Raw genomic sequence first — 56698 nt, forward strand, 5'->3', positions numbered from 1 at the left:
TCGGAGTTCGCCGTGGGGTCACCCCACTTCCAGCCGCCCTTGCGCCCAGAGACGCCGATCGGGTTGTCGGAGAACGCCTTGCTCTTCCACAACCAATCGCCGCCGGAGTACTTGCCCTCCTCGAGCAGGTTCCCGTCGTTGGCGTAGAGGAACGAGGTCCAGCTGCCCCAGAGGCGCACCACCCAGTCGAACGCGTACGTGCCACCTCCCACCTTCGCGAGCCCCTCGGCCGAGGAGTGGAAGTCGTCCATCGACCACTTGCTCGTCGGGCGGGACAGGCCCGCCTTGTCGAACAGGGCGGTCGAGTAGAACATGCTGCCCGCGTTGAAGCTGTCGGGCAGCATGTAGAGGTGCCCCTGGTACATCGTCGACTCGAGCAGCACCGGGTGCGCTCCGGTGAAGTACGTGTGCAGGTCCGACAGGTTCTTCGTGACGTAGTCGTCGAGCGGGGTGAGGAGGTTCTTCGACGCCAGCAGCTGCTGCCCCTCGGTCGCGACACTGACGATGTCCGGCACGTCGCCCGAGGCGATCTGCGTGAGCACCTTCGCGAGGAAGTCGTTCCAGTCCGTGCCATTGATCGCGGTGACCTGCAGGCTCGCCTTCTTGTCCAGCTGCTTGATCTTCGGCTCGATGGCCTTCTGCAGGGCAGTGGCTGCGCTCTGCTCACCGAAGTAGAGCATCTTCACCGTGCCGGAGCCGCTGCCCCCGCCCCCGGTGGTGGAGCACGCTGCCAGCGATCCGATGCCGGCCAGGGCGAGCCCGGCCCCACCGAACTTGAACAGCGTGCGCCGGTCGATCGGGGTGCTGAATCCGTTCGCCATGGGTCGCTCCTCTCTGAGCGATCGTGGTCCCGCGATGTGGAACCAATACGTATTTGCAGGGCGAGCGTACACACGGGTCCGGCGGGACGCAATACGTATTTGTTCTGGCATGATGAGAGCGGAGAAGGAGGGTCGATGGCGAGCCGCAAGCGGACAGAGCAGCCACAGCGCGTCACCATGAAGGACGTCGCGCGCCACGCTGGGGTGTCGCAACCGACGGTGTCGTTCGTGCTGAACGACCGCCGCGACGTGTCCATCGCAGCCGAGACGCGCACCCGCGTCCTCGAGGCGGCGAGGGAACTGAACTTCCAGCCGAACCGTGCAGCACAGTCGTTGCGGTCGAACCGGTCCTACACGGTCGGTGTGATCGCCGACCGGCTCGTCTCGCAGCCATACGCCGGCCACATCGTGCTCGGCGTGCAGCAGGCCGTCCAGGAAGCCGGGTACGTCTGCTTCGTGGTCGAGACCGCGCAGACCACCGACGGCGGCAAGGCCGCCGTCGAGAACCTCGTGCAGCAGGGCGTGGCCGGCCTGGTGTACGCAGCACCCGGACCCGAGTACGTCACGCCGATCGACGGGCTCGACACCGTCCCGACGGTGTTCGTCAACTGCTTCCCGCCCGGTGACACCCCGGCGGTGACCGTGCTCGCGGACGAGTACCAGGGCGGCTACGACGTCGCCGCCGCCGTCTTCGCAGCCGGCCACACCACCGTCGCCTTCCTCGGCGGCCCTGAGGACGACTACGCGTGCCAAGAACGAAAGCGCGGACTCGAGCGCGCCGCCGCCGACGCGGGCATCCCGTCGACACAGATCAGCATCACGTTCGGCACCTTCCAGGTGGGATCCGGCTATGACCTCGCGGTCGAGGCCCTCGACGACGTGGCCACCCGTCCGACGGCGATCATCTGCGGCAACGACCGCATGGCAGTCGGCGCGTTGATGGCGGCGCAGTCGATGGGGATGCGCTGCCCGGAGGACATCAGCATCGTCGGCTTCGACGACCAGCCCGACCTCGCCGACCAGATGCACCCGCCGCTGACCACCGTCGCCCTGCCGCACCAGCAGATGGGTTTCGAAGCCGGGACGCTGCTGCTCGCCGAAGCGGAAGAGCCCGGCCGGCACCTCGTGCCCTGCGAGTACGTCTCCCGCAGCTCGCTCGCGGCACCACGACCCAAGGACCCCCAGTGACCCTCGCGCCCAGCACCCACTTCCAGCCACCACTCGGCTTCGTCGGCGACGTCATCCCGTTCGAACAGGACGGAACAGCGTGGCTGTTCTACCTCCTCGACGAACGGCCGGACGCGCCGCCGCTCGAACGACCGACCGGGATGCCCTGGGCGGCCGTCACCACGACCGACTTCGTGACCTTCGACAACAAGGGCGTCGTACTGCCCTCCGGCGGGCCCGACGCGAGCGACTTCGACTGCTACACCGGCAGCATCGTCCGTGATGACGCGGGAACGCTGCACTTGTTCTACACGGGGCACAATCCCCGCATCACGACCGGACCCGATGGCGGCGGCAAGGACGCTCAGGTCATCGCGCACGCGACGTCCTCCGGTGATCTGACCGACTGGGTCAAGCACCCCGACTGGGACTTCCCCGCACTCGCTGGCTACTCCCCCGAAGACTGGCGAGACCCTTTCGTCTTCCGTCCCAATGCCGACCGGCCCTGGCAGATGCTCCTCGCCACGCGGCGACCAGACGAGCCGTATCGGCGTTCCGGCGTCGTGGCACGGCTCGAGTCCGATGACCTCGTCACCTGGCGGGATGCCGAGCCCATCTGGGAACCGCACCGCTTCATCACGCAGGAGTGCCCTGACGTATTCCAGTGGGGTGAGTGGTGGTACCTGGTGTACTCGGAGTTCTCCGACGCGTTCTGCACCCGCTACCGCATCGCGACGTCACCGGACGGCCCATGGTTTGCGCCCGCTGATGACACCGTCGACGGCCGCGCCTTCTACGCCGCGAAGACCGTCGCGCTCGGGGACGAGCGGTACTTCGTCGGCTGGATCGCGTCGAAGGAGGACCAGCGCGACGGTGCCCCGTGGCAGTGGGCCGGCACGATGGCGACGCTGCAGGCACACCAGCGCGCTGACGGGTCGTTGCGGTTCGACCTCCCCGAGGGGGTGAAGGCCGTGTACACCGACGAGGTCGACGTCACGTCGCACCTCGAACCGGTCAACGGTGCACCGGCAGTGGTCGGAACCGGAGCCGCGACCCGGTACGCGGCATGGGTCGGGCCACAGCTCCCGGCGGAAGCGCTGGTGACCGTCGACCTCACGATCGAAGCCGACTCCAGGTCACTCGGGCTGCTCCTGCGCGCCAGCGACGACGCCGAGGAAGGCTACGCACTCCGCCTCGAGCCCGACCGGAACCGGCTCGTGCTGGACCGATGGCCTCGCGGCAGCACCGGAAGCGAGCAGTGGCAGGTCCTCGGGGACGTGCCGCACGCCGTCGAGCTCGAGCGCCCGGTGGACCTGACGCCCGGCGAGCACCACATCGAGGTGCACCTCGACGGGGACATCTGCGTCGCCGTCGTCGACGGCGCCGTCGCGCTGAGCACCCGGCTCTACGACCGACCCACCGGGCGAGTGGGCGTGTTCGCGCAGGACGGTGCGTTCACGCTCGAGCGGCTGACGATCCGCACCCGCTGACACGCACGTCGCCGCTGCGCACGCCCGCCGGCTCGGTTCAGCGGGCCCGGAGGCCGAGCGCTGCGTTCTCGACGTCGTCGGCGAGGGGGTCCGCGTCGTGCACCCACCCCGGGACGTCGGCGCCCGCGTCTTCGGCTCTCCCCGTCGGCCACGGCCGCGGCCGCATGCCGGCGATCCCGAGGTCGCGGAGGTCGTCGTGGTTCCACCCGTGTTCGAGGAGTTCCGTGGCCGCGACGGCCAGGGTGCCGTACCGGGTGGGTGCCCCGTCGAAACCAGCGAGGTGGTCATTGAGCCGCAAGCAGGCGATGGCGAACCGCTCCAGCGCGCGTCGCTCCCGGAAGCGGCTGACCCGCCGCAGGAGGCTCACGGAACGCACCGGCAGGCGTCCGCTTGCACCGGCGTCGCGCCGTGCGGCTGCCCCTCGATCATCTGCTCCCCCACGCGTGGCATCGTCTCATGGCTGGTCGGTCCCCGCCGTTCGCGTTCGAGCCGAGACGGCGGTCAATCGAGTGCGAGTTGTTCGAGAACGTGCAGCAGTGTTGCTTGTTCGATGCCGCCCGCGCGCTGCAGGAGGTGTTTGCGGACCGCGGCCGCGTGGATCGGTCGGGCCACGCGAACGAGGTTCGCCCCGTCGTCGGTGACCTGGACGAGGACACCACCGTCGACCGTGCTGCGACTGACGAGTCCACGGGTCTCCATGGCCGCCTCAGCGAGACGGCACCGCCGCCTGATGGTGCTCGGCTAGGGATCCGCTCATACGGTTGCTGATCAGCCTCTCTGGCGATCGTCGTTCGCGGCACTCTCGGGCCAGCGGCCGCCCGTCAGTTCCGCCATGGGCACGTCCTGCCGGCTGCTGGAGCTCGGGTTCTTGCCCTCAGCGGTGAAGAGCGGCGGGTACAGCGAGATGCCGCGGTCGAGTACGAGGGTTGTGACGTCGTCACGCCATCCGTCCCAGCGGAAGGGCTTGTAGAACTGGTCGATCGAGTCGGAGAGCATCGCCGCAAGGAACTGGCTGTAAGTGAGCTCGAGGTCTTCCCACTCGAGGCTGTCCGGCGCGAAGTAGTGCACGCGTCCGTCTCCGGCACCGAACGCTCCACCGTCGAGGGCGAACACTCCGCCGAGGACGTCGAAGCCGACGATGCAGAACCCGGAAGGCACCATGTTGACCTCGACGACGGACGGGAGGTCCCCGCCGGCACCGCCGAGCAGGCGGAGCCAGCCGTGGTCGACAGAGACACCGCCGGTGTTCGCGACCATGGCACCGAGGTACGACCGCTCGGTGAGACCGAGGTTATTTCGATCCTCGGCCGACCCACCTCCCAGTACCTGTGCAGTGGGCGCTGTCTCGAGCATCTCCGCAAGTTCCGGCCAGGCGTCGTCGGCGGGGTGTGTCATGGGTGAGATCGTCGCACGACCGCCTCGGATCGCCGGGCGGTCCGTCCGCGAGCCGGTCCGCTACCGGGCGCTCGAGTGGTCTGCGGGATGCCGAGGGAGCACGGCGGTGAGGACACCCCCGACCAGAAGGACCAGACCGAGGCCGGCGATGACGAACTCGCCGACGGCGTCCGGGGCGTCGAAGACGGCATGCTCATCGAACCAGGTCCCGAGGATCGCGCCGTCGACGTAGTCGATGACCATGATGACCAGGCCCAGGAGAGCCGAAAACCAAGCCCACAACCGCTGCATGCATCCGAGCATGGCCGATCTGACCGCCACGCTGCTGAGAGCGCGTCGGCGGCCATCCAAAGCCGCGATGGAAGCAGCCTCGGCTCGCCTCGCTGGAGGATCGGCTTGCGGGAGGGAGGGCCGTGAGAGAGTCACCGCATGACGTGGACCGGGGCCGCTGACGCACAACGCTATGGATCAACGCTGCTCGAAGGGGACCGGATTCGTTTCCGCGCGCTCGAAGAGGGAGATCTCCCCGACCTCGTCCGCTGGTGGCGCGACCCGGAGTGGGCAGTGCTCCAGCAGATCCTCGTGCGCCCGAGACCAGAAGAGCCGGTCGTCGAGATGTTCCGGAGTTGGAGCAAGAGCGAACGCAGCGGTGACGTGGGGTTCAGCGTCATCGACCGCACCTCAGGCAACCTCGTCGGCCACGTGACGCTCTTCGGCGCAACTCTCCCGGTCAGGGCTGCAACGCTGGCGGTCATGATCGGCAGCGAGCACGTCGGACACGGGTACGGGACCGACGCGGTCCGCCTGCTCACGAACTACGGATTCCGAGAGATGGGGCTGAACCGGATCGAGATCCAGGTGCACGCGTTCAACGAACGGGCACGAGCGGTGTACGGCAAGGTCGGCTACCAGGAGGAAGGAGTGCGCCGCCAAGCGACGTTCCACGACGGCCACTTCCATGACGAGGTGATCATGTCGGCACTTGTCCGCGACTGGCCAGCCGGGTCGTAGCGTCCCCTCCGTCACCGGAGCGGGCTCTGCCCGCCGCGCGCGTCCCTTGATCGATCAGGTGACGGACTCACCACCAGCAAGAGTTGGAGGTCGGACGAGCCGGATTGCGGCGGTCATCCGACAACCACGACCGGCGTCTTGTCCTGCACCGGCGACTTCGGTGAGTCAACGTCGAAACGCGCCGCCGTCGTCGCTCTGCTCTCGGCCGCGCATCACCCACCCCTGCAGAAGTGGAAGGCCCACCGCCACGGCCAGTCCGAACACGTACACGAAGATCGTGGAGCGGGCGTCGTGGTTCTGTGAGTAGTTCGACCACCGAATGCCCAACACGACCTGTACCAACGGGCCCAGGGCTGCGATGACTCCGCCCGGTAGGACGGTCAGCAACCACGCCTTGCGCCCTGTCCGTTCCTTCCCGACACCAATCGCGATCGCACCAGTCGTCGCGCCTATCGCAACCCCGCCCCAGAACCATGACGCCCCCGACATTCGCCAACCGTCGTGTGTCCACCACGCTTCGATCAAGGCGGTCGTGCGTTCCCATGCATCGGACGGCACGTATCGTCCCGGCACCGCCGGCAGCGGCCACCCAATGGTCGCAAGAACACCAGTGACAGCGGCCACCAGTCCGAGCAGCCATCGCAACAACCGGCGATGGTCGACCGGTTCAACGTCGAAGGACTCGATGCTCACCGTCGCACAGACCCCGGAGTTCTGAAGCTCATGGTCGGAGCGTATCGGCCGCTCTGTCCCCGGGCTCGAGATGGCCACCTCGGTCGCTGATGCCCTTCCGGCGCGCCTCGAGGACCAGCTGCACCGCTTGCCTCGCCGCTTCCGGCACCAACGGGATCCGAGCAAGCGAAGCCACTTCCACCCACCTCGGCTCGTACTGGTTCACTTCTGATCCTCGTTCGCTCTCTGGGCCACCGAGCACCAACGGCCCAGGCCGCACTTGGGCATCGAAGTAGGCCGCTGGAGCGGCGCTGTCCACTGGCACGTCGAGCAGATCGCCGATGCTCGCCTCAAGGCCAGTCTCCTCACGCACTTCGCGCCGACAAGCCTCACGGAGGCTCTCACCTTCCTCCACCCCACCACCCGGAAGCACCCAGTAGTTCCGACCGTCTTTCAATCGATCGATGACGAGCAGGCTCTCGCCTCGGATGACGACGGCCGCTGATCTGACGCGCATCCGGCCAGCACACCACGAAACGCCTGGCCGTGTCCCACGCCCCGGCGTCGAGGTGTCCCGATTGACGAGCGGCTAGAGAGACGGTGTGTTCAGCGGGCGACGGTGAGTGCGAAGGGTACGAATCCGATTGCGCCGAGGAGGCTGGGCACCATGAGTGCCATGGCTTCGGTTCCGCGGGCGGTGCTGATGCCGCCGAGGTCGAGGATCCAGTCGTCGTTCCACCCGAGACCGTGCAGGACGGTCTGTACCAGCTGCTTCGCGGCGGGGTCGTCACCGGAGAGGAACGCGGTGGGTGGGGTCGTGAGCGAACCAGGGTTGCTCATGACGGAGAACAGCATCGTGTTCAAGCTCTTGACGACCTTCGTGTCGGGCAGCGCGTTCTGCAGGAGCTCGCCGAGGCTGACGTCGGGGTAGAGGAGCCCGCCGGGTAGACCGTCGGTGCTGCGGACCGTGGCGTTGGAGACGTCGAGGAGCACCTTGCCGGCGAGTGCGCCACGGTGGCCGACGAGCCGTTCCAGCGTCGTGTCGCCCGGGGTTGCGTTGATGATGAGGTCGCTGGTGCTGATGGCGGTCGCGGCGTCCGAAACGGGGACGTCGTGCTGGGCGGTGTCGGGGTCGCGGACGCCGAGCGTGACCTGGTGGCCGGCGGCCGCGAGTCCGATCGCGAGGGTGCTGCCGACCCGGCCTGAGCCGAGGACGGCGACGGAGATGCTGCTGGTGGTGGTCATGGGGACTCCTGGAAGCGGAAGTGGTTCGGTGAGCGGGGGGGGCGTCAGCGGAGGACCGCGGCGATGCTCGGTGCGAGGCCGGGGGTGGTTGCGATGAAGTCGGTACTGGTGAGCGTCCAGGGGGCGCCGGTGGTGTCGATGACGGCGCCGTGGGCTTCCTGCACGAGCAGGGCGCCGGCGACGAGGCCGGAGCGGACCTGGCCGTACTGCCAGAACGCGTCGATGTGCCCGGCGGCGACCTGGACGAGCTGCAGGGTCGCCGGGACCGTGGCCGAGACGAGCAGCGCCGCGTCGAGCATCCGGTCGATGGATCCGCTCATCAGGCGGCGCACGTCGGGGGCTTCGCCGGGCTTGGCCTGCCCGGTGCCGACCAGCGCCGCGGTCAGGTCGGACTTCGCCGACACCGTGATGGGAGAACCGTTCAGGAACGCGCCCCCGCCACGGACTGCGGTGAAGGTCTGGCGGAGGGCGGGCAGGAACACCGCGGTGACGACGGGGACGTCGTCGCGGACGAGGGTCGCGGTGACGCCCCAGTTCGCTCCGCCGTGGATGTGGTTCACGTTGCCCTCGGCGGCGTCCGCGACCCACCACTCGCCGGCGCCGAGGCTGCCGTGGCCTTCCTCGTCGTCGTCCCAGCGTGCCTCCGGACGGAGCTGCTCGAGCGCCGGGCGGAGCACGGTCATGGACGCGTCGTCGTTGTCGCTGATCGCCGTCAGGAGTGCATCACGGTCGTCGACGCGGTTCGCCGTCGAGAACCGGTCGAGCAAGACGGTGCCGGCCTCGGTGACGGCAGCGACCAAGCCGTCGAGAAGTGCGGGGTCATCGGCGGTCCGGACCGAAGCGATGGTGCGGTGCATGGGTGGTTCTCCCTCGTCGCGGCGGATGTCGTCGCTCTGGTGGCAACGGTAGGAGCGCACTCACATGCGCACAAATACAATCCGTGCACCTGTAGATTGCGTCTCGTGCAACTCGACCTGAACCTGCTGACCGCGTTGGATGCGCTGCTCGAGGAGGAGAGCGTGACCGGCGCCGCAGACCGGCTGCACCTTTCGGCGCCGGCGATGAGCCGTACCCTCGGCCGGATTCGGCGTGCGACCGGGGACGAGATCCTCGTCCGCGCCGGTCGGGTCATGCGCCCCACCCCTCGGGCACTCGCGATCCGGGACGAGGTGCGGGCCCTGGTGCTGCGGAGTGCTGCCGTCCTGGCGCCGGAACGGGAGCTGCACCTCGGCGCGTTGCGGCGGACGTTCACGGTGCGAGCCCACGACGCGCTGACGTCGGCACTGGCGCCCGTGCTGGTGCAGCGGGTCTCGGCGAGTGCGCCCGGGGTGCGGGTGCGGTTCCTCGGCGAGGCGTCCGGCGAGGACAACGACCTCGGACGAGGCGTGGTCGACCTTCAGATCGGGTCGACCGCGCCGGCTTCCCCGGCGATCGACCACGACGCCGCCGGTGCAGACGAACTCATCGGGGTCGCTCGGGCTGGCCACCCGATCCTCGCGGCATCCGTCGACCTCGACCGGTGGGTCGCCGTTCCACACGTGGTCGTGTCGCGTCGAGGGCGACTGCGAGACCGCATCGACGAACACCTGGAGTCGATCGGCAGGTCCCGCACGGTGGTGGCTTCACTGGCTTCCACAGGCGCGGCAGTCGAGGTGGTCCGTGCCACGGACACGCTCGCAGTCCTGCCGGCGTCTGTCGCCGCGCAACTCGGCGCCGACGTGGCGCAGTTCCGCCTCCCGATCGACCTGCCGCCGATACCGATCGTCCTCGCCTGGCACCGCCAGTTCACCGCCGACATCGGCCACGAGTGGTTCCGAGCCCTGACCCGCGACGCCCTGCTCACAAGAGGCGGTGAGTCATCCTCGTCGATCAACGTGCCCCGAGGTCAACAGCGTCCCCTGACCGATCACCACCGGTCGCCGCAGCCGGACTAGGCCAACAGTGCCGTCAGCTCGTCGCTCAGTACGTCGAACGTGCGTTGGTAGACAAGGTGATGCTGGTGGGTGCGCACGAGGTACTTGACGATGGTCGACAGGAGCGCGCCGTGCTGCTTCGCCGACGCGAGGAACGTCGGGTCGAGGTTCGCAGTCGTAGTGAACCCGGTCCACGCCGCCGTCACCGAGGTGCCCGTACTGCCGCGACGAAGCCCCGCACCGATCTCGATGCGGGGCTTCTCTTGCGTGTCGTTTCAGTGGGTCAGCAGGGGCGGGTGCCGTTGCTCAGGGTGACGTCGTGGCGTTGGCCGTCGCCGGCGATGGTGTTCGTGACGCTGCCGACGGTCGGTACTCCGTACCCGCTGACGTCCAAGGTAGCGACGGTGCCGGACGGGACGGCTGCCACCGCGGTCACACGGTACTGACTGTCCGAGACCTTCTGGGTGGTGAAGTGGGAGTTGTCCGATCGGACCGAGAAGAGGTTGTAGTAAGGGTTTGTGGTCCACACGTCGTAGCTGGTCCCGGCGGGAATCGTTCCGGTCGCACCGATCACGAACTGCGGGCTGGACCACTTGCACGTGTGGCTGAGCGTTGAGGTTCCAAGCGTGCTTGACGTGGCCGCCGATGCCGGAGTGGGCGCGGCGACGACGGCGGCTGCAAGAGCTCCGGCGACGACGAGCGAGCTGAAGGCATGACGAAGTGATGGACGGCGGGGCGTGATCCTCTGGTACATGACGTTAACGTGTCGCATATCTGCTTCGAGCGCAATGGTTTGGCAACGGCGGTGACACCGCGGGGCCCCGCACGTCCTGGTGCGAGGCCTCGCGGGGAGCATGGATCGTGCACATGCCGCAGGTTGTTCCCGAGGACACCCAGGCCGATTCGGGTGTGAGTCGCGGACGCAGAACCGAGTGTCGCGGACAACTGACTCAGCCTCGAAGACCCGGAAACCCCGCTTCATCACCGAGGTCGTCGATTATTGTCGCTACCCGCCGAAGCAGCGCAGCGACGTCTCCTTACTCGGAGCGCCCCTTCCAGCGACCCCGGCCCGCTGCTAGCCTCCGGCTGAATCGCGCATCCGCACTCCTCGAGGCGCGTTCGCCGGGCGGGTCGGCCGCCGCGGCTGATCCGACCCGAACGGATTCCTAGTGCGTACTCCAACTCGTCTCGCTGCGGCCCTCGCGGCCGTCGGCATCGCCACCACAGCGGCCGTCATGATCCCCGTGACCGCGCAGGCGGCGACCTGCGCCCCGACGGCCGCGACCGTCCGGTGGGTGGTTGCCGACGACTTCGTCGAGGACCTCGCCGTCACCGGGACACCGGCCGCCGGCAGCTGGGTCTTCTCGCCGTTCCGCGAGGGCTCGACGGTGCAGCCGATCACCAGGTACGCGACGTTCGGGCCGAACGGCCTGACCACGCTGGACGGCTCGCTGTTCGCGCTCACCCACACGCTCGCGCACCCGGTGTCCGGTGCCGGGCTGCGGACCGCGGTGCGGGACGCCTCCTTCGTCGTGACGAACCTCGACTCCATCACGCTCGCGACCTCCGACGGCGGGTTCACCACGATCCCCCAGACCGGGACGACCCCGACGTGGACCGACAGCGCGTCCCCGACCACGACCTACACCTCCGCGCAACTGACCACACTCCTGCAGCGGGAGCACGCGACGATCACCGGCTGGTCGACGGTCCCCGGCGACCAGAAGTTCGCCGGACGGAACTCGACGCTGACACGCATCACGCTCGGGAACGAGACCGACCTGTTCACCCCGAAGCCAACGGCCACCGCGAGCGCGGCGACCACGACGCAGTCCGCGGCGACGTCGCGTGGTGTGGTGGTGCGCGGGGGCGGATACGCGCCGTGCGAGCGCGTGCTCGTCACGGTGAACGGTCGGTCGACCGGGGCGTCGCTGACGGCGAGCACCGGCGGGTCGGTGTCCGGCACCGTCCGGCTGTCGTCGTCCCTCGTGCCGCGCCCGGGCACGTACCGGCTGGCCCTCGTCGGGCAGTCCTCGACGCAGACGGCGTCCACGACGTTCGTCGTCAGGGCGAAACCCCACCACGGGCGCTGACGGGCGCGGTCGGGCCTGCGGCGTCATCCGGGGATCCGCTGATGCCGCGCGGGACCCCCGCTGAACCCGGAAACGCATGGCCCCGTCGATCAGTCGGGACGGCGGGTGTCGCAACGACCACATCCCCCGACACAGAGATCCCGACACAGAGATCCCGACAAGGAGATGAGGGCCCTCCCGGATGCTTCCGGGAGGGCCCTCATCGTGCCGCCGAGTTCTTGACACGCAATCTCCGACGCGCCTTCGGTGGGGTGTCTTAAGAACCTCCGGATCCTTGAGACGACGTCGTCGTCGAAGGCCCAAGACAAGGCCGTATCCCGCGACGGGCATCGGTCTATCCTCCGATGCGAACCGCGGTCCGGATGACGGGCCTCTGATCAGGTGATTCCCCGGTCGCTGTTCTTGTGCGTTGAGCCGATTTGCGAGTACCCCTTCGTGAAATCCGTCACGGCGACGCTTCTGCCAGGGCGGCCTGCTGCGTAAGGAGCACGTTCACCAGATCACTCGCCGCGTCCCATTTCGCGCTGAACACCTCCACGTGGGAAGCCGACGTGATGCGGATTGTGCCTCGTGACCTCTCACGCGTGAGCGACACCGTTGCCGCCTGATGCAGGTCAGCGGTCCAACTTCGCCGCTTCGAGGTGTAGATGACCCGTGCCGCGGTAATCGCGAGCAACCCCTTGGTCGACGGGATGATCGTCTTCGCCTCGGCGACGCTCAAGACGACCTCCTCCGCGAGGAGCGCCGCGTCGAGCCGCTCACGCTCAGCGTCCCCGCGCGAGCCGTTCACTGGTCACGCTGCGCTTCGCGAGCAGCCTGTGTCGCCGGCCGCCACGCCTTCGCCTCGGCACTCATCGCCTTGCGCGCTGCCGAAAGCCGCGCGAGCTTCCGCGGGTTCTTAGCAATGTTGATCACGGGCGTGAAGTGCCGGATGAGTTCAGTCTCGACGTCGACAAGCTTCGCGCGCATCTGCACCGGTGCCGCCCAGACCGCGAGCGAGAGGTGCGCGTGCATCCACGCCGTGAGCTGCGCGTCGCCATCGCCCGCCAGCGAGTACATCGAGAAGGACCTCGGGTTCGCCAGGTTCCGGGGCACGGCATGAAGCTCGAGCTGATCCCGCAGCAGCGCAGCGAACGACCTCCGCACAGTGGACCCACCCGTGCGCGTTGTGCCGCCCGGCACCGCAGCGAAGTGTTCCTTCAGATCGCGCTCCACGAAGCTCCTCTCTGCCTTGCCCACGTAGAGCGGTCGGTCAGGCGCGGCGAGTGCTGCTGGGTCATCCGCGAGACCCAGGTCCCGGTGCGCCCGCTCGTCGCCGTAGATCGCGTAGAGGCCGGGACACGACTCAACGTGCGCCGGCGCATCGGTGACCGACCAACGCGTGCCAGTCAGCGCGGCGACCGCCCCCGCTTCGAGGTCAGACAGCGTCACGAGGGTCTCCGGGATCGGGGTCCATCGCTACGGCTCCGGGATCCGGGTCGATCTCGATGTCGCCGGGATCTGGATCGATGTCGAAGTCGAGCGTAACGCTCGTCGGATCGGCCGGGCGCGGCGGGTTCGGGTTGTTCTCGAGGACGACGTCGTCGACGTCGTACTGGCCCCGCCCGTGCTCGGTGTCAATCGTGACCACGGCACGAGCCCGGACCCATGTCGAGGTCTCCCAGTAGTGGTCCGTCAACTCGCCAACGATGTCTAACTCGTCATCAGCTGCGTAGTAGTCGGCCTTCAGCGTGCTGCCTTCGATCCCGACGGACACCTCTACGCGCAGGACGACCGTGTCCCCCTCGGCTTCGTCGATCTCAAAGTCCGAGTCCGGTTCGAACCCGACGATGACGGCATTCTCGATCTCACGGGGGTAGTCGAACTGCACGAACGACGGCGAGGCGTACTCACCGTTCGCGTCCATCTCGCCACTGATCGGCTTACCAACGAGCGCCTCGATCGCCTCGATCGCCACGCGAACCAGCTCAGCACGGCGCAAGGCGTCGTAGGCATACCCGCGAAGCACCGTCGCGAGGGCGGCGTTCGCTGGGTCTTGCGCTGCCTTCGCTTCAGCCGCGTTGGCTTCGGCCTCCTTCACGGCGACGTTGATGGCTTCGACGACGTTCTCGAGGGTGTCGATGATCTTGATGCGATCCCGCGGGATACTGCGCTGGTCGAGGTCATCGACCAGATGCTGGTGGAGCCGGTCGTTGGCGCCCGTCGGAAAGTAGCCGGTGTCCCTTGTGACGAAGAAGATCGTGTCGCCCGAGTCATCGGCTGCAGCAATGTCGAGGACTGTCTCCCAGATGGCGGCGTCACGGAACCCGAACGACTTCTTCTTCTTTTGTGTCTCGGTCTCCATGAACGGCCGTCGTCGCGCCAGGTCGCGCCGCACCAGGTCCCGAGTGATGTTCTCCGGGACAGGTGCTGCACGGACGCCCGCGTTCGCCAGCAGGGCGTCACGATCGGAGCTGACCTTGTCGAGGAGATCGTCGAACTTCGCGACGATGTCGTCGAGGTCCACGAGGGACTTGATTTCTCCGAGCGCTGCCCTCGCCTCATCGCGTTGCTTCGTCAGCGCCTCGCGGTGCTGACGCTCGAGCTCGTCGACGACGACCTGCGGGATCACCACCTGGCAGGAGCCAGTCCGAGCGAGGTCGATCAGGCGCTCTCCCGCGGAGGACCCCAGCCACCGAGCCCCGTGGAACGGATTGGTATCCGGGACGACGGTGATCATGACGCCATCATGCCGGACGGAGCCGGAGCAGATGCGCTCGTCATGCGCCGATACCGCTCACCGGTCCCGGCTCGATGTCGTCTTCGAGGCGGTGCTGCAGCCGCCCGGCCGCCGAGGCCGACTGCGCCCACAACTCGGTCACTGTCACGTCCTGCGCCTCGATGAATCCGCGCAGCCAGAACCAGAAGTCCAAGAAGATGATGGCCGCGTGCTGGATCAGCACCTTACTGTTGCTCGAGTACTTCGGGTATAGCGAGGTCCAGCCGTCGCCGTACTCAGAACCACCGAGCAGCTCGAAGTGCTTAGTCACGCTCGAGTGCGCGATCTCCGAGTACGAGCCGTACAGCGTCTTGAGCGGGAGCCGCAACACCTTGACGTTCGGCGTCGTGCCGAGCAGCTTCGACGCTGGCGCGGTGCCGAGCTCGTGTAGCCGGGCGAGGATCTCGAGCTGCTTGCGGATGAGCACGGTTCCGTCGATGAGCTCGGACTCACGAGCAGCGTCAACCACTGCGAGGTGTGTGCGCAGGAATGAGGTCACGAGCCCCGTGTAGTACGCGCCGTCCTCGAGCCGCGCCAGGCTGACCCCGTTCAGCACGCCGATCACGGCCGCGATCGCATCGTCGAGTGCTTCAGCGACGGCGGAGGACCATACATCGGCGTCGAAGCGACTCCGGGCGAGCGAACGCCAGCCGTCCCGCTGTTGCCTGACCGACCTCCCGGACCAATCCATCAACGAACTCGCGATGGCTGTCTTATGGAGCACTGTGCCCTTAGGCTCGCAGGCCCAAGGGCCCGCTTCAGCTGGTTGAGAGAGCTGAGCCGGACCGTCATAGCTTCATCATGCTCGATCAGGTTCCGGCGCCAAACGGGCCTGCGGCGCCGCGGCTTACAGAACTCTTCCGGATACGGCTTCGCGTAACAGCATCCCTCCTGTGAGAGCCACCGGACGAGACCTGTTGGCCGGATGCCAGGCATGGCTTTGCGGCCCTTGAGCATCGTCAGCTCCGCTTGGTCGTTGCGAGCCACGCCGTCGCGGCCCCGGGCCATGTGACGGCTCCACGCAGCCGTCATGATAGAAAGTCGAGACTCGCGCTCTGGAAGGCGCGGTGACTCTAGGGGATTTAATGAACATTCCGGATATCGACTTCAATCGAGTCCGATCGTTGGGTGCCGGCGGTCAGCGCGATGGCTACGAGCAGTTCATCTGCGAGCAGGTCGCGCAGGAGTCACCCGATGCCGGCGCCCGCTTCGTGTCTCTGCACGGGGCCGGGGGTGATGGAGGTGTCGAGTGCTACTGGACGCTTCCCGACGGAACTGAGCAGGCTTGGCAGGCAAAGTACTGGACCAGCCACGCTGACGTGGACAAGCCACAGCTCGACAAATCCGTAGGAGCCGCCCTCGCAAACCATCCAAAGCTCACCAGGTACACCATCGCCATTCCCGCGGATCCGACGGGTCGGACGAGCGGCAAGGGGAAATCGCTGCTTGAGAAAATACATGACCCGGGTGGTTGGCTCGACGGCTGGAAGACGATGGCAGCCGACCGTGGCATGATCGTCAATTTCGACTTCGAGTGGGCGACGAACATCACCACTCGGCTCACTCGCTTGGACGCCTCCGGTGCCCAACGGCGGTATTGGTTTGACGCCGACGTGCTGCCCCTGCAGTGGTGGGCTGACCGGCTGCAGGACGCAACCCAGGCCGCTGGACCCCGGTACACGCCGGATCTCAACGTTGACGTCCCTGCGGCTCGCAGCATCGCCGCGCTCTGCTCGGACGATGAATGGTGGCAGGTCGTCCTCGGCCAGGTCGAGGAGCTAGCAGAAGCCAGACGAGGCCTCCGATACGCCTTTGCTGATGCCTCGGCGGATGGGCTAGGTGCCGCGCGCAGCGCCGCCACAACGGTCATCGAAGCTCTCGAAAGTTGGAAGCATGACCGGACGGTCGCAGAGTTCCAGGTTCTCGACGAGACTTTGAAGGCCGCCGCCGCTGTCGTCGGGGAGCAGGAGGCCCTCGAGGTTGACCGGATGAACGCCACGCACGAGAACTGGGACAACGCGGGGTGGAGACAGTACCAGAGCGAATACATGGTCCGGTTCCCGGCTGCAGCCGTCGATGCTCTGCGTGACTTGATGGGCAAACTCAGAACCACGACCGACCTCCTCATCGGCCCCCTCGGAACGCTTGCTAGCTCTCAAGTTGCGTTGATGACCGGACCTGCCGGCATCGGCAAGACCTACCTCGCTTTAGACGCCGCCGCCCGGCGCTTTCAAAAGGGGCGGCCTAGCGTCCTCATGCATGGCCGCTGGTTCAATGACCACGATCCGCTCACCCACCTACGCGACGTGCTCCAGATGCCAGCGGACCTGACCAGCGAGGAGGTGATCGCGCTACTGGACCAAAGCGCGCGCGCCGCGGGATCTCCCACCTTGCTCGTCATCGACGCGCTCAACGAAACTCGCCCACGGTCGGCTTGGCGGGACAACCTTGATCGCCTTATCTCCATGGTCACCCGCTATCCGCACGTTCGGCTCCTACTGACAGCGCGCACCCACTACGTCAGTCAGGTTCTCCCGCCCGGCTTGGTCATCCCACGGTTCGAGCACACGGGGTTCGAGGGTGTCGAGTTCGAGGCGGTTAGCGAGTACGCGGCGTTCTACGGTCTCGAACCGCCGACCTCGCCGCCGATCCACGGCGAGTTCGACAATCCGCTCTACCTCCGCCTGGTCTGCGAAGCGCTGCACTCTGACGGACGGCTCTCCCTCGACCAGGCCAACATTGGGCTTGGCGAGCTCGCGAAGATGGTCCTCGACAACGCGAACGACGGCGTCAGTAATCGCATCGATGCGTCAACGTCGGATCAAGTCGTTCACCGCGCAATGCATGCTTTAGCCGGCGCTGTCGCCGACCATGGCGACGCCCCGCTGACTCGCGTCGACGCGCAAGCCATTCTGCATCCGATCTGGCCTGATAGCAGTGCGGAAAAGTCGCTACTCGATGCGCTCATCGCACAGGGTCTTGTCGAAGAAGACGTCGTCCCCGGTAGCGGCGCCCACGGCACCGACATCATCACCATCACCTTCGAGCGCATCGGCCACCATCTGATCGTCTCCGATTCGCTCGCCCAGGTGAGCGACGCAGATGGCGTACGCGCTCAGCTGTCCGGGCGTCTCGGTGAGCTCATTGGACTCGGCGCAACCATCGACGTCGGTCTCCTCGAAGCGGTGTCGGTTGTCGTCGCCGAACGCTTCGGGCTCGAGCTGACCTCTTTCGCCGACGAGATCTCAGACGTCATCGCCGTCGACACTGCCGTCATCGCCGGCACGGCCTGGCGGACCGTGTCATCCATCACTCCCGACACGGGGAGCATCATCACCGACGCGTTGCGTCGCGTCGAGACGTTCGACGCGGGTCTCACGATGCTGTTCAGGCTCGCGGCTCGTCCCGGCCACCCACTCAATGCCGACTTCCTCCACGAGTCTCTCAGCGGGCTCACAATGGCGGCTAGAGATCAGTTCCTCGTCGGGTGGCTGCACACCAGTCACGGCACCAGCGGAGCGGTCGACCGCCTGATGCGATGGGCAAGCGAGAAACCACTCCATCAGGTCGGCGCGGAAACGACACGCTTGTGGGTCACCGCGCTGTTGTGGACGACCAGTGCCACTGATCGTCGCGTTCGTGAGCCAGCGACGATCGCCGCGGCCCGCCTGCTCGTACGACACCCGCAGCAAGCTGCCGGCCTACTCGAACGGTTCTGCGCAGCCAACGACGAGTGGGTCGTCGAACGCACTCTCGAGGTCACCTACTCGGCACTGCTGGCCAACGGGAGCGGCGCGGACTGGAATGCAGCAGCTGTTGTCGTCTGGGTCACCTTCTTCGCACGACACGCAGACCTCACCCCCAACGCCGCCGTGCGCGACGCCGCACGCAGCATTCTCGAAGCGGCGCACGATCGCGGAGCACTGCCCGCAGAGGTAACAGCCGGCCAGTTCAGGCCCCCGTATAGCAGCACCTGGCCGCTGACCTGGCCCACGGAAAACGACATCGCCCCATACGACAAGCGCGACTACCCCAAGCTCGTTCACTCCACCACGGTTGACGATTTCTTCACGTACCAACTCAGGCCCGAACTCCGAGACCGGCCAGGCGTTGACATCCCAGCCGGCGCACGGTGGGTGGTCGCAGAGGTCATCCGACTCGGCTACGACCCCCGTCTGCACTCAAACTTCGACGGCTACGTGCTGGGGAAGTACGGGCCCGGACGCGGAAAGCCGAAATGGATTGAACGGATCGGCAAGAAGTACCAGTGGATCGCGCTTAATCGCCTCATCGGGCATCTGTCCGACCACGCCCCCAAGACGAGGGCGTCCTGGGAGGCTCCCCCGCCGGCCGTTCCCGGACCCGAATCCTCTATCGTCCGGCAGGTCGACCCCACAGTGACCGAGTTCGAACCCCCGAGCGAGGCTTCCCGTTCGTGGGTGCCAGTCTACGACTGGGACGTGAAGATTGAGCGGGCTGACGCCGAATGGGTGGCCGATGACTCCGACCTGCCGACCATTGATGTCACAGCAGCCGAACGAGACGGACGTGAGTTCATCGTCGTATCGGGCTCGTACAACTGGGACCTCACCGACGACACCGAGAAGCGCACGCACCAGGTATGGGCCAACCTCTACACCCACCTGGTGAAGACCGAGCATCTCTCCGCGGCCCTCGGCGAACTTGAAGAGCAAGATCTCATCAACAGGCTCGACATGTCTCGACTTCCCATGAGCTACGACGGTTATGTCGGCGAATACCCATTCGGGCATCACCACGGCGAGACTTTGAGTGTCGTGGAGCACGAATGGATGGATCCACTAGGCGTCCCAACACGACCAGCAGTGTGGGAGCTGCTCGGCGAGAACGAATATGCGCCAGGCAACCTCGCGAACATCTCGTTCAACGCCCCTGCGCCCGAATTCTTCGGAGCCGCACCTGGCCGCCTGCACTGGAACGGCCGCAATGGATGGACCGACGCGAGCGGCCGGCTCATCGCCGCCTTGCGGCACTCCGTGAACGTGGGCCAAAACGAACTTCTGATTGACGCAGACTTCCTGCGAGACTGGCTCGCTACCGAGCAGAAGTCGCTTATCTGGATTGAGAATACGGGAAAGGACGTATATCGGGACATGGGTTCGAGCAGGTCCTATCCTGGATCTCTCGTCCGTTCCCAAGTGCGAGCCTGGACTCCGGGGCATGACCTGCAGGTCGTCGCACCCGGATGGCAACGCATTGCCGCTCGCGACGAATGATGAAGTAGGTCAACGAACGTCCGGGGTTCCGAGCCCGGAGGGTGTCAAGAGACGAAAGCATTGTCAGTCGGCGAGGGCTACGTCGTGTTTGATCTAGGACGACTGCGTCGCATTAGTTCGGACTAGACCTATCCGAGCTCAGGGAGCGGCTGGGCAGGAGTCAGTACATCGGGTGCCGCTCGGTGATTCGCAGCCAGTCATCGAAGTCCGGGATCATGGTCCGCTGCGCGGAGCGAGCACTCCACGCGTTCTCCCACTCGCGAATACGCAAGAGGCACAGCGCGAGGTAGTCGGTGGCGTAGCTCGACCATCGGGCGCTGTAGTTGATGGAGTCGCTGAGGACGTCGTCTCCGGTGTCGAGGAAGACGAGGCCGTTGCCGAGCGCTTCACCAAGGCAAGCGCGTGTGGAACGCTTGAGGTGTCGCCATTGACGCGGGAGCCGGATCTTCATCGCGTCCAGGCTGCGGTACGCGATCGGGATGCGCTCGACCCAGAATGCGGTGTCGCGGCGGTCCCGCAGGTGATGCAGCTGCTCGACCATCGGCACCATCCACGCGACGAGTTCAGCTGCCGCCGCACGGCGGCGTTGTCGTTCGTCGTCTTGTCGCCGCTGGGTGCTTCCGATAGCGCCGTCGATGAGGGGGCCGATGGTTCCGCCGATGATGTCGGTCATGAACGCAATCTCCAGGACACATCCGACATTCAGCCCGAACCGTTCGCAGGAGCCCGTTGCTGCTGCCAGCCGGAGGCAGCGAGCCGTGGATAGATGGGAACACGACGAAGCCCTCCCGGTTCGAGAGGGCTTCGTCGTGTTCGGTCTGGGTCGACTACAAGGCGCTGGTTCGGAGCGGGCACCGAGTGACCCGCCGGTTCGCGCCGGGGCTCAGGGGGTTCCCGTTGCGGTCCTGCTTGACCCGGTACCGGCGGAGCTCGACCTGGTCGGCCGACATGACGTGGGTGGCGTCGAAGGCAGCAGCCGCGTGGCTGGGCGTTGCGGGAGCGTAGAAGCGGCCCTCTCGCTAGAGCGCGGGCGACCGTGTTGCGGCGGCGGCGACCTCCGGGTGTCGCGCGGTGTGGTCGGCTCGGTGCCACTCGGCAAGAGTGGTCAGGATCGCCTGGCTGATGCTCCGCGAGCGGGCCGCTGCGTCGTGGCTCTGATTCGGCTTGCGGGAGTTCGTGACGGCGACCTCCGCCTTGAGGCTGTTGCTGAAGGGGGTCTTGGCGTTGTCGTTGCTCATGGTTGTTCCTTCGGGAGTGTTCTGGTGTGGACGGCGGGTATGACTAGCGGGTTGTGGTGGCGGGCGACCCGGGGCGGTCGGGAGTGGACGGTGTGAGGGGCCAGCCGATGGTGAGGGTCTCGTTCTCTTCGCCGGATCTCGGGAAGCGCCGGTAGTAGGGGGCTCCGTTCCGGTACCCGAGCGATCCCGGTTACCCGGTCGGCGACGACCTTCCCCTCATCTGCTGTCAGGACTCCGTCAAGTTCCCGAAGGAGCACCTGCCGCCGCTCACCCAAGCCTTGCGGTACAAGTCCCGCGAGTGGACCGACTTCCGCGGCTACGCGCGCAACCTCATCGAGAACGGAAACTCGATGCTCAAGGCTCCGAAGTACGGGTCTCTTCACGACCACCTGAACAGACAGTCTCGCGGCTTCGCATCCGGCAAAGTGTTCCTGACGTTCCTGCTCGTCGCGCTCAACATCAAGCAGATCTGCGACTTCCTGAAGGCGAAGGAGATCGAAGACCGCCGAGCAGCCGACAACCGTCCCCCTCGCAAACCACCGATCCTGCGCCGCAGAGATCGCGAGTACTTCAACGAGTACACGGGCACACTCCCCGGTGGAGTGCCGGACCTCGAGGTCCGCCAGGCGCGAGCCAAAGCTCGACGGGAGAAGGCGGCGAAGGTCGACGCCGAGAGAGCGGCCGCCACGAAGACCAGTCGATCGAAGCGAGCGAAGGCGGCAACCAAGCGCGCCTGAGCCCGGAGGGCCCAGCACAACGAAGAGAGGCCCGCAGCCCTGTGGCTGCGGGCCTCTCTTCGTTGTTGAGTTCTTAAGACGATTCCTAAGTTGCCCCTTCGGTCGGGCTGACAGGATTTGAACCTGCGACCCCTTGACCCCCAGTCAAGTGCGCTACCAAGCTGCGCCACAGCCCGCGAACCCCGAGGGGTTCAGGACCCCGGAGGGTCCTCGCCCACGTCCGACCGGAGCGCGAGCGACCGGTCCAGCATAGCGGACGTCAGACCCCCTCCGCGCCACCGCGAGTCCGCCGCACCACCACCCGCCGCGCCGCCAACCACGGCAACCCGAACCCGGCGAGCAGCCCACCGGCCCCGTCCGCCGCCAGGTCCCCGATGGTGTCGTCGTACCCGACGTAGATCGCCGAGTCCACGAAGTTGTGCCCGAGCCACTCCCCCATCTCCCACGCCGCCCCGATCGCGAGGCCGGCGCAGAGCGCGAGCACCGCGACCACGACCCGGCGCTCGTCCGACGGCGCGGGCACGGCACGCAGGTCGGCCCCGATGACGTAGAGCACCGCGGCGAGCAGCCCGGTGAGCACGACGTGGAAGAACTTGTCCCACAGGAACACCGACGTGTACCACTCGAGGACGCTCGACCACCCGGCGACGAGCACGAGCACGCACACGAGCACGTCGAACGCCGGCCGCAGCCCGAGCATCCGCGGCACGACGACGCCGAGGAGCGACAGCGCCATCACCGGGAACGCCGTCCCGCCCCACCCGACGGAGGCGACGACGAGGCTCACGACGGTGAGCGCGCGGACGACGTCGGCGACGAGGAACGTCGGCCGCAGGAACGTCGGTCCGAGGGTGGCTATCACGATGCCCACCGCACGACCGCGTGCACGGCCGCGTGGTCGGACGGCCAGACACCGTCCGGCCGCCGGTCGGACACCGCGACGCGGTCCACGTCCGCCCCGGAGGTCACGAGCACCCCGTCGATGCGCCGGCCCCCGACATGCGGCGTCGCGTAGTGCGGGTACGTCCCGACGGGGTCGCCGACCTGCCTGGAGGCGCGGCTCCAGCTGTCGACGACGCCCGCGTCCGCCAGTGCTCGCCAGGGTGCGGAGCCGGCGGGGGCGTTCCAGTCGGCCATCACGACGGCGGGCAGGCCGCGTTCCCGCACGATCCGGCCGAGGAGCTCGGCGGACCGCAGTCGGGCCCACGGCGAGAGCACGTCGAGGTGCGTCGCGATCGCGGTGAACCGGACGCCGGTCGCACGGTCGCGGACGACGACCCCGACGGCGTGGCGTGGGAACGCGGTCGCCCACGAGCGGGAGCCGGGCCGGTGCGGTCGACGCGACAACGCCCACGAGCGCCGTTCGAGCACCTCGAGCCGCGCCCGGTCGAGGAAGAGCCCGACCTGCTCGCCGCCTCCGCGTGCTCCGCGGCCGACGAGGACGGGTTCGAGACGCGACCCGAGGGCGGCGGTGAGGTCGTCCGCCTGGGTGGGCAGCGCCTCCTGGACGGCGAGGACGGTGGGCGCTTCGGAGGTGACGAGCGCGACCACGGCGTCGCGTCGGCGCTCCCACGCGTCGGGGTGGCCGGCAGGCCGTGGCACACGGCGCCGGACGTTGAGGGTCATGCAGTGCACGTCGGGCGGCTGCACCGCGCCGATGAGCGGGCGGTCGTCGTCGTCGTCGTCGTCGGGCATGCGTCCCTTCTACGAGACGACACCCGTCGGATTCCCAGGGACCTCCCCGGACGGCTCGTAGGGTGGCTCGATGCGTTCCGGCCCCACCTCTCGATTCCTGCTCGCGCTCGTGGCCACCGGCCTGCTGCTCGGAGCCGCCGGGTGCACGACCGCCGGCCCGTCGGATGCACGTCCCACGCTCGCGAAGGCGTCCGCCGACACCGTGACGGTCGCCGACGGCCGAGAGGCCGCCGACCGGTCGGTCCGGGCGAGTCGTGCGCTGTTCGCGTCGGCGCCCGGCGCCCTCGTGGCGCCGGCGGACGACGCCGCGGCGATCCGGACCGCGGCGAGCGCCGCGACCGCGGCGCACGTCCCGGTGCTGCTGGCGGGGAAGGACCACGCGGCTGTCGTCCGCGAGCTGCACCGGCTCGGAGCCGGCTGGTACCAGGCCGAGGGCGACGTCTCGATCGACACCGACGTCGCCGAGCGGGACGCGCCGGACGGTGGCGACGCGCCGGAGTCGACCCGCGCCTCCAGGACGGCGACCGTGGTGGTGGCGGACGCGACCGCGGACGCTGCGATCGTGGCGACGGCGAAGGCGGCGGGAGCACGCGTGGTGGTCATGCCGGAGGGCGTGACGGACCCCGCGGCCGCGTCGGGTGTGGTGCGGGCGCTGCACGAGGAGCGGACCCACCCGACGGTCATGGTGGGGTCGGCGTTCGCCGCGCTCCCGGACCCGGACTGGACCGTCCGTGCTGCCGAGAACGGGTGGCAGCTGCCGCACGGTGGGCAGCGGCCCTTCGACGGGCACCGGTACGTGGCGCTGTACGGCGCACCTGGCGCGCCGGCCCTGGGGGTGCTGGGCGAGCAGGACCCGGAGGCGACCGTGCAGCGGGCCCGGTCCGTGGCGGCCGGCTACGACGGGCTCGGCGACGAGCCGATCACACCCGCGATGGAGGTCATCGCGACCGTCGCCGCCGGTGACGCCGGGGCGGACGGCGACTACTCCACGGAGCTCCCCGTGTCGGCGCTCGAGCCGTACGTCGATGCCGCGCACGACGCCGGCATGCCCGTGATCCTCGACCTGCAGCCGGGGCGTGCGGACTTCCTGTCGCAGGCGAAGCGCTACGAGGCGCTGCTGTCGAAGCCCGGTGTGTGGCTCGCACTCGACCCGGAGTGGCGGCTGACGGACGACCAGGTGCCGCTCGAGCAGATCGGCAGCGTGTCGGCGTCCGAGGTGAACCAGGTGTCGTCGTGGCTGGCGTCGCTCGTGCGGTCGAAGGGGTTGCCGCCGAAGGCGTTCGTGCTGCACCAGTTCCGGCTGTCGATGATCCAGGACCGGTCCTCGCTGGAGTCGCACCCCGAGCTGGACGTGCTGATCCACGTCGACGGGCAGGGCTCGCAGCCGGACAAGCAGGCGACGTGGAAGGCGCTGCACGCGGATGCTCCCGAGGGCGTGCACTGGGGCTGGAAGAACTTCACCGACGAGGACACGCCCATGCTGACGCCCGGGCAGACGATGTCCGAGGTGGCGCCGACGCCGTCGCTGATCACGTACCAGTAAGGCCCGGTTGGTCCAGTTGGTCCGGTTGTCCACAGTCTGGAGGCGCGGGTCAGGTTTCGTCGGTTGCTCCTGACAGCATGGGGGCATGGAAACCACCGCCCCGCCTTCTGCAGACATCGCCGCCGAGGCACAGCAGGCGCTCGCTGCGCTCACGGGGCGGCCCGACGCGGTGTTCCACCCCGGGCAGCTCGAGGCGATCTCGGCCCTCGTCGAGCACCGGCAGCGCGCCCTCGTCGTGCAGCGCACCGGGTGGGGGAAGTCCGCGGTGTACTTCCTGGCCACCCTGCTGCTCCGCCGACGCGGTGGTGGCCCGACGGTGCTCGTGTCGCCGCTCCTCGCCCTGATGCGCGACCAGGTCGCCGCCGCGGCCCGGGCCGGCGTCCGTGCGGTGTCGATCAACTCGGCGAACGCGCACGAGTGGGCCGACACCCAGGCTGCCCTCGCCCGCGACGAGGTGGACGTGCTCCTGGTCTCCCCCGAACGGCTCAACAACCCGAAGTTCCGCGACGAGCAGATGCCGACGCTCATCGCGCGGATGGGCATGCTCGTGGTCGACGAGGCGCACTGCATCTCGGACTGGGGCCACGACTTCCGACCGGACTACCGCCGGCTGGCCGAGCTCATCCGGTCCCTCCCCCACGGGGTCCCCGTCCTGGCGACCACCGCGACGGCGAACGAGCGCGTGGTCGAGGACGTCGCCGAGCAGCTCACCGCCGGCCCCGCCGACCCGGTGTTCACGATCCGCGGGTCCCTCGCGCGGGCGTCCCTCCGACTCGGGGTGCTGACGCTCCCCGACGCGCGGCAGCGGCTCGGGTGGTTGCTCGCGCACCTCGGCGACCTGCCCGGCAGCGGCATCATCTACACGCTGACGGTCTCGGCGGCCGAGGACATCGCCCGGCTCCTGCGCGAGAACGGGTACGCCGTCCGTGCCTACACCGGGCGGACCGACACCGAGGAGCGCGAGCAGCTCGAGCAGCAGCTCAAGGGCAACGAGCTGAAGGCCCTCGTCGCCACGAGCGCGCTCGGCATGGGGTTCGACAAGCCCGACCTCGGGTTCGTCGTGCACGTCGGCGCTCCCTCGTCCCCGGTGGCGTACTACCAGCAGATCGGTCGTGCCGGGCGTGCGACCGACAACGCCGACGTCCTGCTGCTGCCCGGTCGTGAGGACCGCGAGATCTGGCAGTACTTCGCGAGCGCGTCGATGCCGACGCAGGAGCGCGCGACCGCGGTGCTGCAGGCGCTGTCGACCGACACCGCGATGTCCACCGTCGCGCTCGAGGGGCTCGTCGACATCAAGCGGTCGACACTCGAGCTGCTCCTCAAGGTCCTCGACGTCGACGGGGCCGTCCGCCGGGTGACCGGGGGCTGGGTCGCCACCGGCCGGCCCTGGGAGTACGACGCACCCCGGTACGAGCGGGTCGCCGCGGCCCGCGCTGCCGAGGCCGCCTCGATGCTCGACTACGAGTCGACGTCGCAGTGCCGGATGCGGCTCCTGCAGCAGGACCTCGACGACCCCTCGGCCGAGCCCTGCGGTCGCTGCGACAACTGCGCCGGCGCGTGGTTCCCGACGTCGGTGTCCGACACCGACGCGTCCGGTGCCGCCGCGGCGCTCGACAAGGTCGGCGTCGAGATCGCCCCGCGGGCGCAGTGGCCGTCGGGCATGTCCGCCCTCGGCGTCGCCGTGCGGGGCAAGATCGGCCCGGACGAGCTCGTGCAGCCGGGCCGCGCCGTCGCCCGCCTCACGGACCTCGGCTGGGGCGGCCCGCTCCGCGCGCTGTTCGCTCCCGCCACCCCGGACGCCCCCATCACCCGTGAGCTCGTCGACGGGTGCGTCCGCGCCCTCAAGGACTGGCCGTGGGAGGCCCGGCCGACCGCGGTCGTCGCGATGTCGTCGCGCTCCCGGCCGGAACTCGTCGGGTCGCTCGCGCAGGCGCTGTCCTCGATCGGACGGCTGCAGTTCCTCGGCACGCTCGGCCGCACCGGCGGCGCGCCCCGGGGCGACGGCGCGACGAACAGCGCCTACCGGCTGTCCGGCGTGTGGGACACCTTCGAGGTCGGGCCCGAGCTGGCTGCCGCCCTCCGGTCGCACGAGGGGCCGGTGCTGCTCGTGGACGACCTGGTGGACAGCCGGTGGACGATGACGGTCGCGGGGCGGGAGCTCCGGCGTGCCGGGGCGTCGGCCGTGCTCCCGTTCGCCCTCGCCACCGTCGCCTGACCCCGGCGGACCGCTACGCGGCCGAGCCGATCGCGTCGAGTTCCGCGAGTGCGTCCTCGGGCAGGGTGAAGCCAGCCGAGGCGACGTTGTCGCGCAGGTGCGCCACCGACGAGGTCCCGGGGATGAGCAGCATGTTCGGCGAGCGCTGGAGCAACCACGCCAGCGCCACGGTCAGCCGCGAGACGCCGAGCCGTGCCGCGACGGCGTCGAGTGCGCCGGACTGGATGGGCGAGAAGCCGCCGAGCGGGAAGTACGGCACGTAGGCGATCCCCTGGGCGGCGGTCAGCTGGAGCATGGCCTCGTCCTCGCGGCGGGCGACGTTGTAGAGGTTCTGCACGGTGACGACGGGGGCGATCGTCTGCGCCTCGGCGAGCTGGTCGGCGTCCACGGTGGACAGGCCGAGGTGCTTGATGAGCCCCTGCTGCTGGAGTTCGGCGAGCGCCTCGAACTGCGGCGCGATGCTGCCCGGCTCGGGCGCGTCGAAGCCGCCCATCCGGAGGTTCACCACGTCGAGCTGCTCCAGGCCGAGGTTCCGCAGGTTGTCGTGCACCTGCTCGACGAGCTCGTGCGGCTCGCGGGCGTGCGGCCACCCGCCCTCGGCGTCGCGGCGGGCGCCGACCTTCGTGACGATGTGCAGGCCGTCCGCGTACGGGTGGAGGGCTTCGCGGATGACCTCGTTCGTGACGTGGGGACCGTAGAAGTCCGACGTGTCGATGTGGGTGATCCCGAGCTCGACGACGGTGCGGAGGACGCGGATCGCCTCGGCGCGGTCGGTCGGCGGTCCGAAGACCCCGGGTCCGGCCAGCTGCATTGCGCCGTACCCGACGCGGGTGAGTTCGAGGTCATCGGCGGGGCGGTAGGTGCCGCCGGGGAGGGTCGTTTCGGTCATGCCACCACGATGCGCCTCGCACGCCGACACCGGCAGGTCCCCCGCGACCCTGGGACCACGGGGACCAGGATCGACCGGCACGGGGTCCGTAGCCTGGGGTGCGTGAGCGAGAACACCCTGGGCGAGTACCTCCGAGCGCGGCGGGAACTCGTGCGCCCCGAGGACGCCGGGCTGCGCGTGACCGGGGCCCGTCGCACGCCGGGGCTCCGGCGCGAAGAGGTCGCGACCCTCGCCGGCATCAGCGCCGACTACTACCTGCGCCTCGAGCAGGGACGGGACCGCAACCCGTCGGCGCAGGTGCTCGACGCGATCGCGCGGGTGCTCGGCCTCGACCACACCGCCGTCGGCTACCTGCACGGCCTGGCCGACACCGCCACCGTGCGACGCCGTCCGGGTGCGCGGGCGCGTGTCGACCGGGTGCCGTCCGGCACGCTGCAGTTGCTCGACGTCATCGGGCTGCCCGCGTTCGTCGAGAACCGGGCGTTCGACGTGCTCGCGGCGAACCGGCTCGCAACCGCGCTGGCGCCGGGGATGCGGGCGGGCGAGAACCGGCTGCGCACCATGTTCCTCGACGGCACCGAGGCGGACCGGTACCCCGACTGGCAGGACCAGATGGGCGGGATGGTCGCGGCCTTCCGGTCGTCCATCGGCCCGGACGTCGACGACCCGGCGATCACGACCCTGGTGGGCGAGCTGTCCCTCGGCAGCGAGGACTTCCGGCGGCTCTGGGCGCGGCACGACGTGCGGCCGCTCGGCGGGGGCTCGGTGCGGATCTGGCACCCGGAGGTCGGCGACCTCGAACTGCGGCGCGAGAAGCTCGGCATCGGCGGGACCGACGGGCAGCTGCTCGTGGTGCACCACGCGGAGCCGGGATCGCCCTCGGAGCGGGCGTTGGCGCTGCTCGGCAGCCTGGCCGCCCCGCGCGCCGACCGACTCGGAACGACTCAGTCGACGTCGTACGACACCGAATGAGTCGTTCACCCGCGCCGGCAACGACCCGCGCATGCAGGGTGCGACACGGTCGTCGTCGCACGACGACGGCGATGTCGTTCCGGGTCGACGCTCCCCGCCCGCGCCGCTACCGGCGGACGGGCTTCGGGAAGGCGGCCCGCATGTGGTCCGTGGTGAGCACGTCCCCGATGCCGATCATGAGCAGTGAGAACACGATCTGCTCGATCACCATCCAGAACGGGTAGAGGCCCGGGATCGCCGCGACCACGAGTGTCACGACCGGGAAGATCCGGCTGAACAACCGGAGCCGCTGGTACGCCCAGTAGTACCCGAGCTGCGCCCGCCACGCGAAGACGTAGAGCGTCAGGGTGATGAGCAGCACGACCGTCGCCCGGAACCACACCGCCCACGGGACCGTCTGCCCCGCGTGGGTCAGCACCACCGCGACGACGATGGCGGCGAACCCGACGACCGTCTCGGCGACGAGCAGCCACCGGATCCGGCGGAACGAGCGCACGGTGTCGGGGTGCTCCAGCATGTCCTCGCGGACGACGTAGCCGCCCTGCCGGCCGCCGGCGAGCTGGTCGAGTCGCAGGCGACACCACAGGCGGTCGGCGAGGGCGCCGAGCCCGTCGTTCTGCTGCGTCACCCTCCCATGGTGCCGCATCCCGCTCGGGAACCGGCACCGCGCCTCCAGGCCACGACGGACGCGACGGTCGCGACGGTCACGACCCGATGCGGCCCGCCGTCGGTACCGGACCCAGCGCCCGGACCACGACCCGACGCGTCTCGACGCGACCCGGCGCGGCGCGGCGCGGCGCGGCGCGGCGACTCAGTCGGTCGGGATGAGCGCTGCGCCGCCGAGGACCTGCCCGGAGTCGGGGTCCAGCAGGACCACCGACCGGACCGGGTCCGGGATCCCCCGGGGTGCCTCGAGGTCGAACGTGATGGTCCCGACGTCGGACGGGATCGTGCCGAGGTCGTCGTCCGCACCCTGCTGCGTCCAGTACCCGCGGCGCTCACCGACGACCGGCCCCTCGGACAGCAGCACCCGGACGGCGGGCAGCTCGGAGTCGTACGACGCCACCCGGAGGTCCTGGATCGTGACGAGCAGGTGGTCCCCGGCGCGCGTGATCCGGACGTGGCCCGAGGCGAACCGGTCGATCGGCACGAGGTCCCCCGCGACGGGCGGGACGCGTCGCCACCACGGGTCGATCGGCGATCCGTCGGCACGGTCGTCGGTGTCGGACGACGTGTCGGACGACGTCTCGGGCGCCGGGACCGGCGCGCCGAGCGTGTTCGACGGTGACACCCGGGTACCGCCCTGCACGCCCTGCTCGGCGAGCGGGGTCGACGTCGCGACGGGCTGTGCGGTGTCGCTGCCCCGTTCGGCCTGGATGGCGTACCAGGCGACCAGGACGAGGACGACGGCGAGCACGGCGGCGGCAGCGATCGCCCACCGTCGCCGTGCCGCCGTCATGTCCGCTCCCCCGGTCGGCCTCAGCGCTTGCGACGCTCGCGCACGCGCATGTTGACGTTGATCGGCGTGCCCGAGAAGCCCCAGACCTCGCGGAGACGACGGGTGATGAACCGTCGGTACTGCGGGTCGAGGAAGCCGGTCGTGAAGAGCACGAACGTCGGCGGCTGGCTCGAGGCCTGCGTCCCGAACAGGATGCGGGGCTGCTTGCCGCCGCGCACGGGGTGCGGGTGCTCCTGCACGAGTTCGGCGATGAAGGCGTTGACCTTGCCGGTCGGGATGCGGGTGTCCCACGACTCGAGCGCGGTCTCGAGCGCCGGTACGAGCTTCTCGAGGTGCCGACCGGTGCGGGCCGACATGTTCACGCGCGGGGCCCACGCCACGTGGGCGAGGTCCTGCTCGATCTCACGCTCGAGGTAGCGGCGGCGGTCGTCGTCGAGCAGGTCCCACTTATTGTAGGCGAGCACGAGCGCACGACCGGACTCGAGGACGAGGTCGATGATGCGGAGGTCCTGCACGGAGATCGGCTCGGTGACGTCGAGGACGACGACGGCGACCTCGGCCTTCTCGAGCGCGGCCGTGGTGCGGAGGGACGCGTAGAAGTCGGCGCCCTGCTGCAGGTGCACGCGCTTCCGGATGCCGGCGGTGTCGACGAAGCGCCACACCTTGCCGCCGAGTTCGATCTGCTCGTCCACCGGGTCGCGCGTGGTGCCGGCGAGGTCGTTCACGACGACGCGCTCTTCGCCGGCGGCCTTGTTGAGCAGCGAGCTCTTGCCGACGTTCGGGCGGCCGAGGATGGCCACGCGGCGGGGACCGCCGACCTCCTGCTTGGCGACGGCCGAGGTGTCGGGGAGCGTCTTGATGATGAGGTCGAGCAGGTCCGCGACGCCGCGGCCGTGCAGCGCCGACACCGGGTGCGGCTCGCCGAGGCCGAGGTTCCAGAGCTCATACGCGTCGAGGTCGCGGCGGTCGTCGTCGGACTTGTTCGCGACGACGATGACCGGACGGTCGGTGCCGCGGAGCATCTTCACGACGTGCTCGTCGGTGGCAGTGATGCCGACCGTGACGTCGACGACGAAGAGCACCGCGTCGGCGAGGTCGATCGCGACCTCGGCCTGCGCGGCGACGGAGGCGTTGATGCCCTGCGCGTCCGGCTCCCAGCCGCCGGTGTCGACGAGCGTGAAGCGCTTGTCGTTCCAGTCGGCCTTGTACGAGACACGGTCGCGCGTGACGCCGGGGACGTCCTGCACGACGGCTTCGCGGCGACCGAGGATGCGGTTCACGAGCGCCGACTTGCCGACGTTCGGGCGACCGACGATCGCGAGCACCGGGTACGCCGGCAGGTAGGTGATGCCGTCCGTGCCGAGCTGGCCGGCCTCGAGCAGGGCGACGTCTTCCTCGTCGAGCTCGTAGTCCTCGAGCCCGGCGCGGAGCGCGGTCGCCCGCTGCTCGGCCTCGGCCTCGTCGAGCCCGGCGAGACGCTCGCCGAGCGCGTCGTCGTACTGGGGGAAGTCGTCGTGGTCGTTGTCGAGCTGCGCCATGTGGGTTCCTTGCCGGCGACCCTGCGGCCGCGTGTTGTCAGTGCGTGGCCGCGCGGGGCCGGGATGTCGGTGTCAGTGCGTGGCCGCGCGGGCCAGGTCGACGACCGCCTGCACGGTCTGGTCGAAGTCGAGGTCGGTGGAGTCGAGCGTCGTGACGCCGTCGGCGGCGTTCATGAAGTCGACGACCTTCGCGTCCGCCGCGTCGCGACGAGCGAGTGCGGCGGAGGTCTCGGCGGCGGACTGGGTCGTGACCTCGGCCGCACGCCGTGCCATCCTAACCGACTCGTCGGCGGTCAGCAGGATCCGTACCTCGGCGTCCGGGGCGACCACGGTCGTGATGTCCCGTCCCTCGGTGATGATGCCCGGGGCGTCCGCCTTCCGCATCACCGTGCGGAAGAGCTGGACGAGACGCTGCCGGACCTCGGGGAGCTTGGCGATGTGGGCGACGGCGGCGGTCACGTCGGGGGTGCGGATGGCGTCGGTGACGTCGGTCTCCCCCACCCGGACGAAGTAGGCGTCGGGGTCGGTGCCGATCGCGTAGTCGAAGGTGTCCCAGCTGGCGAGCACCGCCGCCGGGTCGTCGAGGTCGACGCGCTGCTGCAGGGCGTGCCAGGCGAGTGCACGGTACGCGGCGCCGGTGTCCTGGTAGCCGAAGCCGAGTGCCCGGGCCGCGGCACGGGACACGCTGGACTTGCCGCTGCCGGCGGGGCCGTCGACCGCGATGACGGTCTTCGCGACGTAGGCGCCGTCGGCCAGGCCGGCCGGCATCGGGGCACTGGTCGACCCCGGCTCGCCGCCGGGTTCGCCGAGGCCGCCGGCCGGACCACCGAGCGGTCCGCCGTCGGCGCCGCCGCCCGCTCCGTCGCCCGGCGTGGGCAGACCGGTGTCGGGCCCGTTCGGTCCGCCGGTGACTCCGGAGTCCTGCGCGGCCGCGGTCGTGGCGGGGTCGGTGTTCTCGTTCAGGCCCATGCTGCTGCGATCCTCCATCCGCGACCCTCGAGTTCCTCGACGAGTCGCTGTTCCTGCTCGGGCACGACCGACACCTCGACGATGCCGATCGGTGCGCCCGGTGAGTGCTCGAGGCGCATGTCCTCGAGGTTGATGCCGATCTCCCCGATGAACGTGAGGAGCGCGGCGATCTGCCCGGGGGTGTCGTCCACCAGGACGACCACCTGGGCGAAGCGCTTGGTGGTGCCGTGCTTGCCCGGCAGCCGTTCGACACCGCGGTTGCCCGCGGCGATGGTCTCGGCGAGTGCCCGGGGCGAGCCGGAGGCCGACGGGTCGTCGAGCGCCTCGAGCACGCGGTCGAGGTCGTCGCGGAGGTCGGCCAGCACCGGCCGGATGTGTCCGGCGTTCGCACCGATGATCTGCACCCACAGCCCCGGGTCGCTCGCCGCGATCCGGGTGACGTCGCGGACGCCGCCGCCGGCGAGGTCGAGCGACCCATCGGGAGCGTCGCGCAGCCGCGAGGCCATGAGCGTCGACACGAGCTGCGGCGCGTGCGAGACGTACGCCACGGCGAGGTCGTGCGACTCGGGGTCCATCGGCACCACGGTCGCCCCGACGTCGAGCGCGAGGTCCTCGACCACGGCGGCACGCTGGTAGGTGATGTCGTCGTGCCCGGCGACCACCCACGGGCGGCCGACGAACAGGTCGGCACGGGCCGCGGTCGGACCGCTCCGCTCACGTCCGGCCATCGGGTGCGACCCGATGTAGCGGCTGACGTCGGCGCCGGACGCCCGGAGTGCCGCGAGCGGCCCGGACTTCACGCTCGCGACGTCGGTCACGACGGCCCGCGGGTACGCGGTGAGCTCACGTGCGACGACGGTCGCCACGACGTCCGGCGGGACCGCCACCACCACGAGCTCCGGCGCGTCACCGTCTGCCGGGTGGCGGCCGGCGCCGTAGTCCACGGCGAGCGCCAGCGCGGCGGGCGAGACGTCGTCGAGGACGACGTCGACGCCCTTCTCGCGGAGCGCCAGGCCGATCGACGCACCGAGCAGCCCGGCGCCGACGATGCGCACGGGTCCCCGGAGCCGCCGGTCGATGTCCGGGGCGGCGGAGAGGTGCGTGCGGTCGGTCACCCGGCAAGCCTACCGATGCGTCAGTCCGAGGACTCCTCGTCGTCGGCGCCCTGGGGCGCGCCCTTCGCCTGCCGCGCGATGCGGAGGAGGCTGCCGAGCTCGACGGTCGACAGCTCGCGCGTCTTGCCGATCGGCAGCGACCCGAGCTGCAGTGGACCGAACGAACGGCGGACGAGTTCGAGCACCGGGTGGTCGACCTCGTCGAGCATCCGGCGGACGATGCGGTTGCGGCCCGAGTGCAGCGTGATCTCGACGAGCGACTCCCCGCGCGACGACTCGAGCAACCGGACCTTGTCGGCGGCGATCGGGCCGTCCTCGAGCTCGACACCGTCGAGCAGTCGCTGCACCGTCGCCGGGTTCACGTTGCCGCGCACCTTGGCGATGTAGGTCTTCGTCACGCCGAACGACGGGTGCGCGAGCACGTGGGCCAGGTCGCCGTCGTTCGTCAGGATGAGGAGCCCGGACGTCTCGGTGTCGAGGCGGCCGACGTTGAACAGGCGCTCCTCGTACCGGTCGACGTACTCGGACAGGTCGCGGCGACCGCGCTCGTCCTGCAGGCTCGACACCATGCCGGTCGGCTTGTTGAGGAGAACGTAGCGACGCGAGGTGTCGATCTGCACCGGCACGCCGTCCACGGCGATCTCGTCGGTCGCCGGGTCGACCCGGCGGCCGAGCGCGTCGACGACCTCGCCGTTGACCGTCACGCGGCCCTCGACGATCAGGTTCTCCGCGACTCGTCGGGATGCCACGCCCGCACCGGCGATCACCTTCTGCAGGCGCTCGCCCTCAGCCTGGAGGCCCGGTGCGGCTCCGGCGGGCGCGCTCCCCTCCGATGCGTCCCAGTCCGGGATGATCGGCCGCTCGGGCGTGCCCTCCAGCGGAGCGCCGGACTGGTCGCGGGCGCCCTCGGGCTGCGGGGTGGTGCGGCGGTCGGGCGTGCGGGGGCCGGTGGGACGGGTTCCGGAGCCACGGTTGCGGTCGCTGTTGCGCGCGGTCGTGGTGCCGCCGACGTAGCGGCGGCCGTTGTGCCACACGCTGCTCGGGCGGCCGTCCGGGGTGCGGCGGTCCTCGCGGGCCGGGTCACGGCGGTCGTCGTCGCGGCGGGGCGCATCACGGCGGTCGTCACGACCCCGGTAGCCACCACGGTCATCGTCACGGCGGGGCGCATCACGGCGGTCGTCACGACCCCGGTACCCACCACGGTCGTCCTCACGGCGGGGCGCATCACGGCGGTCGTCACGACCCCGGTACCCACCACGGTCGTCCTCACGGCGGGGAGCATCCCGACGGTCGTCACGACCCCGGTACCCGCCACGGTCGTCCTCGCGACGGACGAAGCCGCCGCGGTCACCGCCGCGTCGGTCGTCGTCGCGGCTGACGAAACGTCCACGGTCGCCGCCGCGGTCGTCCCGACGGTCATCGCGACCGCGGTACCCACCACCGGTCGCGGGACGGTCATCACGACCCCGGTACCCACCACCGGTCGACGGACGGTCATCACGACCCCGGTACCCACCACCGGTCGACGGACGGTCATCACGACCCCGGTACCCACCACCGGTCGACGGACGGTCATCACGACCCCGGTACCCACCACCGGTCGACGGACGGTCATCACGACCCCGGTACCCACCACCGGTCGACGGACGGTCATCACGACCCCGGTACCCACCACCGGTCGACGGACGGTCATCACGACCGCGGTAGCCGCCACCGGTCGAGGGACGGTCATCGCGACCGCGGTAGCCACCACCGGTCGAGGGACGGTCATCGCGACCGCGGTACCCACCGGATGCGGGGCGGTCATCACGGCCGCGGTACCCACCACCGGTCGACGGACGGTCGTCGCGACCCCGGTACCCACCACGGTCGTCGTCACGACGACCGGAGGCCGGACGGTCGTCGCGCCCGCGGTACCCACCACGGTCGTCGCGACCACCGTCACCCGACCGGCCACCCGCACGGCCGGAGCCGGCGTTTCGGTCGCGGGACGGGCCTCCAGGCCGGCTGCCGCCGTCGCGACCCGAACCGCCTCGTGGGCCGCCTCGTCGTTCTTCCTCATACGCGGCCATCGGGGATCCCTTCGTTCTGCCCGAAGCCGTCGGCACCGTCGTCCAGGAGGGGCGAGATGAGCGGCAGCTCGTCGAGCGAGTTGATGCCGAGCTGCTGCAGGAGCAGGTCGGACGTGACGTAGTTGATGGCGCCGGTCTCGGCGTCCGTGAACGACTCCTCGATGAGGCCACGCGCGACCAGCGTGCGGACGACCCCGTCGACGTTCACGGCGCGGATCGCGGCGATCTGCGACCGGGTGATCGGCTGCTTGTAGGCGACGACCGCGAGGGTCTCGAGGGCGGCCTGCGACAGCCGCGAGGGCCGTTCGGCCTCGACGAACTGCTCGACGACGGCGTCGAGGTCCTCGCGGACGTAGAACCGCCATCCGCCGCCGACCTCGCGGAGTTCGAACCCGCGACGGATGGTCCCGTCGACGCCGTCGAAGTCCGCGACGAGTCGTTCGACCGCCTGGCGGACCGCGGGGACGGGCGCGTCGACCGCGGCGCCGAGGGCGACGAGCGACTGCGGCTCGTCGGCGATCATCAGGATCGCCTCGAGCTGTCGGTCGATCGGGATGTCCGGGTGCGGGACGTGGTGCTCAGCGTGTTCCTGTGCTCGCTCGTGCTCACGGCGCTCGTGGATCTCGCGTTCGATCGCTCGGGCGTCGGCCATCTCGTCGGCCCCGCCGGGTTCCGCGCTCGACGAGTGCGCGTGCGCGTGCTCGTGCGGTGCGTCGGCGACGTCATCCGTCATAGTCGGCTCCCAGGTTGGCGAGGCTCTCGTCGGACCAGTCGTCAGCGGTCCAGCGGAGTGTCAGTTCCCCGAGCGGTTCGAGCTGTTCGAACGAGATGGACGCGTTCCGGTACAGCTCCAGGATCGCGAGGAAGCGAGCCACCACGATACCCGTCTCCGAGACCCCGGCGACCAGTTCGCGGAACGAGACGTCCTCGTCCGCCCGGGTCCGGAGGATCGAGACGACGATCGCAGCCTGTTCGCGGATGCTCACGAGGGGCGCGTGCAGGTGGTCGAGGCCGACCGTCGGGATCTCCCGCGGGGCGAACGCCATCGTCGCCAGCGCGGCGAAGTCCTGCACCGACAGGGTCCAGACGAGCTCGGGCGTCCGTGCGCGGAACCGCTCCTCGAGCCGCACGCTGCGGACGTGCCGACGCGACTCCGTCAGCCAGCGCGACCCGAACCAGTCGGCCGCCTGCTTGAACGCGCGGTACTGCAGCAGCCGGGCGAACAGCAGGTCGCGCGCCTCGAGCAGGGCGACGTCCTCGGCGTCGACGAGCTCACCCTGCGGCAGGAGCCCGGCGATCTTCAGGTCGAGGAGCGTCGCCGCGACGACGAGGAACTCACTCGCCTCGTCGAGTTCGTCCTCGGACTCCGCCAGGCGCACGTACTGGATGAACTCCCCCGTCACCGCGCCGAGCGACACCTCGGTGATGTCCAGCTCGTGCTTCGTGATGAGCGAGAGGAGCAGGTCGAACGGCCCGTCGAAGTTCCGCAGGCGGACCCGGAAGCCGGGCACGGTCGTGCTGCCCGCGGGCGCGGGCGCGTCGGCTGGCTGCGGGACGGCGGCGTCGTCAGGCGACGGCGCCACGCTCGACGAGCTCCCGTGCGAGCTGCCGGTACGAGTGCGCGGCGGCGTGGTCCGGAGCGGTCTGCGTGATCGGCCGGGCCGAGACGGTCGCGTCCGGGAACTTCACCGTGCGCCCGATCACCGTGTCGAGCACGCGGTCGTCGAACGTGTCGACGACGCGCTCCATGACCTCGCGCGAGTGCAGCGTGCGCGAGTCGTACATCGTCGCGAGGATGCCGTCGAGCTGCAGCGCCGGGTTCAGGCGGTCGCGCACCTTGTCGATCGTCTCGATGAGGAGCGCCACACCGCGGAGCGCGAAGAACTCGCACTCGAGCGGGATGAGCACGCCGTGCGCCGCCGTGAGGGCGTTCACCGTGAGCAGCCCGAGCGACGGCTGGCAGTCGACGAGGATCACGTCGTAGTCCTTCGCGACCTTGCGGAGCACGCTCGCGAGGATCTGCTCACGAGCGACCTCGTTCACCAGGTGCACCTCGGCCGCGGAGAGGTCGATGTTCGCCGGGATCACGTCGAGGTACGGCGTGTTGGTCGGCTGGATGACCTGGTTCGGGTCCTTGATCGAGCCCATCAGCAGGTCGTAGACGGTGGGGATGTCGTGCGTCCGGACACCGAGGCCAGCGGACAGGGCGCCCTGCGGGTCGAAGTCCACCGCCAGCACCTTGCGGCCGTACTCCGCGAGCGCCGCACCGAGGTTGATCGACGTCGTGGTCTTGCCGACGCCGCCCTTCTGGTTGCAGAGCGCGATGATGCGAGCGGGGCCGTGACCGTCGAGTTCCTCGGGCACCGCGAACTGCCGGACGGGCCGTCCGGTCGGACCGTAGGTGGTCTCGCCGGTTCCGGGGGTGGTCGTCGGGTTCGTGCTCACCCGGCCATCGTACCGGCGACCGCTCCCCGGACCGGGCCGCACCGCCGTACCGACGCCCGCCGCTACGTCCGGGCCGCACCGACGTACCGACGCCCGCCGCCACGTCCGGGCCGCACCGCCACGCCGCCGTGGGCCGACGGGCGGAGGCGAGCCGCGCCTCCAGGCCGTCACGCCGGGCGCAACGCCACCCGCATGCTGTCCACGCGCTCCGCGATGACGGCGTCCGCCGTCCAGCGCCGCTGCAGGCGACCGACGAGTTCCTGCACCTGCCCCTGGTCGAGGCCGGGGTGGAGTGCGAGCCCGACCGTCAGCTCCGCGCCTGCGAAGCGACCGAGCGGATCCCCCGGCGACAGCTCGACCCGCGCCACCGCACGCTCGCCGACGACGGAGTCGGCGAAGGCCCGCGCGACCTCCGGGTCCTCGAAGCACGGCGTCCACGGCAGGTCCTGCCCGAGCGCCCACACGGCCGGCCGGCGCAGCACGAACTCGGTCGGTGCCGTCGGGTCGAGCACGACGAGCTGGGTCTCCTCGCTCGCGGCGGCCATCGCCACGCGGCGCGACTCGGCCGGTACCGGGCGGGCGTCCGCGTCCCACGCGCGCATCGCCTCGACCGAGGTGAAGGCGGGCATCACGCTCCGGCCGTCGGGCCCGGCGACCGTGACGATCGAGAGCTCCTGCGTCTTGTCGACGAGCTTGCCGGTGTCGGTGTGGCCGACGTCGCCGGCCTCGGCGATGAGCGGGATGAGCAGCCGCGCGGAGCGGAGCGCGTCGACGACCGCGCGCTGCGAGCCGCCCTCCGGCAGGGCCGTGATCGCCGCGACGAGGGCCGGGTCCGCCAGGCCGTCGTCGTCGTCGAACGTCGTGTCGTGCTGGTCGAACGCGCGGCCGGCCCAGGCGAAGCCCGCCGAGTCGGCGGCACCGCCCGGCGTGTGCGCGTCGTCGGGGTGCCCGGGCGCGTCGTGCTCGGTCGCGGCGTGCTCGGGCGCGTCGGGTCCGGTGCCGCGTCCGTTCGAGATGCCCGCCACGCGGCTACTCCGAGGCGATGTCGAGGGCGGCCGGGAGCGTGAACGCCCCCGAGTAGAGCGCCTTGCCGATGATGGCGCCCTCCAGCCCGTGCGGCACGAGCTCCCGCAGTGCCCGGAGGTCGTCGAGCGTCGAGATCCCGCCGGAGGCCACGACGGGCTGGTCGGTCCGGTCGCAGACCTCGCGGAGCAGGTCCACGTTCGGCCCCTGCAGCGTGCCGTCCTTCGTGACGTCGGTCACCACGTAGCGGGCGCAGCCGGCTTCCTCGAGGCGGTCGAGCACCTCCCACAGGTCGCCGGCGTCCTCCGTCCAGCCGCGGCTCGCGAGCGTCGTGCCGCGCACGTCGAGCCCCACGGCGATCTGCTCGCCGTACGTGCGGATCACGCGCGCCGCCCACTCCGGGTTCTCGAGCGCCGCGGTGCCGAGGTTCACCCGGGCCGCGCCGGTCGCGAGTGCCGCCTCGAGCGACGCGTCGTCGCGGATGCCGCCGGACAGCTCGACGTTGACGCCGTCGACCTCGCGCACGGCGTGCGCGATCACCTTGCGGTTGTCGCCGCGGCCGAACGCCGCGTCGAGGTCGACGAGGTGGATCCACTCGGCACCCTGGTCGCGCCAGGTGCGGGCCGCGGACACCGGGTCGCCGTAGGACGTCTCGCTGCCGGCCTCGCCCTGGGTGAGGCGGACCGCCTGGCCGTCGACGACGTCCACGGCGGGCAGCAGGACGAGGGGCGGGGTGGCGATGAGGTCGGTCATGGTCCTGTCGGTTCCGGTGCTGTCGGTTCTGGTGCTGGCGGGGTGGGACGGGTTGGGTTGGTCCGGCGGGTCAGGTGCATCGGTGGCCGGGGCGGGCCTGGAGGCTCGGCGCGCGTCCGTCACGCCTGCCCACGTCCGGCGGTGGCCGGCCCTAGAGCGAGTTCACCCAGTTCCGGAGCAGCCGGATCCCCGGCTCCCCCGACTTCTCCGGGTGGAACTGCGTCGCGGTGAGCGGGCCGTTCTCGACGGCGGCGACGAACCGCTGCCCGTGCTCGGCCCACGTCAGGCGGGGTGCACGGAACGGCCCGTAGGCCTCCAGCGGGAAGTCCGTCACGCCGTAGGAGTGCACGAAGTAGAAGCGCTCGTCGTGCAGCCCGTCGAACAGGACCGAGTCCTCCGGCGCCTGCACCGTGTTCCAGCCCATGTGCGGCAGGACGTCGGCCTGGATCTGCTCGACCGTGCCGGGCCACTGCCCGAGGCCCTCGACGTCCGCTCCGCGCTCGATCCCCCGTGCGAACAGGACCTGCATGCCGACGCAGATGCCGAGCACCGGTCGCCCGCCAGCCAGGCGCCGGTCGACGATCTCCCCACCCTGCACGCCCTCGAGCTGGTCGACCACCGCGGCGAACGCGCCGACACCGGGCACGAGCAGACCGTCGGCCTTGAGCGCGGTCTGCTTGTCCGAGGTCAGGGTCACGTCGGCCCCGGCCCGCTCGAGGGCCTTCGCCGCCGAGTGCACGTTGCCGGAGCCGTAGTCGAGGACGACGACGTTCGGCCGCGCGCCCGTCGGGGTCGCGCCGGTCGGGGTCGCGCCGGTCGGGGTCGCGCCGGTCGGGGTCGCGTCGGTCACAGCGCGCCCTTCGTGGACGGGATGCCGTCGACGCGCGGGTCGAGCTCGACCGCCTTGCGCATCGCACGCGCGAACGCCTTGAACTCCGCCTCGGCGATGTGGTGCGGGTCGCGGCCTTCGAGCACGCGGACGTGCACCGTGATGCCGGCGTTGAACGTGATCGCCTCGAAGACGTGGCGCACGAGGGAGCCGGTGAAGTGCCCGCCGATCCGGTGGAACTCGAAGCCGGCCGGCTCGCCCGTGTGCACGAGGAACGGTCGCCCGGAGACGTCGACGACGGCCTGCGCCAGTGCTTCGTCGAGCGGCACGAGCGCGTCACCGTAGCGGCCGATGCCGGCCCGGTCGCCGAGCGCCTGCTTGAGCGCCTGGCCGAGCACGATGCCGGTGTCCTCGACGGTGTGGTGCACGTCGATGTCGGTGTCGCCGGTGGACCGCACGCGGAGGTCGATGAGCGAGTGCTTGCTGAACGCCGTGAGCATGTGGTCGAAGAACGGCACGCTCGTCGAGATGTCGGACGAGCCGGTGCCGTCGAGGTCGAGCGCGAGTTCGATGCTCGACTCGCTCGTGCTCCGGCTGATCGAGGCGGTGCGGGCGGTCATGCTTCAACCCTAACGGGCGGCTGTTCCGCGGCCACGCGGCGCATGGCGTCGAGGAACGCGGTCGTCTCCTCCTCGGTGCCCGCGCTCACCCGGAGGTGGTTCGGGATGCCGAGGTCGCGCACGATGACGTCCTGCTCGAGCAGTGCCTCGAACGCGGCGTGCGGGTCGGCGACGCCGCCGAACAGGACGAAGTTCGACCAGGTCTCGTACGTGCGGTAGCCCATCGCCTGCAGCTCGGTGACCATCCGGTCGCGCTGCCGCTTGATGTCGTCGACCATCGCGAGCATCGCGGGAGCGTGCCGGAGGGCCGCTACCGCCGCCGCCTGGGTCAGGGCGGAGAGGTGGTACGGCAGCCGGACCAGCCGGATCGCGTCGATCACGGCGGGGTGCGCGGCCATGTAGCCGACCCGGGCACCCGCGAAGGCGAAGGCCTTGCTCATGGTGCGCGAGACGACGAGCCGCTCACGCCCGGGCAGCAGCGTCAGCGCGCTGGGGGCGTCGGACGGCATGAACTCGGCGTAGGCCTCGTCCACCATGACGATGCCGTCGGTCGCGGCGTAGGCCGCCTCGATCGTCTCGATGGGCAGCGGCGTGCCGGTCGGGTTGTTCGGGCCACAGAGGAACACGATGTCCGGCTGGTGCTCCCGGATCGCGGCGACGACGGTCTCGGGCGAGATGCGGAACTCGTCGTCGCGCTCCGCGGGGATCCAGGTGGTCCCGGTCCCCGACGCGAGGATCGAGTGCATCGAGTACGTCGGCGGGAAGCCCAGCACAGTGCGGCCGGGCCCGCCGAACGCCTGCAGGAGCTGCTGCAGGACCTCGTTCGAACCGTTCGCCGCCCAGATCTGCTCCGGACCGATCCGCTGCCCGGCGGCGCTCTGCTGGTCGGTGCCGGTCTGCTGGTCGGTGCCGGTCTGCTGGTCGGTGCCGGTCTGCTGGTCAGCGCCGCCCTGCTGGTCAGCGCCGGCCTGCCGGTCGGCGCCGGCCTGGTGGTCAGTGCCGAGCCCGCGCTGCAGGTAGTCGGCGAGCGACTGCCGGAGCTCGGTGAACTCGCGGTCCGGGTAGCGGTTCACGGTCGTGAGCGCCTGCCGGATCGACGCCACGATGTCCTCGGCGACGTCCGCCGGCACCGGATGCGTGTTCTCGTTGACGTTGAGCTGCACGCGGACGTGCTTCTGCGGGGCGCCGTAGGGGCTCTGCCCGCGCAGGTCGTCTCGGATCGGGAGGTCTTCGAGCGTGAATGCCACCGATCCATCGTAGGCCGCACGGCCTGTCCGAGGACCGGCCGTCCGGACGGTGCCGCCACCGCGACCTACCGCGCACGCCCGCCCGGCGATCGCGCGCCTGCCGGCGGTCGTGTGCGTAGCCGGATCGTGCCGTCCGAGGACTACTGACCGGAGGTGTACTTGGCCGGGATGGCGATCTGCTCGCCGGCCTGCAGCCCGGAGCCGTCCAGCGCGTTGAGGCTGATGACGTCCTGCACGAAGTCGCGCGGGTCAGCGTTCGGCGCGGTCTCTTCCGCCAGCTGCCAGAGCGTCTCGCCCGGCTGGATGGTGACGGTGTCGAAGTGCACGTCGGCCGAGGCGTTGCCGGCCGAAGCCTGGCCGCCGTTCAGCACCGCGAGGGCGACGCCGAGGAGCAGGGGGACCGCGGCGAGCGTCGTGATGACGAACCGCCCGCGGCGCGTGAGACGCAGGCGCGTACGCACGGCCGGCGCCGAGGTGCGCTGGGTGTCAGCGATGGCGATGGTGCTCATGTCGTTCTTGCCTTCCCGTTCGGTGGACCGAAGCCCTGTACCGAACATACGTTCGAATCCGTGGTCACACAAGTCCTGTGCGGAGATTTCTGGGGGGATTTCTGCCGACACGCTCGAACAGGTGTTTGTCCGGCCTTGACCGGTCGGATACTGTTTCGATCGACTGGGACAAGTCAAGCGGGGACCACCGACATTCCCGCGGGCACCGTCCCGGCACCGACGAAGGGCGAGACGACGTGGTGGACGAACTGCGGGGACAGAAGCCGCTGACAGCGAAGCAGCAGGCGATCCTCGACGCGATCCGTGCGTCGATCGCCAGCCGGGGGTACCCGCCGAGCATGCGTGAGATCGGCGACGCGGCCGGCCTCTCCTCGCTCTCCAGCGTCTCGCACCAGCTCGGCCAGCTCGAGCTCGGCGGCTGGATCCGCCGCGACCCGAACCGGCCCCGGGCACTCGAGGTCCTCGTCGACGAGCCCACCCCCGACGTCGACGGGCCGGACGTCGACGCGACGACCCTCGTCCCGCTCGTCGGCCGGATCGCAGCCGGTGTCCCGATCACCGCCGAGCAGCACGTCGACGAGATCGTGCCGCTCCCCCGTCAGCTCGTCGGGACCGGTGACCTCTTCATGCTCAAGGTCGTCGGTGAGTCGATGATCGACGCCGCGATCTGCGACGGCGACTGGGTGGTCGTCCGGTCGCAGCAGACCGCCGACAACGGGGACATCGTCGCCGCCATGCTCGACGAGGAAGCGACCGTCAAGGTCTTCCGCCAGCGCGACGGCCACACGTGGCTGCTCCCGCGCAACACGGCGTTCGAACCGATCCTCGGCGACGCGGCCACCGTGCTCGGCAAGGTCGTGGCGGTCCTCCGCTCACTCTGAGCCACCCGTCCGGCGCCCGGCGCCCGGCGCAGCCTCGCACAACCAAAGTCACCCGGAACCGCGCCAACGCGCGGTTCCGGGTGACTTTGGTTGTGCGACGGCAAACAGCGCCACGCGACCGCAGGCAGCCCGGCGCGACCGCCCGGCGCCGAGGCGCAGCCGCGCGGCGCCCGTCAGACGGACGCGACCGGCGCCACCACGAACGGGTCGAGCTCCGCGACCTGCCGGCGGAACACCCGCACCTGCAGCCGGGTGCCGTCCTCGACGTAGTCGACCGCGTCCACCGCGCCCGCGTCGTGCAGCGACGACACGAGGTCCCCGCGGTCGTACGGGATCACCACGGTGAGCGACACGTCGGGTTCGGGGAGCCGGGCCTCGATCGCCTCGAGCAGGGCCTGGATGCCCTCGCCCGTGCGGGCGGAGACGAACACGGCGTCCGGCACGAGCCCGACCAGCACGAGCCGCTGTGACTCGTCGATGAGGTCGGCCTTGTTGAACGCGACGATCTCGGGGATGTCCCGGGCACCGACGTCGCCGATGACCTCACGCACCGTCGCCAGCTGCGCGGCGGGGTCGGGGTGCGACCCGTCGACCACGTGCACGATGACGTCGGCCTCGCCGACCTCTTCCAGCGTGGAGCGGAAGGCCTCGACGAGCTGGTGCGGTAGGTTCCGCACGAAGCCCACCGTGTCGACGAAGGTGAACTCGCGGCCCTTGGCGCTCTCGGTCCGGCGCACGGTGGCGTCGAGCGTCGCGAACAGCTGGTTCTGCACGAGCACGCCCGCGCTCGTCAGCCGGTTGAGCAGCGACGACTTGCCCGCGTTCGTGTAGCCCGCGATCGCGACGCTCGGGACGTCGTTGCGGTGCCGGTCGGCGCGCTTGGCCTCACGCGCGGGACGGAAGCCGGCGATCTGCCGACGCAGCTTCGACATCCGGGTGTGGATGCGGCGGCGGTCGAGCTCGATCTTCGTCTCACCGGGTCCGCGCGAACCCATGCCCGCACCGCCGGAGACCTGGCCACCGGCCTGTCGGGACATCGATTCACCCCAACCGCGCAGTCGCGGCAGGAGGTACTCGAGTTGCGCCAGTTCGACCTGGGCCTTGCCCTCGCGGCTCTTGGCGTGCTGGCTGAAGATGTCGAGGATCACGGCGGTGCGGTCGATGACCTTGACCTTCACCACGTCCTCGAGCGCGCGACGCTGTGAGGGCGCGAGCTCGGTGTCGGCGATGACCGTGTCGGCGCCGGTGGCCTTGACCACCATCGCGAGTTCCTCGGCCTTGCCCTTGCCGAGGTAGGTCGACGGGTCGGGGTTCGGTCGGCGCTGCAGCAGCCCGTCGAGCACCACCGCTCCGGCGGTCTCGGCGAGGGCGGAGAGCTCACGGAGGGAGTTCTCGGCGTCGGCGGCGTCGCCCTGCGGGTACACGCCGATGAGGACGACCTGCTCGAGCCGGAGCTGCCGGTACTCGACCTCGGTGACGTCCTCGAGTTCGGTGGAGAGGCCGGCGACGCGGCGGAGGGCCGCGCGGTCCTCGCGGTCGTACTGGTCGCCGTCGCCGTTCCAGCCGCGGTCGTCCACCGACCGGGTCTGGATGGCCTGCGCGGGGGCGAACACGGACGACGAGGCCCGGGAGTCGGCGTTGCGCAGGACTCGTTCGACGACACCGGCAGCGCTGTCGTCAGTGGTTGGTTGGTCGTGCTCGTTGGAGTCCGTCATGCTGTCCACAGGGTACCTCCGCCGCGCCCGGGACACACGGGGTTGCCGGTACGGTTCATCCATGGCGAACGACCACTACTTCTCGGCGAGTCCGGAGAGCGATGCTCGGCCTCGCCAGATCGACGTGACCCTGGCGGGTCGACCGCTCACGCTGACCACCGCCGCCGGCGTGTTCAGCCCGGACGGTCTCGACCGCGGCACCCGCGTCCTGCTCGGCTCCGTCCCGTCGCCGGCGTCCGACGGCGCGCTCCTCGACGTCGGCTGCGGCTGGGGGCCGATCGCGATCACGATGGCGCTGCACTCCCCCGACGCGCAGGTCTGGGGCGTGGACGTCAACGAGCGGGTGCTCGGCCTCGCGCGGGCGAACGCCGACGCCGCCGGCGCGACGAACGTCTCGATCGCCCTGCCCGACGACGTCCCGGCGGATCTCCGGTTCCGGACGATCTGGTCGAACCCGCCGATCCGCGTCGGCAAGGACGAACTCCACCAGATCCTGCTGACCTGGCTCCCCCGGCTCGAGGTCGGTGGCGATGCCTGGCTCGTCGTGTCGAAGGACCTCGGCGGCGACTCGCTGCAGCGCTGGCTGCGGGACACGCTCGACGACGGCTTCCACGTCGCGCGCGCGACGACCGACAAGGGCTTCCGCGTCCTGCGGGTGCACCGTACGGCGTAGCCGCCGCGTCCCACGACGCACTCCGGCCGCTCCCCCGCAACGCAGCGCCGCCGCGTCCCCGCGACGCACCACGGACGTCAGCCTGGAGGCGCGACCCACCGCACCGACGTCGGTGACGCTGGACGGGCCTCCAGGCTGACCACCGTGGTCGCGCCGGGCAGGCACGCTCCGGACAGCGAGCGATGCAGCACCGGGCTCAGACCGTCAGGTCACCCGAGAAGACGAGTTCCGCCGGGCCGGACAGCGAGACGTGCTCGCCGTCCTCCGTCGCGAACATCCGGACCGTGACGACGCCGCCGGGCACGCGCACGCGCCAGGTGTCCGGCGCACCGTTGCCAGCCCAGTGCCGCGTGGCGAGGGCCGCGGCCACCGCCCCCGTGCCGCAGGACAGGGTCTCGCCGCTGCCCCGCTCGTGCACGCGCATCGTGATCTCGCCGACGCCGTCCTTGACCAGCGGGTCGCCGGGCAGGACGAACTCGACGTTCGCGCCGGCCGCGGGCAGCGGGTCGAGCACGGGCACGTAGGTGAGGTCGACGTCCGCGAGCTCGTCCTCCGTCGCGACGGCGACGACCACGTGCGGGTTGCCGACGTCGATACCGAGGCCCGGACGGGCACGGTCGAGGTTCTTCGCGCGGACCATGACGTCGTCCGCGCCGCCGCCCTCGATGCCGAGGCCCCAGCGGCCGAGGTCGGCCGAGAAGCCGTTCGTGGTGCGCTGCACGTCGACCAAGCCCTTGCGGCTGCCGACCGTCAGGGTCTCGCCCGGGGCGAGGTCGACCAGGCCGGACTCGGTGAGGTACCGGGCGAAGACGCGGATGCCGTTGCCGCACATCTCGGCGACCGAGCCGTCGGCGTTGTGGTAGTCCATGAACCACGTCGCGGCGGGCTCGACGGCGACGAGCGCCCGGCCCTCCGGCAGCGACTCGGACCGCACGGCGCGGATGACGCCGTCGCCGCCCACGCCGAACCGCCGGTCGGCGATCGCCCGGATGCGGTCGGGGGTCAGGTCGACCGTGGCGTCGGGGTCGGCGAACAGGACGAAGTCGTTGCCGGTCCCCTGGCCCTTGGTGAAGTGCAGCTCGGTCACGGGACGATCCTACGGGCAGCGTCCGTCAGCCCGGCGCGGTCGGCGCCGGTGACGTCGAGGACCTCGGCGTCGGCGTACCGGCGGAACCACGAGACCTGCCGTCGGGCGTACTTGCGGGTCGCGATCCCGGTCGCCTCCACCGCCTGCTCGACGGTGGCGTCGCCGTGCAGGACCTCGAGCGCCTGCGAGTACCCGATCGCGGCGCGCGCCGTCCGGCCCTGTTCCAGCCCGCGGTCGCGGAGCGCTCGGACCTCGTCCACCAGCCCCGCGTCGAACATCCGCGCCGCCCGCTGGTGCAACGCCTCGACGAGCTGCGCGCGGTCGCGGTGCAGGTGCAGGATCCGTGCGGGTCGCCAGGGGCGGGGTGCGGACGGGAGGCTCGGGGTCACGACCTCGGATCGGCTCGCGATCTCGAGTGCTCGGATCAACCGCCGTGGGTTGCGTGCGTCGATCGTCGCTGCGGCGGCCGGATCGAGGTCGCGGAGGCGCTCCAGCAGGATGCCCGGCCCGAGTTCGTCGTGTTCGCGCTCGAGGCGGGCGCGGAGCTTCGGGTCCGTGCCGGGGAACGCGAGGTCGAACAGGACCGCGGAGACGTACAGCCCGCTGCCGCCGACGAGCACCGCGACGCCGCCGCGCGCCTGGATCGCCTCGACGTCGGCCCGGGCGTCCCGCTGGTACGCGGCGACGCTCGCCTCGTCGGTCACGTCGAGCACGTCGAGCTGGTGGTGCGGGATGCCGTGGCGCTCGGCGACCGGCAGCTTGGCGGTGCCGATGTCCATGCCGCGGTACAGCTGCATGGCGTCGGCGTTGACGATCTCGGCGTCGCGGCCGGCGGCCCGGAGTCGTTCGGCGATCGCGATCCCCAGGTCCGACTTGCCGGTGCCCGTCGCGCCGACGACGGCGATCAGGGCATCGGCACCGTCGTCGTCAGCGGCCGACACGGATCGTCGGCAGCCCGAGGGAGACCGCACGCGGGCCGTCGCCGGGCGCGCTCGGCGTCGGGACGCCGCAGCTCTCGGCCTGGGCGCGGTCCCATGCGCCCCCCGCGCGGGTGCGACGGATCGGCAGCGGGCCCGCGTTGTCGGCGATGAGGAAGTGCGGCGCTGAACGGGTGACCTCGACCGTGACGACGTCGCCGGGACGCGGGACGTCGGACCCCTCGGGAACGGCGAAGTGCACGAGACGGGAGTCCTCCGCGCGACCGGACAGGCGGTGCGTCGCCTCGTCCTTCTTGCCCTCACCGGTGGCGACGAGCACCTCGACCCGACGGCCGACCTGCTTCGCGTTCTCCTCCGCGGTGATGTGCTCCTGCAGCGCGACGAGCCGCTCGTAGCGCTCCTGCACGACCTGCTTCGGGAGTTGCTCGTCCATCGTCGCCGCGGGCGTGCCGGGGCGGATCGAGTACTGGAAGGTGAACGCCGACGCGAACCGCGACTGCTCGACGACGCGCAGGGTGTCCGCGAAGTCCTGCTCGGTCTCGCCGGGGAACCCGACGATGATGTCGGTGGAGATCGCCGCGTTCGGGATCTTCGCCCGGACGCGGTCGAGGATGCCGAGGAACCGCTCGCTCCGGTAGCTCCGACGCATCGCCTTGAGGATCCGGTCGGAGCCGGACTGCAGCGGCATGTGCAGCTGCGGCATGACGTTCGGCGTCTCGGCCATCGCGTCGATGACGTCGTCGGTGAAGGCCGCCGGGTGCGGGCTGGTGAAGCGGACGCGCTCGAGCCCCTCGATCTGGCCCGCGGCGCGGAGCAGCTTGCCGAACGCCTGCCGGTCGCCGAACTCGACGCCGTACGAGTTCACGTTCTGGCCGAGCAGGGTGACCTCGATCGCGCCGTCGTCGACGAGCGCCTGGATCTCGGCGAGGACGTCGCCGGGTCGTCGGTCCTTCTCCTTGCCGCGGAGGGACGGCACGATGCAGAAGGTGCAGGTGTTGTTGCAGCCGACGGAGATCGACACCCATCCGCTGTGGGTCGAGTCGCGCTTGGTCGGGAGCGTCGACGGGAAGACGTCGAGCGACTCGAGGATCTCGATCTGCGCCTCGTCGTTGTGGCGCGACCGCTCGAGCAGCGTCGGCAGCGACCCCATGTTGTGCGTGCCGAACACCACGTCGACCCAGGGCGCCTTCTCGAGGATGACGTTTTTGTCCTTCTGCGCCAGGCACCCGCCCACGGCGATCTGCATGCCGGGGTGCTCGCGCTTGATGCCGGCGAGCTGGCCGAGGTTGCCGTACAGGCGGTTGTCGGCGTTCTCGCGCACGGCGCAGGTGTTGATGACGACGACGTCGGCCTGCTCGCCGTCGGCCGCGACGTACCCGGCGGCCTGGAGCGATCCGCTCAGGCGCTCGGAGTCGTGCACGTTCATCTGGCACCCGTAGGTGCGGACTTCGTAGGTGCGGGGGCGCGCTTCGACGGTGGCCATGGTCGTCCCAGTGTAAATCGGACCGGGCGCCGATCGGCCCGCTCCGGGCTACTCGAACCGGACGGATCCGCGAGGACCGCCCCGCGGGCGTCCCCCACCGTCGAGCGCACGCTCCACCGCGATCCGGACCACGCCGCCGTTGTAGCCCTTGCGCATGAGGAACCCGGAGAGCCGCCGTTCCGCGGTCGCCCGGTCGAGACCCCGGAGCTGCCCGGCACGCTTCTGGGCGAGCTCGATGGCACGGACGAACTCGTCGTCCTCGTCGTCGGCCGCGGCGTCCAGCGCGGCGTCGATCGCCGCCTGGTCGATGCCCCGACGACGGAGCTCCGCGACCACGCCCTGCCGGCCGAGGCCCTTCCGGTCGTGCAGACGATCGACGAGGTCGGTCGCGAGGGCGACGTCGTCGACCAGGCCGACACGGGTGAGCCGCTCGATCTCGTGCTCGACCACGTCGGCGTCGAGGTCGTTCTCGGCGAGCATCTTCCGCAGCTCGGACTCGCTGACGCCCTTGCGGCTCAGCGCGCGCATGCTCAGTCGTTCGGCGTCGGCGCGCTGCTCGTCGATCGGACGTGGGGCATCGGCCGGGTCGATCTCGGCACCGGAGTCGATGGCGAACACCGACGCGGTCGAGGCATCGGCGGCCGAGCCCTCGTCGTAGCCGTCCTGTTCGGCGCGGGCGGTGCGACCGGTGCCGTCACCGACGACCGGCGACAGCCAGTCGGCCTGCGCTCGCGCGCCCAGGATCGGGAGCGGTACTGGCGTGTCGGCGTCGGCAGCTGCACCCGCGTCGGCGTCTCCGGCTGCGTGCGCGGCTGCGGCTCCGTGGGCGGCTGCGGCTCCGTGGGCGGCTGCTTCTGGGTCCTCGTCCTGCGATGGCACGGGTGTCGACGCCTGCGCCGCGCGACGACGGGACCGCGCACCGAACAGGTCGGTGACCGGTGCGAGGTCCGCGTCGTCGTGGTGGTCGGTCGTCACGCGCCCTTGCGCTCCGCGATCTTCGGCGCGATCGACTCGACGGGTGCGTCAGCCTCGGCCTTCGCACCGCCGACCCCGAGCTTCGCGAGGATCTTGGCCTCGATCTCGGCGGCGATCTCCGGGTTCTGGATCAGGAACGAACGCGAGTTCTCCTTGCCCTGCCCGAGCTGGTCGCCGTCGTAGGTGTACCAGGCGCCCGACTTCTTGACGATGCCGTGGTCGACGCCGAAGTCGAGCAGCGAGCCCTCTCGCGAGATGCCGACGCCGTACAGGATGTCGAACTCCGCCTGCTTGAAGGGCGGCGCCATCTTGTTCTTGACGACCTTGACGCGGGTGCGGTTGCCGACGGCGTCCGTCCCGCTCTTGAGCGTCTCGATGCGGCGGATGTCGAGTCGGACCGACGCGTAGAACTTGAGCGCCTTACCGCCGGACGTGGTCTCGGGCGAGCCGAAGAACACACCGATCTTCTCGCGCAGCTGGTTGATGAAGATCATCGTGGTCTGCGTCTGGTTCAGCCCACCGGCGAGCTTGCGCAGCGCCTGGGACATGAGGCGGGCCTGCAGACCGACGTGCGAGTCACCCATCTCGCCCTCGATCTCGGCGCGGGGCACGAGGGCCGCGACGGAGTCGATCACGATGAGGTCGATGGAGCCGGAGCGGACGAGCATGTCCGCGATCTCGAGCGCCTGCTCGGCGGTGTCGGGCTGCGACACCAGGAGGGCGTCGATGTCGACACCGAGCTTCTTGGCGTACTCGGGGTCGAGCGCGTGCTCGGCGTCGATGAAGGCCGCGATGCCGCCGGCGCGCTGGGCGTTGGCGATCGCGTGGATCGTCAGGGTCGTCTTACCCGAGGACTCCGGGCCGTAGATCTCGACGATGCGGCCGCGGGGAAGTCCGCCGATGCCGAGCGCGACGTCGAGCGCCACCGACCCGGTCTGGATGACGTTGACCGGGGCTCGTTCGTCCGACCCGAGGCGCATGATCGCACCCTTGCCGAACTGCCTGTCGATCTGGGCGAGTGCGGTCTCGAGGGCCTTCTCGCGGTCTGCCGGTGATGGCATGGGGTGCTCCTTCGTGCTCGGTGTCGGCCGCCTGTAGGCTGTCGCGTCCACACCGGCCGGTGGTGCAAGGCCAGTGGTTCTGCGACAAGGCTTCGGGCTGTTCCCGTTGACTCCGAACCTAGGGCGGGCCACCGACATCACTGCCGTCAGCCGCGCGATCTGTGGACGAACTCCTCGAACAGCGCCGATGTGGAGGAAGCTACCACCGATCGAACACGCGTTCGAGCAACACGCCGAACACGTGTTCGGATGCGGCCGACGTCGTCCGCGTCAGTCCTGGGGCTCCGCCAGGCCCTTGCCGTGCCGCTTGTCGAGCGGGACGTCCTGCGAGTCGCAGAGCGCTTCCCACACCCGGCGAGCGTCGATCCCGGCGTCGAGCGCGTCCGCTGCCGACCGACCGCCGAGCTCCTCGAGCACCACGTCACGACTGACGACGGCACCGTAGGCGTCCCCGAACACCTGGTCGACGGCCCGCCAGAACTCACTCACCCGCATCGTTCCAGCGTAACGAGCAACGAGGGTGCGAGCAGACCGGTGCGGGCGGACCGGTGCGCCCCGACCGGTGCGCACGGACCGGAACGACGAACGCCCCCGCCGGGAGGACCAGCGGGGGCGTTCGTGGAGCGGTGGCGTCAGCGCACCGCGAGGTCGTTGTCGAACTCGGCGACGAGGTCGTCGGGGAGCGTGTCGGGAACGGGGGTGAGGCCTTCGACCACGGCGAGGCGGTCGCCCACTTCGCGCATGATGGTCGAGATCGGGGTGTCCAGCGCGTCCGCGACGGACGCGAGGATCTCCGAGCTGGCTTCCTTCTGCCCGCGCTCGACCTCGCTGAGGTACCCGAGGGCCACGCTGGCCTTGGACGCGACCTGACGGAGGGTCCGGCCCTTCTGCAAGCGGAAGTCACGCAGAACGTCGCCGATTTCCTGACGAACGAGAACCATGAGAACTCCTCCTCTCTGTCGTCTCCGCGCCCGCTCGGACCGGATGGCCGAGTTCGGGTTGAGCAACAATAGCGTTGCCGGTTGCAGCATGCTAGCGAGGCCGGCTGCTGTACCGCTGGAGATTGCGTGAGATGTAACCCAGTGGAAACGGGACCTATTCCCGGGCCCGGATCGTGGACGACATCCGTGCCAGGAGTTCGGAGACGGTGGCGTGCCGGATTGCATCCCGGTCGCCGTCGAGGTGCAGTTCGTACGCCTCCGCGCCGTCCGCCGACGCGATCCCGACGAAGACCGTCCCGACGGGCTTGCCGTCCTGCGGCTCCGGGCTGGCGACCCCCGTCGTGCTGATGCCCCACGTGGCCGGCTCGCCGTCAACGGACAACGCGGTCCGGACGCCGGCGGCCATCTGCCGTGCGACCTCCGGGTCGACCGCCCCCTTCGCGTCGAGGAGCTCGGCGTCGACCCCGAGGAGCGTGTGCTTGATCGGCGTCGCGTACGCCACGACGCCGCCGCGGACGACCGCGCTCGCGCCGGGGACGTCCACCAGGGTGGCCACGACGAGCCCGCCGGTGAGGGACTCGGCCACGGCGACGGTCTCGCCCCGCGCGGTCAGCGCGGCGACGAGCCCCGGGGCCACGGGGACCGGCACCGGTGCGGGTTCGTCGTTCACGCTGCGCTGCGGTTGTGCTTCCATGCCTGCCAGAGGTAGTCGATGCCGCTCAGGATCGTCGCCAGGAACGCGGCGGTCATGAGGATGCCGTTCACCCAGTGCGCCCACTCGCCCACCAGGTTCCACCACGGGAAGAGCGCGGCGGTCAGCGCCACGGCCTGCAGCACGGTCTTGATCTTGCCGCCGCGGCTCGCCGGGATCACCCGGTCGGACAGCACCGCGAACCGGAACACCGTGATGCCGATCTCGCGCACCATGATGAGGACTGTCACGTACCAGGGCAGCTCGGCGAGGATCGACAGCGCGACGAGGGCGCCACCGATGAGCACCTTGTCGGCGATCGGGTCGACGAGCTTGCCGAAGTCGGTGACCAGGTTCTGCCGGCGGGCGATGATGCCGTCCGCGCTGTCCGTGACGATGGCCACCACGAAGACGACCGCCGCCCAGATCCGCAGGGGCCCGTCGGTGCCGGCGTCCGTGAGCAGCAGGATGAAGAACAGCGGCGCCATGAGGATGCGCACGACCGTGATGATGTTCGCCACGTTCGCCGTCGACGCTGGCCCGGGGCCCTTGCGCAGCAGACGACCACGCCACGGGAACCTGGCGCCGTGCGATGTGTCCGTACCGTTCGAGGCGGTCATCGCACTCACTCCCTGCCCGTCAGTCCCCACGCGTCCTCGTCGGGCTCGTCGTCGACTTCATCGTACCCGCGGGTCATGTCCCCCACCGGGTCGGCGCCGTAGCGGTCGTCGCCTCCGGAGCCCGGCCCGGCGACGGCCGCAGCCGCCGGCGCAGCGCCCGCAGGCGGGGCTGCCGGGGCCGGGGGTTCCTCGCCCCGGAGCTTCGCGAGCACCGACGGCAGCTGGTCGGCGGTGACGAGCACGTCGCGCGCCTTCGACCCCTCGGACGGCCCGACGATGTCGCGGGACTCCATGAGGTCCATGAGGCGCCCGGCCTTGGCGAACCCGACGCGGAGCTTGCGCTGCAGCATCGAGGTCGACCCGAACTGCGTCGACACGACCTGCTCGACGGCGGCGAGCAGCAGCTCGAGGTCGTCACCGATGTCGGCGTCGATCTCCTTGCGCTCGACCACGGCCTGGACGTCCTGCCGGTACTCGGGACGGGCCTGCCGGGTGACGTGCTGGACGACCTCGGCGACCTCGCTCTCGTTCACCCAGGCGCCCTGCACGCGGAGCGACTTCGACGACCCCATCGGCAGGAAGAGCGCGTCGCCCTGCCCGATGAGCTTGTCGGCGCCCGGCTGGTCGAGGATGACCCGGCTGTCGGTGACGCTGGTGACCGCGAACGCGATGCGCGACGGCACGTTGGCCTTGATGAGCCCGGTGATGACGTCGACCGAGGGCCGCTGCGTCGCGAGCACCAGGTGGATGCCGGCGGCACGGGCCAGCTGCGTGATGCGGACGATCGACTCCTCGACGTCGCGGGGGGCGACGAGCATGAGGTCGGCGAGCTCGTCCACCACGACGAGCAGGTACGGGTACGGCTTGAGCTTCCGCTCGCTGCCGGCGGGCAGCACGATCTCGTTGTTCTCGATCGCCTTGTTGAAGTCGTCGACGTGACGGAACCCGAACGACGCGAGGTCGTCGTACCGCATGTCCATCTCCTTCACGACCCACTGCAGCGCCTCGGCCGCCTTCTTCGGGTTCGTGATGATCGGCGTGATGAGGTGCGGGACCCCGGCGTAGATCGAGAGCTCCACGCGCTTCGGGTCGACGAGGACCATGCGGACCTCGGACGGCTTCGCGCGCATGAGGAGCGACGTGATCATCGAGTTGATGAAGACCGACTTGCCGGACCCGGTCGAGCCGGCGACGAGCAGGTGCGGCATCTTCGCGAGGTTCGCGACGACGAACCCGCCCTCGACGTCCTTGCCGACGCCGATGGTCATCGGGTGCTTGGACTTCCGCGCGGCGTTCGACCGGAGGACGTCGCCGAGCGACACGGTCTCGCGGTCGGAGTTCGGGATCTCGACGCCGATCGCGCTCTTGCCGGGGATCGGCGAGAGGATGCGGACCTCGTTCGACGCGACCGCGTAGGACAGGTTCTTCGACAGCGCGGTGACGCGCTCGACCTTCACACCCGGGCCGAGCTCGATCTCGTACCGCGTGACCGTCGGGCCACGCGAGAAGCCGGTGACCTTCGCGTCGACCTTGAACTCGGTGAGGACGCTCGTGATCGCCGCGACGATCTCGTCGTTCGCCTGGCTGCGCGCGACCGAGGGCGAGCCGGAGCTCAGGGTCGTCGCCGCGGGCAGGCGGTAGGGCGCGGACGGGTCCTCGTCGGCGCCGGACATCGGCGGCAGGCCGTCGACGGCGTCGGCGGCGACGTCGTCTGTCAGGTCCTCGGCCGGGAGGGACGGGGAGACCACCGGGGACACGGAAGCGTCCGGACGGATCACCTCGGTCGCGTCGGGGCGGTCCGGCACGACCGTGCCGAAGTCGCGGAGCGCCTGCTCAGCGACCTCGAGGTCGTGCTCGACGGAGTCGTTGAGGTTCACCGACGCCGGCTCGGCTGGGGTGTGGTCGATCAGGCCGGCTGCGGCGCCCTGGTTCGGGCTCGGCGCGG

Annotated in this window: 58 protein-coding genes and 1 tRNA gene (1 of these 59 cut by a window edge); 13 read left to right on the forward strand and 46 right to left on the reverse strand. The window is 70.1% G+C overall.

All coding sequences use genetic code 11. The annotated features are described in order from the left end of the window. A partial coding sequence (locus tag EDF64_RS16035; RefSeq protein WP_133520964.1) for an extracellular solute-binding protein occupies positions 1 to 821 on the reverse strand: 821 nt, incomplete at its 3' end. A 135-nt stretch (positions 822 to 956) separates the two neighbouring features. Between EDF64_RS16035 and EDF64_RS16040 the strand changes: the two genes are divergently transcribed. Next, positions 957 to 2009 carry a LacI family DNA-binding transcriptional regulator gene (locus EDF64_RS16040; protein ID WP_133520965.1) on the forward strand — a complete coding sequence of 351 codons (1053 nt, stop codon included), beginning with the start codon at positions 957 to 959 and terminating at the stop codon, positions 2007 to 2009. Next, positions 2006 to 3478: a GH32 C-terminal domain-containing protein gene (locus EDF64_RS16045; RefSeq protein WP_133520966.1), complete on the forward strand. Its 1473-nt coding sequence runs from the start codon at positions 2006 to 2008 to the stop codon at positions 3476 to 3478. Before EDF64_RS16040 ends, EDF64_RS16045 begins: the two co-directional genes overlap by 4 nt. Positions 3479 to 3515: 37 nt before the next feature. Here EDF64_RS16045 and EDF64_RS16050 read toward each other — a convergent pair whose 3' ends face one another. From EDF64_RS16050 to EDF64_RS16060, 3 genes are all read right to left on the reverse strand, one after another. Beyond that, positions 3516 to 3845, reverse strand: a complete 330-nt coding sequence (locus tag EDF64_RS16050) for a hypothetical protein (RefSeq protein ID WP_133520967.1) — start codon at positions 3843 to 3845, stop codon at positions 3516 to 3518. Positions 3846 to 4246: 401 nt separating this feature from the next. Then, entirely contained in the window at positions 4247 to 4873 is a 627-nt protein-coding gene (locus EDF64_RS16055) for a DUF2625 family protein (protein WP_133520968.1), read from the reverse strand. A 60-nt stretch (positions 4874 to 4933) separates the two neighbouring features. Further along, positions 4934 to 5164 (reverse strand): hypothetical protein, encoded by a 231-nt coding sequence (locus EDF64_RS16060; RefSeq protein WP_133520969.1) that lies wholly within the window; start codon positions 5162 to 5164, stop codon positions 4934 to 4936. A 138-nt stretch (positions 5165 to 5302) separates the two neighbouring features. Between EDF64_RS16060 and EDF64_RS16065 the strand changes: the two genes are divergently transcribed. Continuing rightward, complete coding sequence (locus EDF64_RS16065) at positions 5303 to 5884, forward strand: GNAT family N-acetyltransferase (RefSeq protein ID WP_133520970.1); 582 nt, start codon at positions 5303 to 5305, stop codon at positions 5882 to 5884. A gap of 165 nt (positions 5885 to 6049) precedes the next feature. Here the strand turns inward: EDF64_RS16065 and EDF64_RS16070 are convergent, their stop codons facing one another. The 4 genes from EDF64_RS16070 to EDF64_RS16085 form a co-directional block, all read right to left on the reverse strand. Continuing rightward, complete coding sequence (locus tag EDF64_RS16070) at positions 6050 to 6577, reverse strand: hypothetical protein (RefSeq protein ID WP_133520971.1); 528 nt, start codon at positions 6575 to 6577, stop codon at positions 6050 to 6052. A 28-nt stretch (positions 6578 to 6605) separates the two neighbouring features. Further along, positions 6606 to 7073: an NUDIX domain-containing protein gene (locus tag EDF64_RS16075; RefSeq protein WP_133520972.1), complete on the reverse strand. Its 468-nt coding sequence runs from the start codon at positions 7071 to 7073 to the stop codon at positions 6606 to 6608. 89 nt (positions 7074 to 7162) lie between these two features. Further along, positions 7163 to 7801, reverse strand: a complete 639-nt coding sequence (locus EDF64_RS16080) for an NADPH-dependent F420 reductase (RefSeq protein ID WP_133520973.1) — start codon at positions 7799 to 7801, stop codon at positions 7163 to 7165. Positions 7802 to 7845: 44 nt separating this feature from the next. Further along, entirely contained in the window at positions 7846 to 8658 is an 813-nt protein-coding gene (locus EDF64_RS16085) for an inositol monophosphatase family protein (RefSeq protein WP_133520974.1), read from the reverse strand. Between the two features lie 105 nt (positions 8659 to 8763). On the opposite strand from EDF64_RS16085, the gene EDF64_RS16090 reads away from it, so the two are divergent. Then, positions 8764 to 9735, forward strand: a complete 972-nt coding sequence (locus EDF64_RS16090) for a LysR family transcriptional regulator (protein ID WP_133520975.1) — start codon at positions 8764 to 8766, stop codon at positions 9733 to 9735. Here the strand turns inward: EDF64_RS16090 and EDF64_RS16095 are convergent. After that, positions 9732 to 9920, reverse strand: coding sequence for a hypothetical protein (locus tag EDF64_RS16095; protein WP_133520976.1), 189 nt, complete (start codon positions 9918 to 9920; stop codon positions 9732 to 9734). The genes EDF64_RS16090 and EDF64_RS16095 overlap by 4 nt on opposite strands. 77 nt (positions 9921 to 9997) lie before the next feature. Then, entirely contained in the window at positions 9998 to 10468 is a 471-nt protein-coding gene (locus tag EDF64_RS16100; protein ID WP_133520977.1) for a hypothetical protein, read from the reverse strand. Positions 10469 to 10883: 415 nt separating this feature from the next. Here EDF64_RS16100 and EDF64_RS16105 point away from each other — a divergent pair, with 415 nt between their 5' ends. Beyond that, complete coding sequence (locus EDF64_RS16105; RefSeq protein WP_133520978.1) at positions 10884 to 11807, forward strand: hypothetical protein; 924 nt, start codon at positions 10884 to 10886, stop codon at positions 11805 to 11807. 445 nt (positions 11808 to 12252) lie between these two features. Here EDF64_RS16105 and EDF64_RS16110 read toward each other — a convergent pair whose 3' ends face one another. The 4 genes from EDF64_RS16110 to EDF64_RS16125 are packed head-to-tail and all read right to left on the reverse strand — an operon-like array spanning position 12253 to position 15256. Beyond that, complete coding sequence (locus EDF64_RS16110) at positions 12253 to 12597, reverse strand: hypothetical protein (RefSeq protein WP_133520979.1); 345 nt, start codon at positions 12595 to 12597, stop codon at positions 12253 to 12255. Beyond that, positions 12594 to 13238 carry a GIY-YIG nuclease family protein gene (locus EDF64_RS16115; RefSeq protein WP_133520980.1) on the reverse strand — a complete coding sequence of 215 codons (645 nt, stop codon included), beginning with the start codon at positions 13236 to 13238 and terminating at the stop codon, positions 12594 to 12596. Before EDF64_RS16115 ends, EDF64_RS16110 begins: the two co-directional genes overlap by 4 nt. Next, a complete protein-coding gene (locus EDF64_RS16120) occupies positions 13225 to 14526 on the reverse strand; it encodes a PIN domain-containing protein (RefSeq protein WP_133520981.1) in 1302 nt (433 codons plus the stop codon). Before EDF64_RS16120 ends, EDF64_RS16115 begins: the two co-directional genes overlap by 14 nt. Before the next feature lie 40 nt (positions 14527 to 14566). Beyond that, the gene (locus EDF64_RS16125) at positions 14567 to 15256 is read right to left on the reverse strand and encodes a hypothetical protein (protein WP_166645779.1); all 690 of its coding nucleotides are present in this window, start codon (positions 15254 to 15256) and stop codon (positions 14567 to 14569) included. Between the two features lie 394 nt (positions 15257 to 15650). Between EDF64_RS16125 and EDF64_RS16130 the strand changes: the two genes are divergently transcribed. Beyond that, on the forward strand, positions 15651 to 19820 hold the full coding sequence (locus EDF64_RS16130) for an NACHT domain-containing protein (RefSeq protein ID WP_133520983.1): 4170 nt from the start codon (positions 15651 to 15653) through the stop codon (positions 19818 to 19820). Between the two features lie 160 nt (positions 19821 to 19980). Here the strand turns inward: EDF64_RS16130 and EDF64_RS16135 are convergent, their stop codons facing one another. Further along, positions 19981 to 20493 (reverse strand): hypothetical protein, encoded by a 513-nt coding sequence (locus EDF64_RS16135; protein ID WP_133520984.1) that lies wholly within the window; start codon positions 20491 to 20493, stop codon positions 19981 to 19983. 346 nt (positions 20494 to 20839) lie between these two features. Beyond that, positions 20840 to 21058 carry a hypothetical protein gene (locus EDF64_RS16140; protein ID WP_133520985.1) on the reverse strand — a complete coding sequence of 73 codons (219 nt, stop codon included), beginning with the start codon at positions 21056 to 21058 and terminating at the stop codon, positions 20840 to 20842. Between the two features lie 278 nt (positions 21059 to 21336). On the opposite strand from EDF64_RS16140, the gene EDF64_RS16145 reads away from it, so the two are divergent. Then, complete coding sequence (locus EDF64_RS16145) at positions 21337 to 21795, forward strand: hypothetical protein (protein WP_133520986.1); 459 nt, start codon at positions 21337 to 21339, stop codon at positions 21793 to 21795. Between the two features lie 102 nt (positions 21796 to 21897). On the opposite strand, the gene EDF64_RS16150 is transcribed toward EDF64_RS16145, so the two are convergent. From EDF64_RS16150 to EDF64_RS16160, 3 genes are all read right to left on the reverse strand, one after another. Beyond that, a tRNA-Pro gene (locus EDF64_RS16150) sits at positions 21898 to 21971 on the reverse strand. An 83-nt stretch (positions 21972 to 22054) separates the two neighbouring features. Continuing rightward, on the reverse strand, positions 22055 to 22657 hold the full coding sequence (locus EDF64_RS16155) for a hypothetical protein (RefSeq protein WP_133520987.1): 603 nt from the start codon (positions 22655 to 22657) through the stop codon (positions 22055 to 22057). Further along, the gene (locus tag EDF64_RS16160; protein ID WP_133520988.1) at positions 22654 to 23490 is read right to left on the reverse strand and encodes an endonuclease/exonuclease/phosphatase family protein; all 837 of its coding nucleotides are present in this window, start codon (positions 23488 to 23490) and stop codon (positions 22654 to 22656) included. The genes EDF64_RS16155 and EDF64_RS16160 overlap by 4 nt, the downstream gene beginning before the upstream one ends. Before the next feature lie 70 nt (positions 23491 to 23560). Here EDF64_RS16160 and EDF64_RS16165 point away from each other — a divergent pair, with 70 nt between their 5' ends. Next, positions 23561 to 25033, forward strand: a complete 1473-nt coding sequence (locus tag EDF64_RS16165) for a hypothetical protein (RefSeq protein ID WP_133520989.1) — start codon at positions 23561 to 23563, stop codon at positions 25031 to 25033. 85 nt (positions 25034 to 25118) lie between these two features. Then, positions 25119 to 27248, forward strand: a complete 2130-nt coding sequence (locus tag EDF64_RS16170; RefSeq protein ID WP_208108930.1) for a RecQ family ATP-dependent DNA helicase — start codon at positions 25119 to 25121, stop codon at positions 27246 to 27248. Positions 27249 to 27261: 13 nt separating this feature from the next. Here the strand turns inward: EDF64_RS16170 and EDF64_RS16175 are convergent, their stop codons facing one another. Continuing rightward, entirely contained in the window at positions 27262 to 28137 is an 876-nt protein-coding gene (locus EDF64_RS16175) for an oxidoreductase (RefSeq protein ID WP_133520990.1), read from the reverse strand. Positions 28138 to 28239: 102 nt separating this feature from the next. Between EDF64_RS16175 and EDF64_RS16180 the strand changes: the two genes are divergently transcribed. Further along, positions 28240 to 29109, forward strand: coding sequence for a helix-turn-helix domain-containing protein (locus tag EDF64_RS16180; protein WP_243736428.1), 870 nt, complete (start codon positions 28240 to 28242; stop codon positions 29107 to 29109). 106 nt (positions 29110 to 29215) lie between these two features. Here EDF64_RS16180 and EDF64_RS16185 read toward each other — a convergent pair whose 3' ends face one another. The 6 genes from EDF64_RS16185 to EDF64_RS18535 all read right to left on the reverse strand — a co-directional run bounded on the left by EDF64_RS16185 (position 29216) and on the right by EDF64_RS18535 (position 35041). Then, positions 29216 to 29737: a hypothetical protein gene (locus EDF64_RS16185; RefSeq protein WP_133520992.1), complete on the reverse strand. Its 522-nt coding sequence runs from the start codon at positions 29735 to 29737 to the stop codon at positions 29216 to 29218. A gap of 183 nt (positions 29738 to 29920) precedes the next feature. Continuing rightward, a complete protein-coding gene (locus tag EDF64_RS16190) occupies positions 29921 to 30568 on the reverse strand; it encodes a hypothetical protein (RefSeq protein ID WP_133520993.1) in 648 nt (215 codons plus the stop codon). 20 nt (positions 30569 to 30588) lie between these two features. Beyond that, positions 30589 to 32106, reverse strand: a complete 1518-nt coding sequence (gene der, locus EDF64_RS16195) for a ribosome biogenesis GTPase Der (RefSeq protein WP_133520994.1) — start codon at positions 32104 to 32106, stop codon at positions 30589 to 30591. Between the two features lie 72 nt (positions 32107 to 32178). Beyond that, a complete protein-coding gene (cmk, locus tag EDF64_RS16200; RefSeq protein WP_133521037.1) occupies positions 32179 to 32874 on the reverse strand; it encodes a (d)CMP kinase in 696 nt (231 codons plus the stop codon). Positions 32875 to 33065: 191 nt separating this feature from the next. Then, on the reverse strand, positions 33066 to 34190 hold the full coding sequence (locus tag EDF64_RS16205; protein WP_133520995.1) for a prephenate dehydrogenase: 1125 nt from the start codon (positions 34188 to 34190) through the stop codon (positions 33066 to 33068). Positions 34191 to 34210: 20 nt separating this feature from the next. Further along, positions 34211 to 35041: a pseudouridine synthase gene (locus tag EDF64_RS18535; RefSeq protein WP_133521038.1), complete on the reverse strand. Its 831-nt coding sequence runs from the start codon at positions 35039 to 35041 to the stop codon at positions 34211 to 34213. 174 nt (positions 35042 to 35215) lie between these two features. Here EDF64_RS18535 and EDF64_RS18540 point away from each other — a divergent pair, with 174 nt between their 5' ends. Next, positions 35216 to 36322 carry a hypothetical protein gene (locus EDF64_RS18540; RefSeq protein ID WP_133520996.1) on the forward strand — a complete coding sequence of 369 codons (1107 nt, stop codon included), beginning with the start codon at positions 35216 to 35218 and terminating at the stop codon, positions 36320 to 36322. Here the strand turns inward: EDF64_RS18540 and scpB are convergent. From scpB to EDF64_RS16265, 9 genes are all read right to left on the reverse strand, one after another. Next, positions 36249 to 36995: an SMC-Scp complex subunit ScpB gene (scpB, locus tag EDF64_RS16220; RefSeq protein ID WP_243736429.1), complete on the reverse strand. Its 747-nt coding sequence runs from the start codon at positions 36993 to 36995 to the stop codon at positions 36249 to 36251. The genes EDF64_RS18540 and scpB overlap by 74 nt on opposite strands. After that, complete coding sequence (locus tag EDF64_RS16225) at positions 36985 to 37845, reverse strand: segregation and condensation protein A (RefSeq protein ID WP_133520997.1); 861 nt, start codon at positions 37843 to 37845, stop codon at positions 36985 to 36987. The genes scpB and EDF64_RS16225 overlap by 11 nt, the downstream gene beginning before the upstream one ends. Next, on the reverse strand, positions 37829 to 38707 hold the full coding sequence (locus tag EDF64_RS16230) for a ParA family protein (RefSeq protein ID WP_133520998.1): 879 nt from the start codon (positions 38705 to 38707) through the stop codon (positions 37829 to 37831). The genes EDF64_RS16225 and EDF64_RS16230 overlap by 17 nt, the downstream gene beginning before the upstream one ends. A 167-nt stretch (positions 38708 to 38874) precedes the next feature. Beyond that, the gene (locus EDF64_RS16235) at positions 38875 to 39732 is read right to left on the reverse strand and encodes an SseB family protein (RefSeq protein ID WP_243736430.1); all 858 of its coding nucleotides are present in this window, start codon (positions 39730 to 39732) and stop codon (positions 38875 to 38877) included. A 4-nt stretch (positions 39733 to 39736) separates the two neighbouring features. Further along, positions 39737 to 40483 (reverse strand): bifunctional 1-(5-phosphoribosyl)-5-((5-phosphoribosylamino)methylideneamino)imidazole-4-carboxamide isomerase/phosphoribosylanthranilate isomerase PriA, encoded by a 747-nt coding sequence (gene priA / locus EDF64_RS16240; protein ID WP_133520999.1) that lies wholly within the window; start codon positions 40481 to 40483, stop codon positions 39737 to 39739. A gap of 151 nt (positions 40484 to 40634) precedes the next feature. Beyond that, positions 40635 to 41333, reverse strand: coding sequence for an imidazole glycerol phosphate synthase subunit HisH (gene hisH, locus EDF64_RS16245; RefSeq protein WP_279512740.1), 699 nt, complete (start codon positions 41331 to 41333; stop codon positions 40635 to 40637). After that, positions 41330 to 41932 carry an imidazoleglycerol-phosphate dehydratase HisB gene (gene hisB, locus EDF64_RS16250; protein ID WP_133521000.1) on the reverse strand — a complete coding sequence of 201 codons (603 nt, stop codon included), beginning with the start codon at positions 41930 to 41932 and terminating at the stop codon, positions 41330 to 41332. Before hisB ends, hisH begins: the two co-directional genes overlap by 4 nt. Beyond that, positions 41929 to 43179 (reverse strand): histidinol-phosphate transaminase, encoded by a 1251-nt coding sequence (locus EDF64_RS16255; RefSeq protein WP_243736431.1) that lies wholly within the window; start codon positions 43177 to 43179, stop codon positions 41929 to 41931. The genes hisB and EDF64_RS16255 overlap by 4 nt, the downstream gene beginning before the upstream one ends. A gap of 140 nt (positions 43180 to 43319) precedes the next feature. Beyond that, entirely contained in the window at positions 43320 to 43688 is a 369-nt protein-coding gene (locus EDF64_RS16265; protein WP_133521001.1) for a LysM peptidoglycan-binding domain-containing protein, read from the reverse strand. A 236-nt stretch (positions 43689 to 43924) separates the two neighbouring features. On the opposite strand from EDF64_RS16265, the gene lexA reads away from it, so the two are divergent. Next, a complete protein-coding gene (gene lexA, locus EDF64_RS16270; protein WP_133521002.1) occupies positions 43925 to 44569 on the forward strand; it encodes a transcriptional repressor LexA in 645 nt (214 codons plus the stop codon). Positions 44570 to 44742: 173 nt separating this feature from the next. Here lexA and hflX read toward each other — a convergent pair whose 3' ends face one another. After that, entirely contained in the window at positions 44743 to 46284 is a 1542-nt protein-coding gene (hflX, locus tag EDF64_RS16275; protein ID WP_133521003.1) for a GTPase HflX, read from the reverse strand. 61 nt (positions 46285 to 46345) lie between these two features. On the opposite strand from hflX, the gene EDF64_RS16280 reads away from it, so the two are divergent. Then, the gene (locus EDF64_RS16280; RefSeq protein ID WP_133521004.1) at positions 46346 to 46957 is read left to right on the forward strand and encodes a class I SAM-dependent methyltransferase; all 612 of its coding nucleotides are present in this window, start codon (positions 46346 to 46348) and stop codon (positions 46955 to 46957) included. Between the two features lie 196 nt (positions 46958 to 47153). On the opposite strand, the gene dapF is transcribed toward EDF64_RS16280, so the two are convergent. From dapF to EDF64_RS16330, 10 genes are all read right to left on the reverse strand, one after another. Next, a complete protein-coding gene (gene dapF / locus EDF64_RS16285) occupies positions 47154 to 48044 on the reverse strand; it encodes a diaminopimelate epimerase (protein WP_133521005.1) in 891 nt (296 codons plus the stop codon). Then, a complete protein-coding gene (gene miaA, locus EDF64_RS16290) occupies positions 48041 to 48985 on the reverse strand; it encodes a tRNA (adenosine(37)-N6)-dimethylallyltransferase MiaA (protein ID WP_243736432.1) in 945 nt (314 codons plus the stop codon). The genes dapF and miaA overlap by 4 nt, the downstream gene beginning before the upstream one ends. Continuing rightward, entirely contained in the window at positions 48972 to 50465 is a 1494-nt protein-coding gene (gene miaB, locus EDF64_RS16295) for a tRNA (N6-isopentenyl adenosine(37)-C2)-methylthiotransferase MiaB (RefSeq protein ID WP_133521006.1), read from the reverse strand. Before miaB ends, miaA begins: the two co-directional genes overlap by 14 nt. A 48-nt stretch (positions 50466 to 50513) precedes the next feature. Next, a complete protein-coding gene (locus EDF64_RS16300; protein WP_133521007.1) occupies positions 50514 to 51440 on the reverse strand; it encodes a regulatory protein RecX in 927 nt (308 codons plus the stop codon). Beyond that, on the reverse strand, positions 51437 to 52501 hold the full coding sequence (gene recA, locus EDF64_RS16305; protein WP_133521008.1) for a recombinase RecA: 1065 nt from the start codon (positions 52499 to 52501) through the stop codon (positions 51437 to 51439). Before recA ends, EDF64_RS16300 begins: the two co-directional genes overlap by 4 nt. Before the next feature lie 270 nt (positions 52502 to 52771). Next, positions 52772 to 52996 (reverse strand): DUF3046 domain-containing protein, encoded by a 225-nt coding sequence (locus EDF64_RS16310; protein WP_133521009.1) that lies wholly within the window; start codon positions 52994 to 52996, stop codon positions 52772 to 52774. A gap of 137 nt (positions 52997 to 53133) precedes the next feature. After that, positions 53134 to 53442: a helix-turn-helix domain-containing protein gene (locus tag EDF64_RS16315; protein WP_058742950.1), complete on the reverse strand. Its 309-nt coding sequence runs from the start codon at positions 53440 to 53442 to the stop codon at positions 53134 to 53136. Between the two features lie 154 nt (positions 53443 to 53596). Continuing rightward, complete coding sequence (locus EDF64_RS16320; protein ID WP_133521010.1) at positions 53597 to 54136, reverse strand: CinA family protein; 540 nt, start codon at positions 54134 to 54136, stop codon at positions 53597 to 53599. After that, complete coding sequence (gene pgsA, locus EDF64_RS16325; protein WP_133521011.1) at positions 54109 to 54762, reverse strand: CDP-diacylglycerol--glycerol-3-phosphate 3-phosphatidyltransferase; 654 nt, start codon at positions 54760 to 54762, stop codon at positions 54109 to 54111. The genes EDF64_RS16320 and pgsA overlap by 28 nt, the downstream gene beginning before the upstream one ends. Beyond that, on the reverse strand, positions 54759 to 56698 hold the 3' portion of the coding sequence (locus EDF64_RS16330) for an FtsK/SpoIIIE family DNA translocase (protein WP_133521012.1). It continues 1000 nt past the right edge of the window; the window shows 1940 of its 2940 coding nt (coding positions 1001-2940); its start codon lies off the right edge, out of view; it ends in the stop codon at positions 54759 to 54761. Before EDF64_RS16330 ends, pgsA begins: the two co-directional genes overlap by 4 nt.

Source organism: Curtobacterium flaccumfaciens (genome assembly GCF_004361695.1).
GTDB lineage: Bacteria > Actinomycetota > Actinomycetes > Actinomycetales > Microbacteriaceae > Curtobacterium > Curtobacterium flaccumfaciens_B.

Bases quoted from the DNA above. Each gene is read 5' to 3' on its own strand.
- EDF64_RS16040 (WP_133520965.1), top strand. From the start codon at position 957: ATGGCGAGCCGCAAGCGGACAGAGCAGCCACAGCGCGTCACCATGAAG.
- EDF64_RS16055 (WP_133520968.1), bottom strand. From the start codon at position 4,873: ATGACACACCCCGCCGACGACGCCTGGCCGGAACTTGCGGAGATGCTC.
- EDF64_RS16060 (WP_133520969.1), bottom strand. From the start codon at position 5,164: ATGCAGCGGTTGTGGGCTTGGTTTTCGGCTCTCCTGGGCCTGGTCATC.
- EDF64_RS16065 (WP_133520970.1), top strand. From the start codon at position 5,303: ATGACGTGGACCGGGGCCGCTGACGCACAACGCTATGGATCAACGCTG.
- EDF64_RS16075 (WP_133520972.1), bottom strand. From the start codon at position 7,073: ATGCGCGTCAGATCAGCGGCCGTCGTCATCCGAGGCGAGAGCCTGCTC.
- EDF64_RS16080 (WP_133520973.1), bottom strand. From the start codon at position 7,801: ATGACCACCACCAGCAGCATCTCCGTCGCCGTCCTCGGCTCAGGCCGG.
- EDF64_RS16085 (WP_133520974.1), bottom strand. From the start codon at position 8,658: ATGCACCGCACCATCGCTTCGGTCCGGACCGCCGATGACCCCGCACTT.
- EDF64_RS16100 (WP_133520977.1), bottom strand. From the start codon at position 10,468: ATGTACCAGAGGATCACGCCCCGCCGTCCATCACTTCGTCATGCCTTC.
- EDF64_RS16120 (WP_133520981.1), bottom strand. From the start codon at position 14,526: ATGATCACCGTCGTCCCGGATACCAATCCGTTCCACGGGGCTCGGTGG.
- EDF64_RS16125 (WP_166645779.1), bottom strand. From the start codon at position 15,256: ATGGATTGGTCCGGGAGGTCGGTCAGGCAACAGCGGGACGGCTGGCGT.
- EDF64_RS16130 (WP_133520983.1), top strand. From the start codon at position 15,651: ATGAACATTCCGGATATCGACTTCAATCGAGTCCGATCGTTGGGTGCC.
- EDF64_RS16135 (WP_133520984.1), bottom strand. From the start codon at position 20,493: ATGACCGACATCATCGGCGGAACCATCGGCCCCCTCATCGACGGCGCT.
- EDF64_RS16140 (WP_133520985.1), bottom strand. From the start codon at position 21,058: ATGAGCAACGACAACGCCAAGACCCCCTTCAGCAACAGCCTCAAGGCG.
- EDF64_RS16160 (WP_133520988.1), bottom strand. From the start codon at position 23,490: ATGCCCGACGACGACGACGACGACGACCGCCCGCTCATCGGCGCGGTG.
- EDF64_RS16165 (WP_133520989.1), top strand. From the start codon at position 23,561: ATGCGTTCCGGCCCCACCTCTCGATTCCTGCTCGCGCTCGTGGCCACC.
- EDF64_RS16170 (WP_208108930.1), top strand. From the start codon at position 25,119: ATGGAAACCACCGCCCCGCCTTCTGCAGACATCGCCGCCGAGGCACAG.
- EDF64_RS16175 (WP_133520990.1), bottom strand. From the start codon at position 28,137: ATGACCGAAACGACCCTCCCCGGCGGCACCTACCGCCCCGCCGATGAC.
- EDF64_RS16190 (WP_133520993.1), bottom strand. From the start codon at position 30,568: ATGACGGCGGCACGGCGACGGTGGGCGATCGCTGCCGCCGCCGTGCTC.
- der (WP_133520994.1), bottom strand. From the start codon at position 32,106: ATGGCGCAGCTCGACAACGACCACGACGACTTCCCCCAGTACGACGAC.
- cmk (WP_133521037.1), bottom strand. From the start codon at position 32,874: ATGCCGGCCGGCCTGGCCGACGGCGCCTACGTCGCGAAGACCGTCATC.
- scpB (WP_243736429.1), bottom strand. From the start codon at position 36,995: ATGACGGATGACGTCGCCGACGCACCGCACGAGCACGCGCACGCGCAC.
- priA (WP_133520999.1), bottom strand. From the start codon at position 40,483: ATGACCGACCTCATCGCCACCCCGCCCCTCGTCCTGCTGCCCGCCGTG.
- hisB (WP_133521000.1), bottom strand. From the start codon at position 41,932: ATGACCGCCCGCACCGCCTCGATCAGCCGGAGCACGAGCGAGTCGAGC.
- EDF64_RS16265 (WP_133521001.1), bottom strand. From the start codon at position 43,688: ATGAGCACCATCGCCATCGCTGACACCCAGCGCACCTCGGCGCCGGCC.
- hflX (WP_133521003.1), bottom strand. From the start codon at position 46,284: ATGACGGACTCCAACGAGCACGACCAACCAACCACTGACGACAGCGCT.
- EDF64_RS16280 (WP_133521004.1), top strand. From the start codon at position 46,346: ATGGCGAACGACCACTACTTCTCGGCGAGTCCGGAGAGCGATGCTCGG.
- miaB (WP_133521006.1), bottom strand. From the start codon at position 50,465: ATGGCCACCGTCGAAGCGCGCCCCCGCACCTACGAAGTCCGCACCTAC.
- recA (WP_133521008.1), bottom strand. From the start codon at position 52,501: ATGCCATCACCGGCAGACCGCGAGAAGGCCCTCGAGACCGCACTCGCC.
- EDF64_RS16310 (WP_133521009.1), bottom strand. From the start codon at position 52,996: ATGCGGGTGAGTGAGTTCTGGCGGGCCGTCGACCAGGTGTTCGGGGAC.
- EDF64_RS16315 (WP_058742950.1), bottom strand. From the start codon at position 53,442: ATGGTTCTCGTTCGTCAGGAAATCGGCGACGTTCTGCGTGACTTCCGC.
- EDF64_RS16320 (WP_133521010.1), bottom strand. From the start codon at position 54,136: ATGGAAGCACAACCGCAGCGCAGCGTGAACGACGAACCCGCACCGGTG.